50 protein-coding genes, 1 tRNA gene, 5 pseudogenes and 1 riboswitch (2 of these 57 only partly in view) are annotated in these 56,005 nt (G+C 70.1%); of the genes and pseudogenes, 31 read left to right on the top strand and 25 right to left on the bottom strand.

Annotated features, from left to right (window positions below; genetic code table 11):
- On the top strand, positions 1 to 772 hold the 3' portion of the coding sequence (locus ACWCP8_RS05410) for a hypothetical protein (protein WP_451114292.1). Its footprint begins 128 nt before the window's first position; 772 of the gene's 900 nt are visible here — the last part of the coding sequence; its start codon lies off the left edge, out of view; the stop codon is at positions 770 to 772.
- A 753-nt stretch (positions 773 to 1,525) separates the two neighbouring features.
- Here the strand turns inward: ACWCP8_RS05410 and ACWCP8_RS05405 are convergent.
- Positions 1,526 to 1,960, bottom strand: coding sequence for a VOC family protein (locus ACWCP8_RS05405; protein WP_451114290.1), 435 nt, complete (start codon positions 1,958 to 1,960; stop codon positions 1,526 to 1,528).
- A 243-nt stretch (positions 1,961 to 2,203) separates the two neighbouring features.
- Positions 2,204 to 2,512 (bottom strand): hypothetical protein, encoded by a 309-nt coding sequence (locus tag ACWCP8_RS05400; RefSeq protein ID WP_451114288.1) that lies wholly within the window; start codon positions 2,510 to 2,512, stop codon positions 2,204 to 2,206.
- A gap of 11 nt (positions 2,513 to 2,523) precedes the next feature.
- Here ACWCP8_RS05400 and ACWCP8_RS05395 point away from each other — a divergent pair, with 11 nt between their 5' ends.
- Positions 2,524 to 3,030, top strand: a complete 507-nt coding sequence (locus tag ACWCP8_RS05395; protein WP_451114286.1) for a nucleotide triphosphate diphosphatase NUDT15 — start codon at positions 2,524 to 2,526, stop codon at positions 3,028 to 3,030.
- 670 nt (positions 3,031 to 3,700) lie between these two features.
- Here the strand turns inward: ACWCP8_RS05395 and ACWCP8_RS05390 are convergent.
- From ACWCP8_RS05390 to ACWCP8_RS05380, 3 genes are all read right to left on the bottom strand, one after another.
- A complete protein-coding gene (locus ACWCP8_RS05390; protein WP_352269619.1) occupies positions 3,701 to 5,515 on the bottom strand; it encodes an ABC transporter ATP-binding protein in 1,815 nt (604 codons plus the stop codon).
- A 356-nt stretch (positions 5,516 to 5,871) separates the two neighbouring features.
- Positions 5,872 to 7,668: an acyl-CoA dehydrogenase gene (locus ACWCP8_RS05385; protein ID WP_451114881.1), complete on the bottom strand. Its 1,797-nt coding sequence runs from the start codon at positions 7,666 to 7,668 to the stop codon at positions 5,872 to 5,874.
- A gap of 63 nt (positions 7,669 to 7,731) precedes the next feature.
- Positions 7,732 to 8,502: an SDR family oxidoreductase gene (locus ACWCP8_RS05380; protein WP_352269620.1), complete on the bottom strand. Its 771-nt coding sequence runs from the start codon at positions 8,500 to 8,502 to the stop codon at positions 7,732 to 7,734.
- Between the two features lie 290 nt (positions 8,503 to 8,792).
- On the opposite strand from ACWCP8_RS05380, the gene ACWCP8_RS05375 reads away from it, so the two are divergent.
- Complete coding sequence (locus tag ACWCP8_RS05375) at positions 8,793 to 9,110, top strand: hypothetical protein (RefSeq protein WP_451114284.1); 318 nt, start codon at positions 8,793 to 8,795, stop codon at positions 9,108 to 9,110.
- Positions 9,111 to 9,361: 251 nt separating this feature from the next.
- Here ACWCP8_RS05375 and ACWCP8_RS05370 read toward each other — a convergent pair.
- Together ACWCP8_RS05370 and ACWCP8_RS05365 are read right to left on the bottom strand one after the other, a co-directional pair.
- A tRNA-Pro gene (locus ACWCP8_RS05370) sits at positions 9,362 to 9,435 on the bottom strand.
- Positions 9,436 to 9,485: 50 nt separating this feature from the next.
- Positions 9,486 to 12,119 (bottom strand): ATP-binding protein, encoded by a 2,634-nt coding sequence (locus tag ACWCP8_RS05365; RefSeq protein ID WP_352269622.1) that lies wholly within the window; start codon positions 12,117 to 12,119, stop codon positions 9,486 to 9,488.
- Between the two features lie 108 nt (positions 12,120 to 12,227).
- Between ACWCP8_RS05365 and ACWCP8_RS05360 the strand changes: the two genes are divergently transcribed.
- Both ACWCP8_RS05360 and ACWCP8_RS05355 read left to right on the top strand, forming a co-directional pair.
- On the top strand, positions 12,228 to 12,758 hold the full coding sequence (locus ACWCP8_RS05360) for a DUF309 domain-containing protein (RefSeq protein WP_352269624.1): 531 nt from the start codon (positions 12,228 to 12,230) through the stop codon (positions 12,756 to 12,758).
- 100 nt (positions 12,759 to 12,858) lie between these two features.
- Entirely contained in the window at positions 12,859 to 13,269 is a 411-nt protein-coding gene (locus tag ACWCP8_RS05355; protein ID WP_451114281.1) for a hypothetical protein, read from the top strand.
- A gap of 15 nt (positions 13,270 to 13,284) precedes the next feature.
- Here ACWCP8_RS05355 and ACWCP8_RS05350 read toward each other — a convergent pair whose 3' ends face one another.
- Positions 13,285 to 13,989, bottom strand: a complete 705-nt coding sequence (locus ACWCP8_RS05350) for an FAD-dependent oxidoreductase (RefSeq protein ID WP_451114279.1) — start codon at positions 13,987 to 13,989, stop codon at positions 13,285 to 13,287.
- A 21-nt stretch (positions 13,990 to 14,010) separates the two neighbouring features.
- Between ACWCP8_RS05350 and ACWCP8_RS05345 the strand changes: the two genes are divergently transcribed.
- Positions 14,011 to 14,145, top strand: a complete 135-nt coding sequence (locus tag ACWCP8_RS05345) for a hypothetical protein (protein ID WP_355996785.1) — start codon at positions 14,011 to 14,013, stop codon at positions 14,143 to 14,145.
- Between the two features lie 89 nt (positions 14,146 to 14,234).
- Here the strand turns inward: ACWCP8_RS05345 and ACWCP8_RS05340 are convergent, their stop codons facing one another.
- Positions 14,235 to 15,002, bottom strand: a complete 768-nt coding sequence (locus ACWCP8_RS05340) for a sulfite exporter TauE/SafE family protein (RefSeq protein WP_326606903.1) — start codon at positions 15,000 to 15,002, stop codon at positions 14,235 to 14,237.
- 366 nt (positions 15,003 to 15,368) lie between these two features.
- Between ACWCP8_RS05340 and ACWCP8_RS05335 the strand changes: the two genes are divergently transcribed.
- The 6 genes and pseudogenes from ACWCP8_RS05335 to ACWCP8_RS05310 all read left to right on the top strand — a co-directional run bounded on the left by ACWCP8_RS05335 (position 15,369) and on the right by ACWCP8_RS05310 (position 24,748).
- Complete coding sequence (locus ACWCP8_RS05335) at positions 15,369 to 18,233, top strand: alpha-L-fucosidase (protein ID WP_451114277.1); 2,865 nt, start codon at positions 15,369 to 15,371, stop codon at positions 18,231 to 18,233.
- Positions 18,234 to 18,751: 518 nt separating this feature from the next.
- A complete protein-coding gene (locus tag ACWCP8_RS05330; RefSeq protein WP_451114275.1) occupies positions 18,752 to 19,921 on the top strand; it encodes a substrate-binding domain-containing protein in 1,170 nt (389 codons plus the stop codon).
- 101 nt (positions 19,922 to 20,022) lie between these two features.
- Positions 20,023 to 21,340: pseudogene (locus ACWCP8_RS05325) on the top strand (ABC transporter substrate-binding protein); the annotation flags it as partial.
- A pseudogene (locus ACWCP8_RS05320) lies at positions 21,333 to 21,797 on the top strand (carbohydrate ABC transporter permease); the annotation flags it as partial. The pseudogenes ACWCP8_RS05325 and ACWCP8_RS05320, both read left to right, overlap by 8 nt.
- A gap of 36 nt (positions 21,798 to 21,833) precedes the next feature.
- Complete coding sequence (locus ACWCP8_RS05315) at positions 21,834 to 22,865, top strand: hydroxyacid dehydrogenase (RefSeq protein ID WP_451114273.1); 1,032 nt, start codon at positions 21,834 to 21,836, stop codon at positions 22,863 to 22,865.
- A complete protein-coding gene (locus tag ACWCP8_RS05310; RefSeq protein ID WP_451114271.1) occupies positions 22,862 to 24,748 on the top strand; it encodes a DUF2264 domain-containing protein in 1,887 nt (628 codons plus the stop codon). The genes ACWCP8_RS05315 and ACWCP8_RS05310 overlap by 4 nt, the downstream gene beginning before the upstream one ends.
- A gap of 49 nt (positions 24,749 to 24,797) precedes the next feature.
- Here ACWCP8_RS05310 and ACWCP8_RS05305 read toward each other — a convergent pair whose 3' ends face one another.
- The 4 genes from ACWCP8_RS05305 to ACWCP8_RS05290 all read right to left on the bottom strand — a co-directional run bounded on the left by ACWCP8_RS05305 (position 24,798) and on the right by ACWCP8_RS05290 (position 28,588).
- Positions 24,798 to 25,430 carry a LutC/YkgG family protein gene (locus tag ACWCP8_RS05305; RefSeq protein ID WP_352269633.1) on the bottom strand — a complete coding sequence of 211 codons (633 nt, stop codon included), beginning with the start codon at positions 25,428 to 25,430 and terminating at the stop codon, positions 24,798 to 24,800.
- Positions 25,427 to 26,962 (bottom strand): LutB/LldF family L-lactate oxidation iron-sulfur protein, encoded by a 1,536-nt coding sequence (locus tag ACWCP8_RS05300; RefSeq protein WP_352269634.1) that lies wholly within the window; start codon positions 26,960 to 26,962, stop codon positions 25,427 to 25,429. The genes ACWCP8_RS05305 and ACWCP8_RS05300 overlap by 4 nt, the downstream gene beginning before the upstream one ends.
- Positions 26,959 to 27,726 (bottom strand): (Fe-S)-binding protein, encoded by a 768-nt coding sequence (locus tag ACWCP8_RS05295; RefSeq protein ID WP_451114268.1) that lies wholly within the window; start codon positions 27,724 to 27,726, stop codon positions 26,959 to 26,961. Before ACWCP8_RS05295 ends, ACWCP8_RS05300 begins: the two co-directional genes overlap by 4 nt.
- Before the next feature lie 136 nt (positions 27,727 to 27,862).
- Complete coding sequence (locus tag ACWCP8_RS05290) at positions 27,863 to 28,588, bottom strand: FadR/GntR family transcriptional regulator (RefSeq protein ID WP_451114266.1); 726 nt, start codon at positions 28,586 to 28,588, stop codon at positions 27,863 to 27,865.
- Between ACWCP8_RS05290 and ACWCP8_RS05285 the strand changes: the two genes are divergently transcribed.
- Positions 28,547 to 29,032: a helix-turn-helix transcriptional regulator gene (locus ACWCP8_RS05285; protein WP_451114264.1), complete on the top strand. Its 486-nt coding sequence runs from the start codon at positions 28,547 to 28,549 to the stop codon at positions 29,030 to 29,032. The two genes, ACWCP8_RS05290 and ACWCP8_RS05285, sit on opposite strands and share 42 nt — an antisense overlap.
- Here ACWCP8_RS05285 and ACWCP8_RS05280 read toward each other — a convergent pair.
- The 3 genes and pseudogenes from ACWCP8_RS05280 to ACWCP8_RS05270 form a co-directional block, all read right to left on the bottom strand.
- A pseudogene (locus ACWCP8_RS05280) lies at positions 29,026 to 29,151 on the bottom strand (LD-carboxypeptidase); the annotation flags it as partial. The gene ACWCP8_RS05285 and the pseudogene ACWCP8_RS05280 sit on opposite strands and share 7 nt — an antisense overlap.
- Before the next feature lie 80 nt (positions 29,152 to 29,231).
- Positions 29,232 to 30,014 carry a crotonase/enoyl-CoA hydratase family protein gene (locus ACWCP8_RS05275; RefSeq protein ID WP_451114262.1) on the bottom strand — a complete coding sequence of 261 codons (783 nt, stop codon included), beginning with the start codon at positions 30,012 to 30,014 and terminating at the stop codon, positions 29,232 to 29,234.
- A complete protein-coding gene (locus ACWCP8_RS05270) occupies positions 30,011 to 31,540 on the bottom strand; it encodes an AMP-binding protein (protein WP_451114260.1) in 1,530 nt (509 codons plus the stop codon). The genes ACWCP8_RS05275 and ACWCP8_RS05270 overlap by 4 nt, the downstream gene beginning before the upstream one ends.
- Before the next feature lie 78 nt (positions 31,541 to 31,618).
- On the opposite strand from ACWCP8_RS05270, the gene ACWCP8_RS05265 reads away from it, so the two are divergent.
- Positions 31,619 to 32,209 (top strand): TetR/AcrR family transcriptional regulator, encoded by a 591-nt coding sequence (locus ACWCP8_RS05265; RefSeq protein ID WP_451114258.1) that lies wholly within the window; start codon positions 31,619 to 31,621, stop codon positions 32,207 to 32,209.
- 77 nt (positions 32,210 to 32,286) lie between these two features.
- A pseudogene (locus ACWCP8_RS05260) lies at positions 32,287 to 32,556 on the top strand (EamA family transporter); the annotation flags it as partial.
- 141 nt (positions 32,557 to 32,697) lie between these two features.
- On the opposite strand, the gene ACWCP8_RS05255 reads toward ACWCP8_RS05260, so the two are convergent.
- Genes ACWCP8_RS05255 through ACWCP8_RS05245 form a run of 3 tightly spaced genes read right to left on the bottom strand, consistent with a single transcriptional unit; the run spans position 32,698 to position 35,433 of the window.
- Positions 32,698 to 33,498: an FAD:protein FMN transferase gene (locus tag ACWCP8_RS05255; RefSeq protein ID WP_451114879.1), complete on the bottom strand. Its 801-nt coding sequence runs from the start codon at positions 33,496 to 33,498 to the stop codon at positions 32,698 to 32,700.
- A 32-nt stretch (positions 33,499 to 33,530) separates the two neighbouring features.
- Complete coding sequence (locus ACWCP8_RS05250) at positions 33,531 to 34,007, bottom strand: FMN-binding protein (protein ID WP_451114256.1); 477 nt, start codon at positions 34,005 to 34,007, stop codon at positions 33,531 to 33,533.
- 28 nt (positions 34,008 to 34,035) lie between these two features.
- A complete protein-coding gene (locus tag ACWCP8_RS05245) occupies positions 34,036 to 35,433 on the bottom strand; it encodes a ferredoxin reductase family protein (RefSeq protein WP_451114254.1) in 1,398 nt (465 codons plus the stop codon).
- 459 nt (positions 35,434 to 35,892) lie between these two features.
- Between ACWCP8_RS05245 and ACWCP8_RS05240 the strand changes: the two genes are divergently transcribed.
- The 7 genes from ACWCP8_RS05240 (at position 35,893) to thiE (ending at position 42,911) form a co-directional block, all read left to right on the top strand.
- The gene (locus tag ACWCP8_RS05240) at positions 35,893 to 36,492 is read left to right on the top strand and encodes a hypothetical protein (protein ID WP_451114252.1); all 600 of its coding nucleotides are present in this window, start codon (positions 35,893 to 35,895) and stop codon (positions 36,490 to 36,492) included.
- Positions 36,493 to 36,704: 212 nt separating this feature from the next.
- Positions 36,705 to 37,208 carry a DUF5987 family protein gene (locus ACWCP8_RS05235; protein ID WP_451114877.1) on the top strand — a complete coding sequence of 168 codons (504 nt, stop codon included), beginning with the start codon at positions 36,705 to 36,707 and terminating at the stop codon, positions 37,206 to 37,208.
- Complete coding sequence (locus ACWCP8_RS05230) at positions 37,205 to 38,800, top strand: GMC family oxidoreductase N-terminal domain-containing protein (RefSeq protein ID WP_451114250.1); 1,596 nt, start codon at positions 37,205 to 37,207, stop codon at positions 38,798 to 38,800. The genes ACWCP8_RS05235 and ACWCP8_RS05230 overlap by 4 nt, the downstream gene beginning before the upstream one ends.
- 12 nt (positions 38,801 to 38,812) lie before the next feature.
- Positions 38,813 to 39,751 carry a hypothetical protein gene (locus tag ACWCP8_RS05225; protein ID WP_451114248.1) on the top strand — a complete coding sequence of 313 codons (939 nt, stop codon included), beginning with the start codon at positions 38,813 to 38,815 and terminating at the stop codon, positions 39,749 to 39,751.
- A gap of 118 nt (positions 39,752 to 39,869) precedes the next feature.
- A riboswitch (TPP riboswitch) is annotated at positions 39,870 to 39,964 on the top strand.
- Entirely contained in the window at positions 39,956 to 41,362 is a 1,407-nt protein-coding gene (locus ACWCP8_RS05220; RefSeq protein ID WP_352269652.1) for a purine-cytosine permease family protein, read from the top strand. It overlaps the preceding riboswitch by 9 nt.
- 65 nt (positions 41,363 to 41,427) lie before the next feature.
- Positions 41,428 to 42,237, top strand: a complete 810-nt coding sequence (gene thiM / locus ACWCP8_RS05215; RefSeq protein WP_451114246.1) for a hydroxyethylthiazole kinase — start codon at positions 41,428 to 41,430, stop codon at positions 42,235 to 42,237.
- Complete coding sequence (gene thiE, locus ACWCP8_RS05210; protein WP_451114245.1) at positions 42,234 to 42,911, top strand: thiamine phosphate synthase; 678 nt, start codon at positions 42,234 to 42,236, stop codon at positions 42,909 to 42,911. Before thiM ends, thiE begins: the two co-directional genes overlap by 4 nt.
- Positions 42,912 to 43,029: 118 nt before the next feature.
- On the opposite strand, the pseudogene ACWCP8_RS05205 reads toward thiE, so the two are convergent.
- Together ACWCP8_RS05205 and ACWCP8_RS05200 are read right to left on the bottom strand one after the other, a co-directional pair.
- Positions 43,030 to 43,604, bottom strand: a pseudogene (locus ACWCP8_RS05205) (CGNR zinc finger domain-containing protein).
- Between the two features lie 135 nt (positions 43,605 to 43,739).
- Entirely contained in the window at positions 43,740 to 44,222 is a 483-nt protein-coding gene (locus ACWCP8_RS05200; protein ID WP_352269659.1) for a MarR family winged helix-turn-helix transcriptional regulator, read from the bottom strand.
- A gap of 263 nt (positions 44,223 to 44,485) precedes the next feature.
- On the opposite strand from ACWCP8_RS05200, the gene ACWCP8_RS05195 reads away from it, so the two are divergent.
- Entirely contained in the window at positions 44,486 to 45,136 is a 651-nt protein-coding gene (locus tag ACWCP8_RS05195) for a DsbA family oxidoreductase (protein ID WP_451114243.1), read from the top strand.
- 342 nt (positions 45,137 to 45,478) lie between these two features.
- Here the strand turns inward: ACWCP8_RS05195 and ACWCP8_RS05190 are convergent, their stop codons facing one another.
- Both ACWCP8_RS05190 and ACWCP8_RS05185 read right to left on the bottom strand, forming a co-directional pair.
- Positions 45,479 to 46,123: a mycothiol-dependent nitroreductase Rv2466c family protein gene (locus tag ACWCP8_RS05190; RefSeq protein ID WP_451114240.1), complete on the bottom strand. Its 645-nt coding sequence runs from the start codon at positions 46,121 to 46,123 to the stop codon at positions 45,479 to 45,481.
- 201 nt (positions 46,124 to 46,324) lie between these two features.
- Complete coding sequence (locus tag ACWCP8_RS05185) at positions 46,325 to 46,627, bottom strand: muconolactone Delta-isomerase family protein (protein ID WP_352269664.1); 303 nt, start codon at positions 46,625 to 46,627, stop codon at positions 46,325 to 46,327.
- 312 nt (positions 46,628 to 46,939) lie between these two features.
- Between ACWCP8_RS05185 and ACWCP8_RS05180 the strand changes: the two genes are divergently transcribed.
- Positions 46,940 to 47,557, top strand: a complete 618-nt coding sequence (locus tag ACWCP8_RS05180; RefSeq protein ID WP_356002241.1) for a TetR/AcrR family transcriptional regulator — start codon at positions 46,940 to 46,942, stop codon at positions 47,555 to 47,557.
- A gap of 102 nt (positions 47,558 to 47,659) precedes the next feature.
- Complete coding sequence (locus ACWCP8_RS05175; RefSeq protein ID WP_451114238.1) at positions 47,660 to 48,691, top strand: nitronate monooxygenase; 1,032 nt, start codon at positions 47,660 to 47,662, stop codon at positions 48,689 to 48,691.
- Positions 48,692 to 48,756: 65 nt separating this feature from the next.
- Here ACWCP8_RS05175 and ACWCP8_RS05170 read toward each other — a convergent pair whose 3' ends face one another.
- On the bottom strand, positions 48,757 to 48,921 hold the full coding sequence (locus ACWCP8_RS05170; protein ID WP_451114237.1) for a hypothetical protein: 165 nt from the start codon (positions 48,919 to 48,921) through the stop codon (positions 48,757 to 48,759).
- A gap of 528 nt (positions 48,922 to 49,449) precedes the next feature.
- The gene (locus ACWCP8_RS05165) at positions 49,450 to 49,878 is read right to left on the bottom strand and encodes an Ohr family peroxiredoxin (RefSeq protein WP_451114235.1); all 429 of its coding nucleotides are present in this window, start codon (positions 49,876 to 49,878) and stop codon (positions 49,450 to 49,452) included.
- Between the two features lie 316 nt (positions 49,879 to 50,194).
- Here ACWCP8_RS05165 and ACWCP8_RS05160 point away from each other — a divergent pair, with 316 nt between their 5' ends.
- The 6 genes from ACWCP8_RS05160 to ACWCP8_RS05135 form a co-directional block, all read left to right on the top strand.
- Complete coding sequence (locus tag ACWCP8_RS05160) at positions 50,195 to 51,217, top strand: alcohol dehydrogenase catalytic domain-containing protein (RefSeq protein ID WP_352269670.1); 1,023 nt, start codon at positions 50,195 to 50,197, stop codon at positions 51,215 to 51,217.
- A 91-nt stretch (positions 51,218 to 51,308) separates the two neighbouring features.
- Complete coding sequence (locus tag ACWCP8_RS05155; protein ID WP_451114233.1) at positions 51,309 to 51,902, top strand: TetR family transcriptional regulator C-terminal domain-containing protein; 594 nt, start codon at positions 51,309 to 51,311, stop codon at positions 51,900 to 51,902.
- A 579-nt stretch (positions 51,903 to 52,481) separates the two neighbouring features.
- Positions 52,482 to 53,546, top strand: coding sequence for an LLM class flavin-dependent oxidoreductase (locus tag ACWCP8_RS05150; protein ID WP_352269673.1), 1,065 nt, complete (start codon positions 52,482 to 52,484; stop codon positions 53,544 to 53,546).
- Positions 53,547 to 54,257: 711 nt separating this feature from the next.
- On the top strand, positions 54,258 to 54,500 hold the full coding sequence (locus ACWCP8_RS05145) for a hypothetical protein (protein ID WP_352269674.1): 243 nt from the start codon (positions 54,258 to 54,260) through the stop codon (positions 54,498 to 54,500).
- Between the two features lie 54 nt (positions 54,501 to 54,554).
- On the top strand, positions 54,555 to 55,757 hold the full coding sequence (locus ACWCP8_RS05140) for a hypothetical protein (protein ID WP_451114231.1): 1,203 nt from the start codon (positions 54,555 to 54,557) through the stop codon (positions 55,755 to 55,757).
- 204 nt (positions 55,758 to 55,961) lie between these two features.
- Positions 55,962 to 56,005: the beginning of a phospholipase D-like domain-containing protein gene (locus tag ACWCP8_RS05135; protein ID WP_451114229.1), read on the top strand. 1,261 nt of this gene lie beyond the right edge of the window; only the first 44 of its 1,305 coding nucleotides appear in the window; it begins with the start codon at positions 55,962 to 55,964; the stop codon falls past the right edge of the window.

Genomic DNA, 56,005 nt, shown 5'->3' with positions numbered 1-56,005 from the left:
GGCGCTGCGGCACGGGCGGACCCGGCAGGCGCTCGCCGATGTGGCGGCGGCCGTACCGCTGCAGTGGCGCCAGTCCCGGGTGGAGCGCGCGGATCTCGACCGCTTCCTCTTCGGGCTCGAGGATGTGGTGGTCGTCGTCGGGCAGGACGGGCTGGTCGCCAATGTCGCCAAATACCTGTCCGGCCAGCCCGTTGTGGGCATCGACACCGACCCCGGCCGCAACCCGGGCGTGCTGGTGCGCCACCGTCCCTGCGATGCGGCTGCCCTGTTCCGGGCGGCCGCGTCCCCCGGCCGCACGACGGACGATCTCACCATGGTCGAGGCCGTCGCCGACGACACCCAGCGCCTCCTCGCACTCAATGAGATCTATCTGGGCCCGCCAGGTCACCAGACGGCCCGGTACCGGCTCGGCCCCGACGCCGAGGGCTCCCCCGCCGAACCGCAGGCGTCCTCCGGCGTCCTGGTCGGCACCGGCACCGGCTCCACCGGCTGGTTGCGTTCGCTGTGGCAGGAGCGCGGGAGCGCTCCGACGCTGCCCGGCCCGACCGATCCCCGGCTGGTCTGGTTCGTGCGCGAGGCCTGGCCGTCGCCCACGACCGGCACCTCACTGGTGGCGGGTGAACTCAGGCGTGACCAGCGGCTGCGTCTCACGGTCGAGTCCGACCGGGTGGTGGTCTTCGGTGACGGAATGGAGGGCGACGCACTGGAACTGACTTGGGGTCAGACCGTGCGCATCGGCATCTCGGCGACATCGCTGCGGCTGACCGCATGAGCAGCCATCGTGGGGCGGGCGAAGAAGGGATGCCGCGTCCTGGCCGCATCCCGGTCAGTGCCTCGATCGAGTGACTTCCCACCGCATGGGTGAATCGAACGCCCGATTACGGCCGCTCGCCCAGCCGTACTCCGGAACGCGCCTCCAACTCGAACATCAGGCCGACGATTCGCTCTCGCCCCTCCGTGACGACCTCGTGATCAGCTGCGTCCTCCGGTCGCTTGTCCCGATCGAAGCGACTTCAGGAGGAACGATGAATCCCGTACGCGCCCTTCAGCGTGTTCATCTCATGTTCGATGCGCTTCCGGTGCCTCCTCGGCATCGGATTGACGCTGCATCGGTTTCCCTCCTGACCCTGGGCAGCGCGGTCTCGGGGTGGTGGGCATGAGATGAGCCTGGAGAAGCCGCTGCCGACCGGCCCCGCCGCCGAAAGCGAGAACTCACAGCAGTAGCCGAGCATGGGCGGGCACGTAACTGGTTCCAAGGAACCGAGTTGACCCCACCGGAGGGTGTGCAGTGGGACGCCATCTGCGCTCCGAAGTCAAGGAGCACAGATGGCGCGGATGACCAAGGTAGAGATATTCGCCGCGATCCGGCGGGACGTGCGGCTTGAGGGCGCGGGTGTCAGGGCGCTCGCCCGAAGGTACGTGATCCATCGCCGGACGGTCCGGGAGGCGCTGCAGCGCCCTGACAGGTCGGGGGCGGTTCTTCGTCTTGGCCCACGGGGACAGAACGAGGACGCGTTCGCGGCTCTCAGTCGATACAGAACTCGTTGCCCTCGATGTCCTGCATCGGGATGCACGACTCGTTGGTGCCATCGGCAAGCAGTGTTCGCACGTGTACCGCGCCGAGCGCGACCAGTCGTGCGCACTCGGCCTCAAGTGCGGCCAGGCGCTCTTTACCCACGAGTCCGGTGCCGACCCGCACATCAAGATGCAGCCGATTCTTGACGACCTTCCCTTCGGGGACGCGCTGGAAGTACAGTCGCGGGCCCACACCTGAGGGATCACTGCAGGCGAACCATGAATCCCGCTGCTCAGGTGACTGCGAGCGCTTGAAATCGTCCCAAGTGGCAAACCCCTCCGGTGGCGGCGGTACGACGTACCCCAACACCTCGCACCAGAACCGAGCGACCCGCTCAGGTTCTGCGCAGTCAAAGGTGACTTGGAACTGCTTGATCGATGCCATCAGTCCTCCATAACGCGTGCTGTTCACCGAAGCCCGGGATGTCATCGCCGCGTGGAGAGCAGATGCGCCACCAGGGATGCCTCGATGTCCACCGTCGTCGTGCAACTTGGTGATCTCGGCCAAGGCTGGCGAGCCTGCCACATGATCATCCGAGGCTCAACCAATTTTCCACCTGCTGACCGGGATCGTGACTGACGTGCCTGGGGGCAGCCGCGCCATCCGACGCGGACAGATACTTGACAGCTATGGATAACCCTCGACGCCCGGGGCGAGCACCAGATCTTCACGGCGCTGCGGGAGATGGCCCCGGGCCGGATCACCCTGGTCGTCACGCACCGCCTCGACAATGTGAGGATGGCCGACCGGATTCTCGTCCTCGACCGGGGTCGGATCCGGGAAGAAGGGACTTTCGACCAACTGGCGTACGGTGACGGCCTCTTCGCCGAGTTGTACGCCCTGTCGCAGGATCGCTGAACCAACGACCGCACCGACCGACGACCACACAGGGGGATCATCGCGCCCGCTCGCACCGGCGGCGACGATCCCGGCCATCGAGGAGCACCATGGATTCCCGACCCACCGAGAACCCCACGCGCAACACCCGTCCGCCCGTGGCCCAAGCGGCGCTCGGCGTGGGGGTCATCGTGCAGGACGAGCGGGGACGCATCCTGCTCGGCAGACACCACGGCGGCACCTGGGAGCTGCCGGGCGGCAAGGTCGACCCGACGAACGAGTCGATCGCCGCGGCTGCCGTGCGTGAGCTCCGCGAGGAGACCGGTCTGCACGTCGCCGAGGACCGGGTGTCGGTCTTCGCGATGCTTCACGACGTGGTCGGCGGTATCAACCGCGTGACCATGGCGGCCGTCGTGACCGTACAGGCGGAGCACCCGCAGGTCACCGAACCTCATCTGATCAGTACCTGGCAGTGGACCGGACTCGACGACCTGCCGGAGCCGCTCTTCGATCCCTCGGCCCAGATCCTCGCCGCCTGGCGCCCGGAACTGCCCGTCGAGCATCCCCCCGCCCACTGTCTGAAGATCATGGCCGCCCCCGTCGGAGCCGACTCGTAACCTAGGAGACTTAACCATTTGCCTAGGACTCATAGGTATCGTTAGCGTCCTCGGCATGAAGGCCGTGAGTGCCGAAGCGTTGTGCGCGGACCCGGACGGGGAACGACGCAGGGTGTGCTCTCATACGGATCTCCTGAAGCGTCGTGAGTGAACGTCAGCCGCGGCGGGCAGGCTTGTCGAAGTACCGGCCCTCGGCTCCGAGCAGCGGAATGAGCCGGTCGACGGCGTCGACGGTCTGACTGCTGTCGCCTCCCCCGTCGTGCATCAGGATCACGGCCCGGGCGTGATGCCCTCCTCGACGTGGCGGACGAGCTCGTCGGTGCCGGGCGGTTCCCAGTCGCCGGCCGCCGTCCCAGCGGCTGCATCCCCATGTCGGCCGCCACCTGCAAGGTCTTGCCCCAACTTCCTTACGATGTACGGAAGTAGGGGATGCGCACGCCCGGCGCGGCCCGGCGGATCTCGGCATTCGTCCGCTCCAGGTCCGCGCGGATGTCCTTGGACCACCACCGACAGATCCATGCACACCACGGGCACCACGAGGTGGTGGGGACGAGCACCTCTGAACCGCCTGCTCCAGCGCCTGACTCCACCTCGCTCCAGCCCACCTCCCGTGTGATGTGGCGCAGCGGGTACGCATGCAGGCACAGGGCCACACCCACCGGGCTCGGTCTCAGTGCAGATCGGCCCGCGCGGGGCTGCCGTCGAGGAAGCCGCCCGACTGGTGCTGCCACAACTTCGCGTAGGAGCCGTCCGACGCGAGCAACTCCTGGTGGGTGCCCTGCTCGACGATCCGTCCGCGGTCCAGGACGACGAGCCGGTCCATGGTGGCGACCGTGCTCAGCCGGTGCGCCACCACGAGCGCCGTCCGCCCGTCCATGAGCCGCCACAGCGCCTCCTGGACGAGGATCTCGCTCTCGGAGTCCAGGGCGCTGGTCGCCTCGTCGAGCAGCAGGATCGGCGCGTCGCGCAGGATCGCCCTGGCGAGGGCGACCCGCTGGCGCTGTCCGCCGGACAGCTTGACACCGCGCTCGCCCACCATGGTGTCGAAGCCGTCCGGCAGCGCGTCGGCGAACTCCGTGACGTGCGCCGCCTCGGCCGCGCGGCGGATCTCGGCATCGGTGGCGTCCGGCCGGGCGAACACGAGGTTGTCCCGCAGCGTGCGGTGGAACATCGCCGGGTCCTGCGGCACGTAGGCGATCAGGCTGCGCAGGTCGGTCTGACGCAGCCTGCTGATGTCCTGACCCCCGATCAGGATCCGGCCGGCGTCGATGTCCGTCAGCCGGAGCAGCAGCCGGGTGAGCGTGGTCTTGCCCCCACCGGACCGGCCGACGAGACCGATCTTCGCCCCGCTGGGCACGGCCAGGTCGAGGCCCTCGAAGAGCGGCTTCCCGCCCCCGTGGGCGAAGGTCACCTGCTCGAAGCGGACGTCAGCGGCCTGGGACAGCAACGGCTCCGGCGACGCCGGGTCGAGCACGGTCGGCGGCGTCAGCAGCAGTTCGGTGAACTGCGCGGCCTCCGTCATCGAGCTCTCCAGACGGCGGTAGATCTGGTTGAACTCGAACATGATCCGCGTCGCGTTGCTGTAGTACGTGAAGGCGACCACGACCGCCTCCACGCCGTGCCCGCCCCCGCCGAGCGTGACCGCGAGCAGCAGGCCCAGCGCGTTGGTCAGCACGGACATCGGCGCGACCAGCGTGTCGATGCGCAGGTTGCCGTAGTCCCACGACCTCAGCGTGAGCCGCCGCGACTGCGCGACGCGGGACCGATGCTCGGCGGCCTCACGTTCCTGGGCGGCGAACGCCTGGACCGTGTCGATGTTCGTCAGGCTGTCGGCGACGTGGCCCGACACCCGGGCGATCGCCTCCTCGCGCTGTTTGACGAGCGCCTGGCGGCGACGGATGAGGGGCACCACGCACAGCGCCGTCATTGCGATCATCGCCAGGAGCCCGACTACGAGCAGCGGGTCGTAGCGCCACAGCACCACCGACCCGAACAGCAGCGGCACGAAGCTTCCCACGACCGAGAACGTAAGCGTGTCGATGAACTCCTCGAAGCGAGAGGCGAAGCTGAGGACCCGTTTGGTCAGCGACCCGGCGAAGTTGTCATGGAAGAACGCGGCGTCCTTGGCGAACAGCTCGTCCATGCCGATCACGTACAGGTGCTCGATGGCGAGGGCGGCTACGCGGTTCAGGCAGTGGAAGCCGATGCGCCACAGTGTCTCCGCGAACAGAAGGACGCCGGCGAAGCCGAGAACGTAGGGCAGCGTCGAACCGATGGAGATACCGTTGTCGCCGGCGATTCGGCCGACGAGCTTCGCGACGACCAGCGGCGCGATGTAGTTGATACCGATGTTGCCCAGCGCCGGCAGCAGCATCGCGGGCACCGTCAGCCGCGGGCACCGGGCCAACTCCCGTCCGTAGTAACGAAGTGCGAGGAGTACCGAGCCCCTGCTCCGAGGAGCCTCGCGCGATTCAGGTAAGCCCATCCCAACCCCGTGTTGTCGTGCAGCAGCCCCCCGTGCGCCTCTCGGGGGCATGCCGCTGTCTCCATGGCCGTGCGGAGCTTCGGTTCGAGTGAGTGCCCGCGCTCGGGTCGTCCTCCGACAGGCGGGGCACGACGACAAAGCCCCCCGCGCAGATCGCGGCGACGCCACCGTGCGAGTACGGGCGGGCCAGGCATCACAGTGTCCCGCGATGACGCCCGCGGAGTCCAAGCGTTTTTTCAGCCGGCGGCGCACCGCACACACGTGCGCCCCCAGCCGGACAGGTGCGGGTCTCCAGGAGTCGCGTGCGACCTGTCAACAGCGCGTCGGCAGAGGGCAGGTACCGCGAAATCGTTGGATCAGAACCACTCGGGTCGGCTGTCCGCCGCGGTGCGGTCCAGGCTGTCGAGCAGGTCGAACTGCGGTCCCGTACGCGGTAGTTCCACGCGGAAGAAGTACCGGGCCGCCTGTCGCTTGCCCTCGTGGAAGTCGTCCGTGTCGTCCTTGAGCGCGAGGAACTGCTCCAACCAGATCCAGGCCAGCACCACGTGGCCGACGGCTTCCAGGTAGACGGAGGCGTTGGCCAGGGCGGTCGCGGGGTCTCCGGTCGACCAGAGCCTGGCCGTGGTGTGCTCGACTCGGGCCGTGGCCTGCTCCAACTGGGTGGCCAGCTCGGCCGCCTCGCCGCCGCCCGCCGTGGCGCGGGCGGCGGTTGCCGAGATGGTCTGCAGCAGCAGACTCAGCCCTGCTCCGCCCTTCGTGACGACCTTGCGGCCGAGCAGGTCCAGTCCCTGGATGCCGTGCGTGCCCTCGTGGATGGCGTTGAGGCGGTTGTCCCGGTAGAACTGCTCGACGTTGTACTCGCGGGTGTAGCCGTAGCCGCCGTGTACCTGGATGGCGAGGTCGTTGGCGGCCAGGCACCACTGCGACGGCCAGCTCTTGGCGATGGGCGTCAGGACGTCCAGCAGCAGCCGGGCACGGGCGCGCCCGGGCTCCTGCTCGGCGGTGCGTTCCTCGTCGAGCAGGCGGCTGCAGTAGAGGCTGAGGGCGAGGGCGCCCTCCACATAGCTCTTCTGTGCCAGCAGCATCCTGCGTACGTCGGCGTGCTCGATGATGGGCACCTGCGGGGCGTTCGCGTCCTTGCCCGTCAGCGGGCGGCCCTGGGGGCGGGTGCGGGCGTAGTCGAGAGCGTGCAGATAGCCGGTGTAGCCGAGCGCCGTGGCTCCGAGCCCGACCCCGATGCGGGCCTCGTTCATCATGTGGAACATGTACGCGAGCCCGTGGTGGGCCTCGCCCACGAGAAAGCCCACCGCGCCCGGGGCGCCGCCCGGGGTGTACCGGCCCTCGCCGAAGTTGAGCAGGGTGTTGGTGGTGCCGCGGTAGCCCATCTTGTGGTTGAGGCCGGCCGGCACCACGTCGTTGCGCTCGCCCGCGCTGCCGTCCGGCTCGACCAGGAGCTTGGGCACGATGAACAGCGAGATGCCCTTCACACCCGCCGGCCCACCGGGGATCCTGGCCAGCACCAGGTGGACGATGTTCTCGCTGAGCTCGTGGTCACCGCCGGAGATCCACATCTTGGTACCGGTGATCCGGTACGTACCGTCGTCCTGCGGCATCGCCCGGGTGGTGATGTCGGCCAGCGAGGAGCCGGCCTGCGGCTCCGAGAGGCACATGGTGCCGAAGAACCGGCCCTCGACCATGGGCCGCACATAGGTGTCGACCTGCTCCTTGCTGCCGTGCGCCAGGAGCAGGTTGGCATTGCCGATCGTGAGGAACGGATACGCGGCGGTGCCCACGTTGGCGGCCTGGAACCAGGACATGCAGGCATTGGCGACCACGGTGGGCAGTTGCTGCCCCCCGACCTCGTAGTCCATCGCGGCGCCGGTCAGGCCGGCCTCGGCGAAGACCCGCAGCGCCTGCTCGACCTCCGGGATGACATGCACCCGCTCGCCGTCGAAGCGCGGCTCCTCGGCGTCGTTCTTCTTGTTGTGCGGGGCGAAGTGCCGGGTCGCGATGGCCTCACTGAGGTCCAGCACCGCGTCGAAGGTGTCCCGGTCGTGGTCGGCGTAGCGGGGGTGGCTGGTCAGGGTCGTGACGTCCAGCCAGTCGTGGAGCAGGAAGTCCAGGTCGCGGCGGGAGAGCAGCAGGGAGTCCATGGGCATGGGTCCGATCGGGGAGGGCGGCGGAAACGGGTACGCGTACGCGTCTGAGCGGCAGTATCAGACCGTGGTGCCGATGCCGCCGTCGACGGGGATCACTGCGCCGGTGACGTATGCCCCGGCCCGGCTGGAGAGGTAGATCGCCACGCCGGCCATGTCATCAGGGCGTCCGATCCGGCGCAGCGGAGCGGACTCGACCACGGCGTCGCCCTGTGCCTTCAGCGTGGCGGCCATCATCCTGGACTCGAACGGGCCGGGGGCGATCGCGTTGACGGTGATGCCCTGCGGGCCGAGTTCCTTGGCCAGCACCCGGGTCAGGTGGTGCAGTCCGGCCTTGCTCGCCGCGTAGGAGTAGGTGGGCAGCGGGTTGACGTGCAGGCCGTCGATGGAGCCGACGTTGATCACGCGTGCAGGGTCGTCATGGGAGCCGGCCTTGCGCAGCAGCGGCAGCAGTGCCTGGGTCAGCAGGAAGGGGCTGCGCAGGTTGAGGTCCATCACCTTGTCCCAGCCGCTGACCGGGAACTCGTCCAGTGGGGCACCCCAGGTCGCGCCCGCATTGTTGACCAGGATGTGCAGCCGCTCCTCGCGTTCGGCGATCTCCGCGGCGAGCCGGTGGCACTCCTCCTCCCGCGACAGGTCCGCGGGCAGTGCGATCGCCTCGCCGAGCTCGGAGAGCTCACGCGCGGCCTCCTCGCAGGCCGCGGCGTTGCGGGAACTGACGTAGACCCGGGCCCCGGCCGCGGCCAGGCCGCGGGCGATCATCAGGCCGATACCGCGGGACCCCCCGGTGACCAGGGCGGTTTTGCCGGAGACGGAGAACAGTGAGGTCACGGCGGACTCCAAAGGCGGTGATCGGGCGGGTACAGGCTTCCAGGATACTAAGCGGTCGCTTAGAACGCGTCAACCAGCCCGGTCCCGCCGGGTCGCCGGTCGAGCGGGCCTTGCCCATGGACCTGTGCGGCGGGTATGGAGGCCACGCGCGACCCGGCAGCGGCCGGACACATCGTGCCGACCGGCTCCGCACCCCGGACTGCAGCCCGTGGTGGCAAACGGGCTGTTCGGGGGAACGGCCGGTGTCGTGCATCGAGGTGCGGGGGTCGGGGCACCTACGGTCGGCCGGCATGACGCACGTATCGAAGGACACAGCCGACCTGAGTCGGCGGACCGCGCTCACCGGGCTCGTCGGTGGGGCCGGGGTACTGCCGGCAGGCGGCTGTACGCCCTCGGGCGCAATTCCCGCGCAAGGGCCCACACCCAGTCGTACGGGATCGGCCACCGGCTCCGCGGACGGTGCCACGCCCGGGGTGATGACCCTGTTCAAGGATCCGGGGTTCGACTTCAACGGGCTTCTCGCACTCGGCGCCGCCGACTACGAGCAGTTCTATCCGGGGCAGCCGCGCCAGATGTTCGACAAACTGACGCCCCCAAGGACTACGTGAAGCTCACCGCAGCGACCGGCGCGCAGCTGCACTGCTCCCCGATGGCCCCGCAGCAGCGCTGCGAGGTCGTCTTCGACTGGCTGCAGGAGACGTTGCCCGGGCGCTGACCGCGCGTGACGCGGCGTCGTGGACAGCGCTCGGCATGACACCGCTGCTTCGGCATCCGAAGAGGGCCCCCGCATGGCCCCCGCTCACGCGTGAGGGGCGCTCCGAAGAGCGCCCCTCACCTGCGGAAAATTCCGACATCTCTGTCGGGACGACAGGATTTGAACCTGCGACCCCTTGACCCCCAGTCAAGTGCGCTACCAAGCTGCGCCACGTCCCGCTGCGACTCCCCCTGGTGTTCCCAGGCGGGCGCGCAGGACAAACATTACCTCACTCCGTTGACCGGATCGACGCGCGTGCCTGGTGAGCGCGGGTGGCGAGCGATTCGGCGCCGCACGCAGTGGCCAGTTTCTCCGCCCGGGCGAGCTCCCTCGGGGAGCGGATCGCGATGCCGTAGTCGAAGCGGGCCAGGGCATGTTCGTACGCGGACGGGGAGGCCTCCAGGTGCCGGACCGCGTCGGCCAGCAGGTGCTGGGCGTCCTCGGGGCGGGCGAACAGCGAGACGCAGCGCAGCGCCTCACCGATCGCGGTCTCCGTGCCGAACCTCTCCGCGTGCACCCGGGCCGAGGTCGCGAGTTGGGCGGCGCGGGCCGGGTCGTCTTCGGCCAGGGCACGGGCGAGATCGCCGGCCCAGGGGGCCCAGATGCCGTTGAACCTGCCGCGCGGCTCGAGTGCCTGGCCGGCCGCTTCCAGTTCGGCGACGGCCTCCTTCGTACGGCCTTCGGCGAGCAGGAGACGGCCTCGGACGCACGGCGCGTCGGGCAGCACCATGGCGCTGGGGTAGGGCAGCCCGAAGTGGTACCTGTCAGCTATCGTGCGGGCCTCGGAGATGCGGCCGCGGGCCAGCAGTGTGTCGATGAGCAGGCAGGCGGCATCCCAGTGGACGGGCAGACCACTGCCGACACGGTCGGCGAGCCGCAGCCCTTCGCGCAGGAAGCCCTCGGCCTCGGCCAGTCGGCCGCGACGACGGTGGACCAGGCCGAGGAGGGTGTGCGCGAATGCGAGGTGGGCGCCGCTCCAGCCGGAGATCTCGAAGGCGCGCACTGCCTCGCTGAAGAGTTCCTCGGCCCGGTCGAGCTGGTCGGTGAAGGCATAGGTGATGCCGACCAGGGTGGGGAACTCGAAGCCCCATTCGGTGTCGGTCCAGCCCAGACCGCGGGCGGGGCGCCCGTCGACCAGGGCGCGTTCGCAGAGGTCGACGACGAGTTGCGAGTTCTCGCCGCGCAGCATGGCGTCGAACGCGCGGATGGTGAGCAGGGCGCGCTCGGCGTTGTCCTTGCCGGTGAGGTGGTCGGCGTTGCGGGCGAGCCGACTGGAGCGGCCGGAACCGTCGTCCTCGGCGGCCTGCATGCCCTCCCACATGAAGTGCGCGGCCTGGAGCCGCATCTGACCCGGGCCGGGGGCGGTGCGTCCGGCCTCGGCGGCGAGGGCGAGTGCGGCTTCCTTCAGCTGGTTGTTGTGGGAGAGGGCCGCGGCGAGCCGGAAGGTGGCGTCGACCCGTACGTCGTCGTCGAGTCCGGGCAGATCGAGGGCGGCGCGCAGATGCTGGACAGTGGTGGGTGGGGAGCTGAGCAGCGTGGCGCAGCCCAGTTCGTACAGCAGCGTGGCGCGCATCTGGTGGCGCGGCGGTTCCCGCAGGGCCCGCTCCAGGCAGCGGCGCGCGGCCTCGGGTGCGCCGACGGCGAGGTGCTGGCCGGCTGCTTCACGGAGTTGCTCGACCAGTTCCTGGTCATCGTCCGGGTGCACTTCGAGGAGGTGGCGGGAGGCCGCGGCGGCACCCAGTCCGGCCCTGGCGATCGCCCAGGCGGCCCTGCCGTGCATGGCGGTGCGGGTGGCCGGCGGGATGGAGCGGTAGACGGCGGTGGCGATCAGCGGGTGGACGAATTCGAGCGGGTCGAAGCCGCTGACGATACGGGCGTCGCGCAGCCGTGCGGTGCAGTCGGCGGCCTCGGCGGGGCTCATCCCGGCGAGGGTGGCGGCGAGGTCCTGGGAGATGTCGGTGCCGAGGACGGCGGCGGCCCAGGCGAACCGGTTGGCGTTGGTGCCGAGCCGTTCGAGCCGGGCGACGAGTCCGCTGCCGCGGGCCGAGGCGCCGAGTTCGCGCAGCAGTCCGGCCGACTCCTCCAGTGGCGGCAGTTCGCGGTCCTGCACCTTGGCGACGAGTTCGACCGCCTCGTACGGGTTGCCGCCGGTGACGGCCCACACCTCGCGGCAGAACGGATCGTCGGCGTGGTCGCCCAGCGCCGCCCTGACCAGTTCGGCGGTGGCGTCGGGGGTGAGGGCGCGCAGCGCGACCCGCACCTGCGCCGGGTGTCCGCTGCCGTTGCCGCCCTCCGCCTTCCGCGCCGCCAGCTCGTCCGGACGGTGCGCCTGGACGACCAGGACGGGCAGTTCGCCGAGGCACGCGGTGAACGAGGCCAGCCAGGCGAGGGATTCGCCGTCCGCCCAGTGTGCGTCGTCGATGATCAGCACCAGTGGACGGTGGCTCAGCCGTGAGGCGAGCCGCGCGACGACCCACTCGATCCCGTCCCGTACACCCTGCGGATCGGGCTGCGGGCCGGTGGGGTCGGCGAGCCCGAGGGCGGGTGCGGCGATCTCGTACCAGGCCCCGAACAGACTCTTCACTTCGTCGGGCGGGAACTGGTCGAGGGCGGGCTGCAGCAGTTGGCGTACGACATGGAACGGTACGGACGTGACCGTCTCGCCGCCGCGCGCGGACCAGACGGTGCACCGGTCCGCCGCCAGGATCTCGATCTCCGCGAGCAGTGCGGTCTTGCCGATGCCTGCCTCGCCACTGAAGATCAACAGTCCGCCGACGGCCTGGGCGCCGCACAGGGCATCCACGGCTTGTGCGGCGGCAGCGAGTTCCGGATCACGCTCGTACAGCGGCCGGGACGGCTTCATGCCTACCCTCCCCATAGTGGTACGGATGGCTCCCGACACTAGTCGTGCGCGGGTGCCCACCGACAGTGGTTCGGACAGTTCGTCGCAGGTGCGGGGCACAATCGAAGGGTGGACGAGACTCACAGGGACCGCGACGCCGAGGGCCGGGCGCGCAACGCGCGCCCCCGGGACGGGCTGGGACGCCCGCTGCCGTACGGGACGCCGGGGGTGGAGCGGCAGCCGGAGGGGGTGATCCGCTCCCCCGACGAGACGCTGCGGGAGGCGCAGCGGCTGCTGGACGCGGGGATGCCGTTCCATGCGCACGAGGTGTTCGAGGATGCGTGGAAGTCGGGTCCCGAGGAGGAACGGGAGTTGTGGCGCGGGCTGGCACAACTGGCGGTGGGGCTGACGCATACGGCCCGCGGCAATACGACGGGCGGGGCGCGGCTGTTGCGACGGGGTGCGGCGGCGCTCGCGGAGTGCGCGCGGTCCGACGGGTTCGCGGAACCCGGGGAGTTCGGGGACGCGGTGCCCTACGGGATCGGGGTCCATGGACTGATCGACTGGGCGCAGGAGCTGGCCGGACGGGTGGAGGCGGCGGACGCACAGTCGGTGGATGCGGCCGAGGAGGCGCCGTGTCTGCGGCCGGAGCGCCGCTAGACCGGTGTGGGGCGGCGAGCCGGCCGGCTGCGATCGTTTTCGGGCTCCCCTCGCCCGGACGGGCGAACACGGCGCCGCGAAGCTATTACCATCCCGCGTCATGAGCACTTCTGACCAGGACCAGTCCGTGGACACCCCGATACCCGCCCCCGACGTCGATACAGCGGCCGAGGTTGAGGCCGAGACGGAGGTTGAGGCTGAGGCGGAGGGCGAGGCCGAGGCGGAGGTTGAGGCGGAGGGCGAGGCCGAGGGTCACAGACTGACACCACGTCAGGCGAGACGGTTGCGGATCGCCCTCTCGTCGGTCGGCATGGTGGCGATGGCGGTCGTGCTCGGGCTGCGGATCGCGAGCCGGTCGTCCGTTCTGGTGGTCGGGGTGTACGGGCTGGCGCTGATCCTGTGCGGGGTCGTGATCGAGCTCAGCCGCAACGGCCGGACCCGGCTGGGCAGTTGGCTGCTGGCTGTCGGCCTGGTGGCAGCGATCGGTTCGGACTGGCTGCTGATCCCCTGACGCCGCGCCGAGGGCTCAGTGCACCGTGATCCACACGGTTCCGCCGTGCGGGTCCACCCGGTCGAGCCAGTCACCCCGCAGCCGGAACGACCGGTTCGGCACGGCGGGCAGCAGCAGCCGCTCCCGGTGGAGCAGGTGTCCGTCCTGGCCGACGACGAGGAACGGGCGGAGCAGCCGCCGGCCGGTGCGCAGGGTGAAGCGGTCGTGCAGCGGGCGGCTGCCGTCCAGGGCGACGAGGTTCGGCGCGATCCACTCCAGCGGGGCGCCGACGGCGAGCGCCGGGCGGCCGGTCGGCCAGGGATCCGCTGCCAGGTGACGCAGTACGGGAGCGGCCACGGCCCGGCCCTCGGCGGCCGCGGTCCCCGCGCTCTCCACCGCGTGCAGCAGGTTGCCGACGGCGAAGACACCGGTCGCCCGGGTGCGGTACGAGTCGTCGTACGCGAGACCACGGGTACCGGCGTCCAGGGTCGCCCCGCCACGCCGGGCCAGCTCGTGGTCGGGGATCCAGTCGCCGGTGAAGACGACGGTGTCGCAGGGCAGGGTCGTGGTCCGGCCGTCGCGGTGGCGCAGCGAGACCCCGGTGAGCCGCTCCCGGCCGGTGAGTCCGGTCACGGTGGCGTGGGTGAGGAGCGGTGTGCGGTGCCGTGCGCGTCCCGGGGCGGCGGGCAGCGGGGACGGCGGCTGGTCGGTGACCAGGGCGACCACGTCGAGGCCGGCCACCCTCAGCGTGTCCGCCGCGGCGTGGCTGACGGGTTCGTTGCCGATGACGACCGCTCGCGTACCGAGTGGTGGTTCGTCGCGCGCCGTTCGTACGGCACGCCGTCCGCGTACGGGAACGCCCGTGAGCAGGCGGAGATCGCGGCGGACATCGTCTGACGCGACGGCTGTCGCGGCCTCTTCGGGCCCTCTTCAGGCCCTCCTGAACCCTCGGGTCCGGGAGGGCCTTGCCGTGCCGCCGGGTGTGCTCAGCCCACGAGCAGCTGGAGGCCGCCGAGCACGGTCGCGCCGATCACCAGTCGTTCGAAGAGCTTCTGGTTGATCCGGTCCACGCACTTGCGGCCGATATAGGCGCCGGGAACGACGAACAGCAACATCGCGGCGTCCAGCAGCAGCGACTGGGCATCGATGAGGCCGAGACCCACGCTGAACGGCACCTTGGAGGTGTTGACGATCAGGAAGAACCACGCCGACGTACCAAGGAAGCCGAGCTTCCGGAAACCGGCCGAGAGCAGATAGAGCGACATCACGGGGCCGCCCGCGTTGGCGACCATGGTGGTGAAACCGCCGAGCACTCCGTACGAACGGGCCTTGAGCCGGCCCGTCCGGGACGGGCGGCCGGACTCCTCCGGAGGTTCCTTGCCCTCGGCGCCGGAACGGCGCCGCCAGACGGTGACGCCTGCCATGAAGAGCAGAATCGCGCCGATCGACGTCCTCACCGCGTCGTCGTCGGCCCACATCATGAAGAGCGTGCCGGCCACCACGCCCACGGCGACAGCGGGGAACAGCCGCAGCAGCGTCGGCCAGTGCGCGTGTCTGCGGTAGGTGAGGACGGCGAGCACATCGCCTGCGATGAGGATCGGGAGCAGTACCCCGGTCGACTCGCGGGCCGGGAGTACGGCCGCGAAGACCGCGAGACTGATCGTATTGGCACCGCTGACGGCCGTCTTGGAGAAGCCTACGAGTGCGGATGCCGCGGCCAGCGCCGCCAGTTGCCAGAGTGTGAGGGTGTCCATGCCAGGAACAGATGGTAGTCGCACCCATTTTCGGGCCGCGATCGAGTCCCTCGCTCAACGCCCAGCCTTGCACCGACTGATCCGATGTGTTGTCACACGACTCCCTCCATCACCGGTCCAATCGGCCATATCTACTGGGTAGTTGCACGTCAGGAGTCTTGACCCCGGATAGTGGCGTTGCAAGCATCGGATGTCTCAGTGGGCAGCCACGGTGGCTCCACCCACATCGGCCCCGGCGAGAGGGCGACGGCCATGGCATTCGTACCGCACAGCCGCACATCTCCAGCACTTCGATCAGCGGGCAGACCGCGCACTTCACCGGCGGGGCGCAGATGGACCCTGTTCTGCCTGTCCCTGGCCCTCGCCATGGCAGCGGCGCTCCTCGGCGCACCCGCCGCCACCGCCGAGGTCCAGCATCCGCGCCAGCAGTGGATGCGCGAGTCCACGGCGGGGCTGTTCCTCCACTGGGGCATGTTCACCGCGCCCCGTCATGTCGACTGCAAGGCGTGGGAGCACGACGTCGACGCGGGCGGCTGGACCGCCGACTACTGGGTCGACGAGGCCCGCAAGCTCGGCGCCTCGTACATCGTCCTCGCCACCTTCCACAGCAGGCTGGGCTATGCACGGCCGTGGCCCTCGAAGATCCCCGGCAGTTGTTCCACGGAGCGCGACTTCCTCGGCGAGCTCGTGAACGCGGGCAAGGCCAAGGGCATCAAGGTCATGCTGTACATGACCGACGATCCGCAGTGGCACAACGAGGTGCCGGGGGTGCAGACGCTCGACTCGGACGCGTACTCCGCGCACAAGGGCGAAAAGGTCGACCTGACGACGCGCGAGGGATTCGGCCGGTTCAGCTACGACCAGTTCTTCGAAGTGATGGAGAACTACCCGGATCTGGCGGGGTTTTGGATCGACAACGACAACGAGTACTGGGAGAACCATCACCTCTACGAGCAGATCCGGGCGAAGCGGCCGTCCTGGTTGTTGACCAACAACAATGAGGACACGCCGATCATGGACACGGTCAGCAATGAGCAGAAGACCGGCATGACCCCGGCGTACGACTATCCATCGGCCGCGTTCACACCGATGCCCCGCATCTCCGAGGGTGACTACAAGCTGCCGACCAGCGGCGACTGGTGGTACGACGGCAAGGACCACCCGGTGGACTTCCGGCTGAGCACGGGCCGGTACATCACCAACGCGGGCTCGTCCATGAAGTCGCTGATGGCGGAGACGGCCATGGTGAACGGCAGGTTCCCGCCGAGCCAGCAGGAGTACAACGACTTCATGGCCGAGTGGACCGCGCCGATCCGGTCCTCGCTGCAGGGCACCGAGGGCGGCGGCTACATGTACGGCGGGATGCAGCCCGGATTCTGGAACGACGGCGCACACGGTGTCATCACCGTCGGGCCCGGGGCGCGGACGCAGTACGTGCATGTGGTGACCCGGCCCCGAACGGATCTGGTGCGCCTGCGGGACAACGGGTACCGGGCGACGGGGGTGACCGATGCGCGCACCGGGAAGGCGATGGCGTTCAGCCAGTCCGGGGGCTATCTGACGATCCTCGGGATCGTCGGCTGGGATCCTTACGACACGGTGTTCAAGGTCGAGACGGACGGCCGGCAGCACTCCTACTACCCGCAGAACTCCCTGCGGGCCACGGCCTCGTCCGCGGCAACCGGGCACCCCGCCGCCGATGTCGTCGACGGAAGTCACGAGAACTACTGGGACAGCGACGGGAAGCTCCCCGCGTCCGTGACGATCGACCTCGGCAGCCGCCGCAAGGCGACCTCGCTCGCGGTCAACCAGCGCGAATGGTCACCGACGCACGCCCGGTCGACGTTCGGCAGGCCGGAGGACTCCGCGCGGATCAAGGACTACTCGGTCTCGACGAGCGACGACGGCAGGCACTGGAGGGCGGTTCGTACCGGGGCCCTGCCGAGCGCCCGTGGGGTGCAGTTCATCGACATCGGTGAACGGACGGCCCGCTATCTGAAGCTCGACGTACGGAACACCTGGGCCGGTCCGCAGGCACCGGACTTCTTCGGCCGGCTCAGGATCGACGAGATCAAGGTGGCCCACGGGGCGCCGGTGTCGGGCTCGGCGCAGATGCCGCTGGAGGCGGAGTCGCGGAGCAACGACCGGGACGGCGGTGTACGGGCGTCCGCGTGCGGGGCCTGCTCGGGTTCGTCCCGGCTCGTCGGGTTCGGCGGCGGAGCACGTAACTCCGTGACGTTCCGCGGCGTGACGGCCACCGAAGCCGGGAACTATCGGCTCCAGTTCGACCACACCGCGGGATCCGCGACCTCGCTGTCGGTGCGGGTCAATGGCGCCGCGGCCATCGATGTGGCGGTGCCCGCGGGCAACCCGGACGTGCCGGGGTCCACAGCTGTCTCCGTGCCGCTGGTAGCGGGAACCAATACCGTCGAGGTGTTCAGCAGGGCGGCCCGGGGGCCGGGCCTCGACCGGATCGCCGTCGGACCGCTGCCGCCGACGTCGTACGTGCCCAAGACGACGCTGACGGTCGATCCGCACGGGCTGCAGTGGGTCGGCGCCGGGCAGCAGTCGATCAAGGTGACGGCGAAGCTGCGGCTCGACGCCGACGACATGCTCGACGGTGTCCGGCTCGCCCCGAAGGTTCCCGCGGGCTGGTCGGTCGAGGGCGGTCCGGCAACGGCGTCGTCGATGCGGCTGGGCGAGACCCTGGAGGCGAGCTGGACGCTGACCTCGCCGCCCGGCGCGGATGTCGCTTCGACGACGGTGCCCGTCACCGCGGCCTTCCTGACGCTCGGCACACCGCACGAGGTGACGCAGAGCGTCGGCGTCCGGCCGCGCCCGGCGGAACGGGTGTTCATGCGCGAGGCCGAGGACTCGCGGAACACGCTCGGCACCGCGGGTCTGACCGGCTGCTCGCCCTGCTCCGGCGGCGAGAAGGTGCGCAACATCGGGGGCAGCGCGGCTGCCGATGTCCGGTTCCCGGATGTCACCGTGGACCGGGCCGGCACGTACACGCTGTTCATCGACTACACGGTGAACGGGGACCGTTCGTTCCTGGTGAGCGTCAACGGCGGAGCGCCGGTCGAAGCGGCGGTGAGCGGCGTCGGGAACAGCACCCCGACGACGACCACCGTTCCGGTGACGCTCGCCGCGGGCGCCAACACGATCAGGATCTACAACGACGAGGAGTCCGCGCCCGACCTCGACCGGCTGTCGCTGGGACAGCCGTAGGATCTTCGGCGGATCCACCTCAGGGGCCGTTCCTCAGCGGCCCCTGAGGTGTTCCGGGCGTCCGCCGGGTCGGTAACCACAGGCAGGCGGCGGCGAGCAGCGCCACGTCGCCGCCAGGCGCCCCGATCGGCACCGTCCCGATACGCGGCCTGCAGGACCCCGGCCGCGATCGCGATGCCCGCGGCATCGTGACGTGCAGCGGACGGCACCGCCCCCACACGACCGGAGCGATCGTGCGGGGCATCGGACCGCCCAGGCCGGACCAGGCACCCGGGAGCGTGAGGGAACCCGTCCACCCACAACGGACCGGCCGCCGGAAGGCCGCCGCCGAGCGGGAAGCGAAAGCGGGGGACCAGCGCATCCAAAACCGTTCGGGATGCGCCCAGCACGCACCAGTGAGTCCACGACTCACTCATGCACTCTGGTTAGGAACGGTGATCGCTATGCTGCCACCCAAGCGCGCACGCGAAGCGTTCAAACGAACAGTGCGCCACCGGTACGGCGAGGGAGCCAACAGCATGCGGGAGCCGGTTGAACTCAGGCGTCAGCGAATCCTGTCGGTGGTGCAGTCGCGGGGCGCCGTCAAGGTCAGCGTGCTCGCCGCCGAGCTGGATGTCTCGGTGGTCACGATCCGGCGGGACGTGGAGGAGCTGACCCGGGTGGGGAGGCTGCGGCGCGGGCACGGGGTGGCCCGTCCGATGGTCGACGTGCCGGAACCCGCCACGGCCCCGGCGGCGCGGACCGAGGAGCCGGCCGGGGACAGCGCTGCGGTGGCCCTCGTGGTACCGGAGCGGCATTCGTATCTGTACGAGACGCTGCACGGCGCCCGGACCGTGCTGGAGGAGTCCGGGATGCGGATCGCCCTGCACATCGCGCCGCAGTCGGCGGGCGCCGAACGGCCGCTGGTGGAGCGGGCGCTGGCGGACGGGGCCCGCGGGCTGCTGATCGCCCCCCGGTGGCGCAACGCGCGCTCGGAGGAGCTGGACTACGGCTGGCTGGCGGAGGTGGGGGTGCCGACCGTGCTGATGGAGCGGCGGCCCCGGCCGGGCAGTGCGCTGCACGCTCTGGACTCCGTCTGTTCCGACCACTGGTACGGGACGCATCTGGCCGTGGACCATCTGGTGTCGCTGGGCCACCGTCGTATCGTCCTGGCCGCCCGCGACGACAGTCCGACGGCGCGCACCATCCGGACGGCGTTCGCCGAGATCGCGGCGGCCCGTCCGGAGGTTGAGGACTGGTCGATAGTGCTCAGTTCGCCTGCGGCGGTGTCCGGCCCCGGTCCGCAGACGCCCGGCGCACCGGCCGAAGCCGCGCCCGCTCCGGATCCCGGCGGCGACGGCACGACGGTCGACCTTGCTGCGCTGCTGCGCGAACAGGGCGCCACGGCGGCCGTGCTGCACGGCGATGTGGACGCGCTGATGCTGGTGCAGCGGCTGGCGGAGGGCGGTGTCCAGGTGCCGCGGGACTGCTCGGTGGTGGCGTACGACGATGTGGTCGCCGCCCTGGGCAGTACGCCGCTGACCGCGGTGGCGCCACCGAAGGCGGAGATCGGGCGGGCGGCGGCCGAGTTGCTGCTGTACCGGCTGGCCGGGACCGTCGGTGCCACCGGTCCGGTGCGCAGGACGGAGTTGCTGCCCACTTTGAAGATCCGCGGTTCGGCGCGGCCGCTTCCCACCCCTGAAGGCTGATCGTTTGACCGCTTTCATTTTCTTCTGAGCGATCTATTGACCCGTACCGATCAGCCGATCAGGATTCCCGTGTCTCGAATCAGGAGCCGCGGGAGGCACCCATGCCTGGTCGGCAGAGCCGTCGATCCGTGCTCGCCTCGATCGCCGCCCTGCCGCTGACGGGCGCGCTCAGCGCCTGCAGCAGCAGTGACGGTGCATCAAAGTCGGGCAGCACGAGCAAGACCAGCACCATCAGCAGCAAGGGCGCGAAGCACGCCACGCACATCACCTTCTGGTCGGCCCTGCGCGGCAGCCAGGAGGTCGTGGACGCGTTCAACCGCACCCACGACCGCGTCCAGGTCGACTTCCAGCAGATCCCCACGGGAGGTCAGGGCGGTTACGCCAAGCTGAGCAACGCGTCCCGGGCCGGCAACGCCCCGGATGTCGCGACCATCGAATACCCCCAGGTCCCCGGCTTCGCCATCGACGGCGTGGCACGCGAGCTCACCGATCTGATCGGCGACGGACTGCGCGCCAAGCTGCTGCCGCAGGCGCTGGGACTGACCACTTTCGAGAAGCGCGTCTTCAGTGTGCCGCTGGACGTCGAGCCGATGCTGATGCACTACCGCACCGACCTGTTCCAGCAGTTCGGTCTCGAAGTACCACGCACCTGGGACGAGTTCGAGGAAGTGGCCCGGACCGTCCGCCGCCGGGCCCCGGACCGGCGCCTGGCGACCTTCGCCACCGACGGTGCCATGCAGTTCGCGGCGCTCGCCTGGCAGGCCGGCGCCCAGTGGTTCGACACCTCGGACGGCGCCTGGAACGTGTCGCTCGCCGACGAGCCGACCCGCCGCGTCGTACTGGCAACGGCTGATCGACCAGGACCTGGTCTTCTTGAACGCCGTGGACAGCCGGCAGAGCGACGCCCAGATCAGCAACGGCCAGATCCTCGTCCGGCTCAGCGGCGCCTGGGACGCCGGGGCGCAGATGAACGCCCGGCCCGCCCAGAAGGGCCAGTGGGCCGTGGCCCCGCTCCCCCAGTGGGATCCGGCGAATCCGGCCGTGGGCACCCACGGCGGCTCCACCTTCGCGGTCACCAAGGACAGCCGGCACCCGGAGGCCGCCCTGGAGTTCATCGAGTGGCAGGTGTCGCACCCGGACGCTCTGCGCGCCCGGCTCTCCAGTGGCAGCAGCAGCCAGTATCCGGCCGCCCCCGGTCTCGTCGCCGTCGGCCGCAAGGCCTTCGACCGCAGCTACTACAGCGGCCAGGACATCTACACGGTCTTCGAGGAGGAGGCGCACAAGATCCGGCACGGCTGGCTCTGGGGACCGCGGATGACCGCCACCGGAAAGGTGATGCAGGACGGCTTCGCACGGGCGAGCGGCGGCCAGGGTTCGTTGATCGACGCGGTGGGCGCCGCCCAGCAGGGCACCATGCCCCCTGATGGCGTCCGGCACCGGGCTGGTCAACACCTTCTGGTCGGTCTTCATCCCGGTGCTCTTCAATCCGTTCGGTGTGTATCTCGGCCGGATATTCAGTCAGGGATACGTGCCGAACGAGGTGCTCGAAGCGGCGCGTGTGGACGGCGCCGCCGAGCTGACCACCTACTTCCGGGTCGCGCTGCGGATGCTGGGGCCCGGTCTGGTCACTGTCTTCCTCTTCCAGCTCACCGCCATCTGGAACAACTTCTTCCTGCCGATGGTGATGCTCTCCGACCAGGACCTGTATCCGGTCAGTCTGGGGCTCTACACCTGGAACAGTTCCGCCACCGTGTCCCCCGAGTACTACCCCGTCGTGATCATGGGCTCGCTGCTCGCCGTCCTCCCGCTGATCCTCGCCTTCGCACTGCTCCAGCGGTTCTGGAAGTCGGGGCTCACCGCGGGCGCCGTCAAGTAACCGGGCCACCCGGACCACTCCCGTACCAGGAGCAAGATGCCCAGCACCACCCTCACCGCAGCCCGTCGGCCGCGCGCCGCCGTCGCCATGAAGCCGGATGCCGCGGCCGCCGTCCTCACCCCCCGATCCCTGGCCGCACTCTCCGAGGTGTGCGCTCTCGCCCCGCTGCCCGTCCTCGACGACTTCACCACCGACCGTGCCCGCGCCACGCTCGCGGACGCCGAACTCCTGGTCACCGGCTGGGGCTGCCCGCCGCTCGACGAGACCGTGCTGGCGGCGGCTCCCCGGCTGCGCGCCGTCGTGCACACGGCGGGCTCCGTCCGCGGGCACATCACCGAGGCCTGCTGGGACCGGGGCATCGAAGTCTCCTCCGCCGCCGCCGCCAACGCGCTGCCGGTCGCGGAGTACACCGTCGCGATGATCCTGCTCTCCGGCAAGCGGGCCCTGGAGCGGGCCCGCGACTACCGGGACGGGCGCCGCCGTGACGACTGGCTGCGCACCTCGCCCGAGGTCGGCAACTACGGCCGCACCGTGGGCATCCTGTCCGCCTCGTTGATCGGCCGGCGCGTCATCGAGCTGCTGCGTCCGTACGACCTGCGAGTGCTGCTGCACGATCCCTATGTCTCCGCGGCGGACGCCGCCGAGCTGGGTGTCCGGCCGGTCGAACTAGCCGAGCTGTTCGCGCAGAGCGACGTGGTGAGCGTCCACACCCCGCTGCTGCCCGCCACCAGCGGGCTCGTCAGTCGTGAACTCCTCACCTCGATGCGCCCGGACGGTGTGCTCATCAACACCTCGCGGGGCGCCGTCGTCGACCAGGACGCGCTCACCGACGTACTCCGCCAGGACCGGATCCGCGCAATCCTCGACGTCACCGACCCCGACACGCTGCCGTCCGCACACCCCCTGTGGGAGTGCGACAACGCCCTGATCACTCCGCATCTCGCGGGCTCGCAGGGAAACGAGTGGCAGCGGCTGGTCGACCTGGCGGTCCGCGAGATCGGCCGCTGGGCCGCGGGCGACGGTTTCGCCCACCCCGTACGACGCGAAAGGCTGGCATTCCTCGCATGACCTCTCCGCTTGAACTTCCCTCCGACGACCGCGACCTGAGCCCGTACACCGGCTACACCCGGGCGCACTGGGAGGCGGCGGCGGACGGCCTGCTGCGGGCCGCGTGGCAGTGGTCGACACCCGGCCGCGCGCTGCTGGACCTGCCGGGCCGGCCGTCCGGATCCGGGGTGCGCTCGGACGGTCTGGAGGGCTATGCCCGTACGTTCCTCGCGGCGGCGTTCCGGGTCGCCGGCGCGGACGGGAAGGATCCGCACGGCTGGCTCGACCGGTACGCGGACGGACTCGCCGCCGGTACCCGGACGCCCGGCCGGGACGATCCGGAGTCCTGGCCACTGATCCTCGACCACCATGTGCAGGGCCAGCCCATGGTCGAGTCCGCCTCGGTCGCCATCGGGCTGCGGCTGACCCGCCCCTGGCTGTGGGACCGGCTCGATCCCGACGTCCAGGACCGGGCCGCGGAGTGGCTGCGCGGTGCGCTGCGGCACACCCCCGCACCCAACAACTGGTATCTGTTCCCCTACTCCGTGGCCGCGTTCCTGGAGTCGGTCGGCCGCGGCGACGCGGAGACGACCCGGGCGAAGGAGCGGGCGCTCGACCTGCTGGAGGGCTGGTACCGGGGACAGGGCTGGTACGCGGACGGCGACGGCGCCGCCTTCGACCACTACAACGGCTGGGCGCTGCACCTGTACCCGGTACTGGACGCGCATCTGTCGGGCGACCCCGAGCTGTCCGCGCACTACGGCTCCCGGCTGCGCGAACACCTGGACAGCTTCTCGCTGCTGTTCGGCGGCGACGGCGCGCCGATCCACTTCGGCCGCTCGCTGACCTACCGCTTCGCGGCCGGTTCGGCGGTCGCGCTGGGCGCCGTCACCGGCCACACCCCGCTCTCCCCCGGTGCCTCGCGGCGGGTGATCAGCGGTTCGCTGCGCTACTTCCTGGACCGCGGTGCGACGGGCACGGACGGGCTGCTGAGCCTGGGCTGGCACGGCCCGCACGAGGCGACGCTGCAGCACTACTCGGGCCCCGCGTCCCCGTACTGGGCGTCCAAGGCGTTCGTCTCGCTGCTGGCCCCGGAGGGCCATTCGCTGTGGACCGCGACCGAGGAACCCGCGCCCAGCGAGGGCCCCGACCGGGTACTGGCGCTGCCCGCACCCGGTCTGCTGATCCAGTCCACCCGGGCGGACGGCATCGTACGGCTGCACAACCACGGCAGTGACCATGTCCGGCCGCACGAGGGCGAGTCGGGTGTGCAGGACGATCCGCTGTACAGCCGCCAGTCGTACTCCACGGTGACCGGCCCCACGTCGAAGGCGAACGCGGCGGACAACCATCTGGCCGTCGTCGTCGCGGGGGTGCGAAGCGGCCGCCGCAGCATCCGCCCGCTGGGCGCCGGACAGGGGGACGGCTGGGGCTGGGCCGCGTCCTGGCACCGCCCCGTCTTCACGTCGGGTGCGCCGATGGTGCCGGGGCTGCGGGTCGAGAGCGTCACGGTGGTCCGCGGGAGGTACGAGCTGCGGGTGCACCGGGTGCTGGGCGCGCCGGCCGGGGCGCGGGTGGAGCAGACGGGCTGGGCGACCGGCCCGGACGACGGCGTACGGTCCGCGCTGCACGGACTGCACGGCTGGGAGACTTCGGACGAGGTACGGGCCCCGCAAGGCACGGCGTACACCCGCTGGGCGGTGGTGCCGCGGCTCGGCGCGGACGCGGAGGGGACGGTCCTGCTGGTGTCCCTCGCGTCCCTGACCGCGGAGCCGGACGCGACGGCGCTCGCGGCGGCGGTCAGCGGGGTGAATGTGGACGGCGACACGGTCGAGATCGGCTGGGCGGAGGACGGGGCGACGACCCGTATCGCCTTCGAACCGCTGAAGGTCGAGCACCGCTGACCAGCTGTCCGCCGGACGGCCTCATGGCCGTCCGGCGGACGACCCCGCCCTACGCGTCGAGGCGGATCACCACCACCAGCGACCGGGGACCGTGCACCCCCTCGACCCGCTCCAACTCGATGTCCGAGGTGGCCGAAGGCCCGCTGATCAGGGTCGTCGGCCGCTCCGGCACCAGCCGGGCCACCGCCTCCGGCACCCCCACCTCGACCGCCGACAGATCCACCACGCACACGTGCAGGTCGGGGACGAGCGACAGCGCCCGTCGCCCCTGGTCGGGCGAGCCGTCGAGGAAGATCGTGCCGGTCTCGGCGCAGCCGACGGCCGACCCGGTGACGACACCGTCCAGCGCGTCGAGCCGGGGCGCCGGAATATCGGCACAGTCCTGCTGAACCTCCCCGTCGTACGCGTCGAGCCACCGCTCGTCGAGCCCGGCGGGCACCCCGATCTTCCGGGCACCACGCTCCCGCAGGACCTGCGCGATCACTTCGGCGGTGCGGTCGCCGGTACAGGCGTGCACCTGTGCCTTGTAGTCGACGAGCCGGTCGGTGAAGAGCGCGAGGCGCTCGTCGTCGGGGAGTGTGCGGCCGGTCCGGTAGTCGCGCGGGACAGCCGTGTCGGGGGTGGGTGCGAGAGCCAGGGCATCCCGGATCCGGCCGAGCACCGTCTCGCGAGCGGTCGTCACTTTTCCTCCTGCTGCTGGTTCCTGCCGTCCTCGGCGGCGGCCCGCATGGTCGCGGCGCCCTCGTCCGACGCCAGCCAGGCGCGGAAGGACTGCTTCGGCGGCGCCACGGTGTCACGGCTGTCGCTCCACCCGTTGAACGGAGGCGGCAGATGCGAGATCTTCCCGTCCCGCCCGGCGAGGACCCGGCCCAGCCCCGCAGCCTTCTGCGCGGCCGTGAACAGTGTCGGTCTCCTCATCACGCCGGCCGCCGCCTTCATGGCCAGCTTCTCCGCCGTCGTACCGGACTGTTCGGTGTGCTGGTGGCGCAGCTCGACCAGCAGCGATGGGATGTCGATCTTGACCGGGCAGGCGTCGAAGCAGGCGCCGCAGAGGCTGGAGGCGTACGGCAGAGAGCTGTTGGGGTCATCCTTGGCCGCGTGCATCCCGGCGAGCTGCGGGGTGAGGACCGCCCCGATCGGGCCGGGGTAGGTCGATCCGTACGCATGCCCGCCGGCCCGTTCGTACACCGGGCAGACGTTCAGACAGGCGGAGCAACGGATGCAGTTGAGCGCCTCGCGCCCGATCCGGTCGGCGAGCGCGGCGGTGCGTCCGTTGTCGAGGAGCACCAGATGGAAGTCCTGCGGTCCGTCTCCCGGCGTCACACCCGTCCACATCGAGGTGTACGGGTTCATCCGCTCCCCGGTCGACGAGCGCGGCAGCAACTGCAGGAAGACTTCGAGGTCCTGATAGCGCGGCAGCACCTTCTCGATGCCCATGACGGTGATCAGGGTGTCGGGCAGGGTCAGGCACATCCGGCCGTTGCCCTCGGACTCGACGACGGACAGGGTGCCGGTCTCGGCGATCCCGAAGTTGGCGCCCGAGACCGCCACCTTCGTCGTCATGAACTTCTCACGCAGATAGGCGCGGGCCGCGGCGGCGAGATGGGCGGGGACGTTGTCGAGCCGCGGGTCCACACCGGGGATCTCCTTGAGGAAGATCTGCCGGATCTCGTCGCGGTTGCGGTGGATCGCGGGCACCAGGATGTGCGACGGCTTGTCGTGGGCGAGCTGCACGATGAGCTCGGCGAGGTCCGTCTCGTACGGGGTGATGCCGATCGATTCGAGGTGCTCGTTGAGGCCGATCTCCTGGGTGGCCATCGACTTGACCTTGATGACCTCCTTCGATCCGGTCGCGCGGACGAGCCGGGCGACGATCTCGTTGGCCTCGACGCCGTCGCGCGCCCAGTGGACGGTGCCGCCTCGCTCGGTGACCTTCCGCTCCAGCTGCTCCAGGAGTTCGGGGAGCCGGTTCATGGTGTCGGTCTTGATGGCCGAGCCGGCGTCGCGCAGCTGCTCCCAATCGGGCAGTTCACCGGTCACGTTGAGGCGTTTGGCGCGGATCGTACGGGTGGCCTTGCCGAGGTTGCGGCGCAGCTGTTCGTTGCGCAGCTCGTCGTGGGCGGCGGCGGAGAACTTCCGGTCGCCGCGCAGATTGCCCGTCCCGTACGGGGAGCGGGGCGGGGTGGCGGGCATGCCGAGGAAGGTGCTGCTCATCGGACGGCCTCCGTCAGGACGTACGGCGAGGTGCGGGTGGAGGAGAGGATCTGCGCGAGGTGCAGGGTCCGGGTGCCCGATGCGACGCGGGAGAGTCCGCCGCCGATGTGCATCAGACAGGACGAGTCGCCCGCGGTGCACACGGCCGCCCCGGTGGTGGCGATGTTGCGCATCTTGTCCTGGAGCATCGCGGTCGACGTCTCGGCGTTCTTCACGGCGAAGGTGCCGCCGAAACCGCAGCAGGAGTCGGCCTCGGGAAGCTCGACGAGGTCGATGGAGTCGACGGCCCGCAGCAGCTTCAGGGGCTTCTCGCCTACACGCAACATACGCAAGGAGTGACAGGTGGGGTGGTACGTGACGCGGTGCGGGAAGTAGGCGCCGACACCGGTGACGCCCAGGACGTCGACGAGGAACTCCGACAGCTCGTACGTCTTGGACTTGACCGTGGCGACGCCCGCGCGCAGCGCCGCGTCCCCGTACCGCTCGGCGATGATCTCGTGCTGGTGTCGGACCGATCCGGCGCAGGATCCCGAGGGCATGACGACGGCGTCGATCGACGCGTCGCCGAACTGCTCGGCGAAGTTCCGCACGAGCGGGACGGGCTCGCGCTGGTAGCCGGTGTTGACGTGCATCTGGCCGCAGCAGGTCTGCTCCGGCGGGAACACCACCTCATGCCCCAGGCGGGCGAGCAGGACCGCGGTGGATTTCACCGCCTCGGGAAAGAGCGTGTCTCCCAGACAGGTGGCGAAGAGTCCGATACGCATGGGGCCTCTCCGATCGTTTCTCTGGCCTTTATATGGTCGGACCATACTAGCCTCGGTCCGGAACGTGAAGAGGGGCAGGACATGCCGAGGGGACGATGCGCGTTCGCACCGTCCCCTGGTTGCTGTCGTGTTGCGGCTACGACTTCTCGTCCACCAGCGTGCCGTGCAGGCTGCGAATGTGCCGCTCGACCAGACCGGCCGCCTTTGCTCCCTTGCCCGCGCGCACCAACCGCAGGAGTTCGGTGTGCTCGGCGTTGAGGCCGGCAGCCGTGGCCGGCCAGTCCTCGGCCTCCTCCAGTGCGCGCAGGATCAGCGGGCGCACGGACTCGCGCACGGCGGAGGTGAGCGTGGAGGTCAGTTCATTGCCGGAGCTGCGGGCGATCTGGACGTGGAACCGGGTGTCCAGATCGTTGAACTCGGCTACGCCGACGTCCGGTTCCGCCATCCGTACGAGCAGTCGCTCCGCTTCGTCGAGGTCCTCCGCGGAGGCATGTGTGGCCGCCGCCTCGAAACTGGACCGCTCCAGCACGACGCGCGCCTCCAGGACGTCCTCCAGGCTGTAGCTGCCGAGGGCGAAGTGCAGTCGCAGCAGCCGGCCGAGGGCGCCGTCGGGGTTGCGTACGATCCGCGCCCCGGCGTCCGGGCCACGGCCGGGCTGGGCGACGAGGACTCCGATCGTCTCCAGCACCCGCAGCGCCTCACGCAGCGCGGATCTGCTGACCCCGAGGACCGGCGCGAGCTCCCGCTCGGGCGGCAGCCGGTCCCCGGCCTTGAGTTCTCCGGCGAATACCCGCTCCTCGATGCTCTGGAGCACGAGTTCATGCGTACGGGACTGCCGTACGGGTTGCCACTCGACAGGCATCGTTCACCCCCTGCCTCAGCCTCTTCATCTCACTATGTCACACACGACATGTGGTCGGACCAAATATGCGGCGCGTCGGCAGGACAGCGACGATCAGCCCGGCCGCTGTGGCGGCGACGCCCGTGCGAGGCGATCCGGCAGGCGCCGGGCCGGCCGTGGACGACGTCTCTGGCCGCGGTGTACACGCACATGAACCCGCGGAGTCTGCATCGGAGGTTCACCGCGGCGACCGGTCTGAGCCTGGCCCGCTGGGTCCAGCAGGCCAGGCTCGTCCAAGCGGTGACACTGCTCGCCAGGAACACCCCGGTCACCGCCGTCGCCATCGGTCTCGGCTACGCGACACCCAGTGCGTTCACAGCGATGTTCCGCCGCGCGCTGGGCACGACCCCTTCGGCATACTTCGCCGACGTGGAAGAAGCCCACCGGCAGACGGGGCCTCAGTAGGTCACGACGATACGGCGAGCGGGCCCGTCAACCCGGATGCTCCCGCCGTACGGGATCACCACCTGCGGGTCCGTGTGGCCGAGGTCGACATCGAGGACGGCCATCATGTCGGGGGCGTACGGGGCTTGTCCGGGTAGCTGGGTGTCGCTATCCGGCGAGCGTAGGACGAGCCCGTTTCCGGTGTCAGCCGGGTTTCTGCTCACTCGTCGAACGACCCGTGGCGGCCCGCACCGCCGCCGAACCGGTCGGCACCGGCCTGGGTCTCCCCCGCGGTCAGCGGAACCAGGCCGTGCCGGTACTCGGCCGCCAGGGCGTCCGGTTCGGAGAGGCCGTGCTGTTCGCGGACGGAGAGCCTGTCGTGACGCAGACAGAGTTGGGGGAACGCGGCGATCTCACGGCCGAGTTGTTCCGCCGCGCTACGTGCTTCACCGGTCGGCACGAGCCGGTTGGCGAGCCCTATGTCGTACGCCTCCGTTGCCGGGACCGGGCGGCCGGTGAGGATCAGGTCCATCGCGCGGCTCTCACCGATCAGGCGCGGCAGCCGCACCGTGCCGCCGTCCACCAGGGGCACGCCCCAGCGGCGGCAGAAGACACCGAAGACCGCGTCCTCCTCGACGACCCGCAGATCGCACCAGACGGCGAGTTCCAGGCCGCCGGCCACCGCGTGGCCGGAGACTGCGGCGATCACCGGTTTGCTCAGCCGCATCCGGGTGGGCCCCATCGGCCCGTCGCCCTCGGCGTGGACCTTGTTGCCGCGTTCCGTGCCGATGCCCTTCAGGTCGGCTCCGGCGCAGAAGGTGCCGCCCTCGCCCCACAGCACAGCGACAGATGCGTCCGGGTCGGACTCGAACTCGCGAAAGGCGTCCGCCAGTTGATCGGCGGTCGGCCCGTCGACGGCATTGCGGACCTCGGGGCGGCTGAGAATCACCGTAAGGACGGGGCCGTCGCGCTCGATCCGTACGGCGGGGTGTCCGGTCGTCACTTTCCCTCCCACAGGGGGTCGCGCAGGGCCCGGCGGAGGATCTTTCCGACCGGCGAGTACGGGATGGTCTCGACGAAGTGCACGGTCTTGGGCACCTTGTAGCCGGCCAGCCGAGCCCGCACATGATCGCGCAGGGCCGCTTCGGAGACCACGGCCCCGGGCCGCAGCGTGACGAAGGCGGTGACGGCTTCGACCCAGGTGGCGTCGGGGGCACCGACAACGGCGCACTGCGCGACCGCTGGGTGGCTCGCGAGGGCGTCCTCGACCTCGCGCGGGTAGACGTTGTAGCCGCCCGTGATGATCATGTCGCTGCTGCGGTCGACGAGGTGAAGGTAGCCGCGGTCGTCGAAGCGTGCGAGATCCCTGGTGCGGATCCAGCCGTCGTCGGTGAGGCTCGCGGCGGTCAGCTCGGGCGCGTTGTAGTACCCGGCCATGGCGAACGGTGCCTTGACCCGGACCTCGCCGATCCCGCCCGGTGCGACCGGGGCGCCGTCCTCGTCGGTGAGGACGAGCCGCGCGTCGACCGCCGGGTGTCCGGCGGCCCCGAGCAGTTCACCGCCCTCGGCATGGTCGTCCTTGTCGAGCACGGTCAGACACAGCGGCGCCTCGGTCTGTCCGAAGTACTGGACGAACTTGGGGCCCCAGGCGTCCAGTGCGTGGTCGATGAGCGGGCGCGGCATCGGGCTGGCCCCGTAGACGACGGTGTGCAGCCGGGCGAGGTCGGCGCGCTCGGCGTTCCCGTCGGCGAAGAGCATGCCGAGCATGGTGGGGACGAGGTTGACTGCGGTCACCCCGTAGCGGGCGATGGCCGCCAGGTACTCGTCCGGGGCGAAGCCGCCGAGGACGGCGGAGGCGCCACCCCGTACCCAGTAGGGCAGCACGAAGGTGCCGCTGGCGTGGATGAGCGATGCGGCGTGCAGCATCACATCGTCCCGGCCCGGTGAGACGAGGTTGGACAGGATGTTCGCGCTGATCGCGGCATAGCTGGCCTGCGTGTGCTGCACGGCCTTGAGGGTTCCGGTGGTGCCGGATGTGTAGAGGATCAGGATCACGTCGTCCGCCGCCGCAGGCAGCATCGGGTCTGCGGGGCTCGCATCGCGCATGGCCGCCGGCAGGTCGAGGTGGCCGGCCGCGTCGGGGCTGCCGAGGCAGGCGAACGCCAGCCCCGGTACGGCGGCGCCGAGTTCGAGCGCACGCTCGGCGAGTTCCGGCCCGTACACCAGGAGGGTCACGCCGGTGTCCTGGAGCATGCGGGCGTGTTCGGCGGCGGAGAGGCGGCCGTTGAGGGGGACGCGGGCGGCCCCGGCCTTCAGGCAGGCGAAGTCGACGGAGATGGACCACAGCCCGTTGCCGAGGAGCAGCCCGACCCGGTCGCCACGGCCGACGCCCAGTCCTGCGAGGACGTGGGCCAGGCGGTTGGCGGCCTCGTCGACCTCCGCGTAGGTGAGGGAACGGTTTTCGAAATGCACGGCGGTACGTCCTGCGAAACGCGCGGCACCGCGGCGAACCAGGTCTACGGCAAGCATGCGCCGGACGATAGACCCGTCATATACAGTCCGTCCAGACTGTTTGTTGGTTCCGTGTCCTGTCGTACGCTCGCTGCCATGCCCGCTCCACGCCGCACCCAGCAGCAACGCCGGGAGGAGACCCGGCAACGCCTCCTCGATGCCACGATCGGCTGTCTGGTCGAGCACGGCTTCGCGGGCACCACGACCCAGCGGGTACAGGAGCGGGCGGGCGTCTCCCGAGGCGCGCTGCTGCACCACTTCGCCTCGAAGGCCGATCTGCTGGCGGCCGCCACCCACCATGTCGCCGAGCTGCGACTCGCACACATCCGAAGCGAGACGGACGGCGGCGCACAGAGCCGCGAGAAGGGACTCGCCCTGCTGCGCACGGCGATGTCGGGCCCGTACTTCCTCGCGGGCCTGGAACTGTGGCTGGCGGCCCGCACCGACGCCGACCTCAGGGCGGCGCTGCTTCCGGCCGAGCGGGAAGTGGGCGCGGCCCAGCGTGCGGTGATGGCCGATATCTTCGGCCCGGAGACAGCGGCGCGCGAGGACTTCGCCCTGCTCTGCGAGTCACTGCTGGTCCTGCACCGCGGCCTGGCGCTCACCGGCGTGCTGCGCGAGGACCCGACATTCGACGACGAACTGCTGCGGCTGTGGGCGGACCGGTTTCTGACAGCCCGGGCTTAAGAGGCGGTTGTCCCGGGGCCGGGCCATACGGCCGTCGGGAGGTACGACCGCATCGGGCCCGGAACAGCTCGGCGGTCGTCGTCGTGCACCATCCACCGACCGCAGGGGCCGCCGCCTGCGCTGTCGCCGCCGGCATCCTGTCCTCGGCCGTGCCGTATCTCGCTGACCTGTTCACCCTGCGCCACGTGCCTGCGCAGACCTTCGGTCTCTTCATGAGCGTCAACCCCGTCCTCGCGGCCGTGGTCGGATGGATCGTTCTGGGGCAGAACCTGGGCTGGACCGAGTGGGCCGGCATGGCAACCGTCGTCTGGGCCAACGCGATCAGCATCCTCATGCGTCGCGCCTGACGGAACGCCCCGCACGTCCAGGTCGCGGCATGCAGCCGCACGCACGGTCCCTGGCCGACTCGCCCTGCTCATCGTCCCGCCGGGCATCGGACGACGCCTGGAGTTCTCAGAGGCAAGTCGCTTGACGGCCCTACGCCTTGGTCACCGGAAGCCGGACGGCAAGGGCAGGGCGCCGCGCCAGTCGGCGGGGTCGGTGGTGGTGAGGGGCGCAGCTGCGTAGGCAGGGAATCCGGAGGTCCACCGGCGGCTGCCGTCGGGCAGTATCGCGAGCGCCTCCAGTCCGTCGACCGTCTCCATGGTGTCCAAACAGTCCGGTCCCATGGCGAAGCCGGCGGTGGCCCAGACGTCGGTGCGGGTGAGACCGGTGCCGAGTACGGTCAGCGAGGCGAGTGCGGTCGCCGGCCGGCCGGTGTGCGGGTCGAGGATGTGGGCGCCCCGTTCCGCGGTGCCGGATGTGGCCACTGCCAGGTCCTGGCCGGCGACCACCGTCGCGAGCAGGCCGGGTCGCTGCGGGTGGGCGACGCCGATCCGCCAGGGCCGCCCGGGCGCGGGCCCGCCCACTGTCTGAACGTCCCCACCGCCGGTGACGCTGTGGCGCACCGAGCCCGCTTCGCGCAGCAGGTGCGAGGCTTGTTCGACGGACCAGCCCTTGACGTATCCGGAGGGGTCGAGGCGGTCTGCGGGCCGGGGGCTGAACCAGCCGTCGGTTTCCCTGGCGGCCGCCGCGCAGGCCTGCAGCACCTCGGCCACCTCCGGCTCGCAGGCGTCGAGGGTCAGCTCGCCGCGGTCGAGCAGGCTGATCTGGCTGTCGGCGCGGTAGGTGGAGAACAACTCGTCGATGCGGTGCAGGCGTTCCACGGCGCATCGCAGCGCGTCCTGGACGGCGGCCCTGCGCGCTCCCGAACCGGCGTCGCGGATGTCGAAGGAGAAGACGGTGCCCATGACGTGTTCCACGTGCCGCAGCGGTGTACCGGTCACAGCCCCGCCTTGTCGATCGCGCTCTGCAGCGAGCCGATGTAGCCGCCGCTCGTGAAAGTGGCGCCGGAGACGGCGTCGATCTCAGCGCTTTGTGCGCTGATCGCCTCCTGGTTGAGGGTCGGCAGTGCGTAGCTGTTGATCTGCTGGTCCTTCCGGTTGTCGCTGGGGTACCGGAGCACCGTGACGTTGGTGATCTTGCCGCCCTCGACGGTGATCTTTACCTGGACGGGGCCGAAGCGGGTCTGCTTCGACTCTCCGGTGACGGACCGGGCGGCTGTGGAGGGGCCGGAGCCGCTGGCGGCGCTGGGCGTGGCACCCGAACTCCCGCCGCCGGCCCCCGTGGTGCTGCCGCCCGGGGAGGTGCCGGTGGAGATCGGTGCTTGGGAGGCGGTGGCGCCGGAGTGTGGTTTGAGCGAGAGCAGCAGCACCACACCGGAGACGGTGGCGGCACTGGTGATGACGATTCGGCGCACAGGGAACTCCTGGAACGTGCCGGAGGGATCAGAAGGTGAACGACTCATGGTGGATGCGGCGGCGGGACACACCGGCCGCACGCAGTGCGCTCACCGCGGTGGCGATCATCGCCTCGGGGCCACACAGGAAGACGTCGTGCCGGGCGAGGTCCGGCACCAGATGGTTCAGGGCGGAGGAGTTGAGGGGCTCACCCACCTCCCGGCGCGGGCCGACCAGGAAGTGGAGCCGGGCGCCTCGGGCTGCGGCGATGGCCTCGAGTTCGGCACGGAAGATCAGATCCTCCGGCCGGCTTGCCCGGTACACCAGCGTCAGGTCTCCCGGGGCGGCCGGCAGCGTCTCGAACAGCGCCCGCAGCGGGGTGATGCCGACGCCTGCCGCCAGCAGCAGCACCTTGCGCGACCGGCGGCGTGCCGCGGTGAAGGCCCCGTACGGTCCCTCCGCGCGCACCCGGGTGCCCGGCCGCAGCCGCGCCACCGCCGCGCTGTGCCCGCCCAGGTCCTTGACGGTGAAACGCAGGTACTGCGGGTGCACTGGGGTGGACAGTGAATACGGGTTGGCGGCCCAACGCAGGCCGGGGGCCAGGAACTGCAGCCGGAAGAACTGCCCCGGCTCCGCCTTGATCTTCTCCAGGTGCCGTCCGGTGAGGTAGACCGAGACCGTCCCGGGCCCCTCTGGCCGTATCTCGGCCACCTGCAGGCGGTGCCGCCGGTCGGCGAGGAACGGCACCGCGAGCCGGTACCAGCCGAGCAGCGCGGCCGTCCCCAGGTACAGGCCGTACCAGGCGGCGCGGGCCGGCGGCTGGGAGACGAAATCGGCACCGTTGGCCAATTGATGGCTGAAGCCGAGGGCGACCGCCAGATAGGTGGCCAGGTGCAGGTAGTACCAGGTCTCGTAGCGCATCCGGCGGCGGGCGGCGCGCGCGGAGACCCCGGCCACGCCCAGCAGCAGCACGGTCGCGAACGTGGCCTTGAGCATCTCCGGGTAGTGGAAGACGATGTCCACCGTCTCCCCCGCCACGCCGCTGGCGTCCGTGAGCGCGTAACCCCAGATGATGAGCACGACGTGAGCCAGGACCAAGCTGACCATGTACCGCCCGCCCATGGCGTGCCAACGCGCCAGCCGGTCCGCGCCGACTCCCCGTTCCAGGAAGGGCAGCCGGGCCATGAGCAGAACCAGCACCGGCGCGGCATAGCCGGCCAGCAGCCCTGTGATCCGCCCGGCGCCGGTGAGCCAGGCCGCGGCACCGGCGACGGACGGGGTGCCCGCCCACCACAGGGCGAGCACTGCGGCGGCACCACCCCAGATGAGCACGAGTACCGCCGCGGGCAGCGCCCCGGGCGGCAGGGCGGCGGTCGGTGGCCCGGAGTCACGATGCCGGGCGCGAGGCCGACCGGGAGCCGGGCGGCCGTCCACGACAGTGGTCACGACAGCTGGTCTCCATTCTGCGCCGCTGGTCGCGGCCGGACGTTCCGGATACTGCGGCACCGCACCATCCTGGCGGCGCAACTTCTGCGTTCCCTCTGAGCCACGGGCGCCGTGAGACCAGCCTGGAGGCAAACACGCAGGTGAACGGCGCCATACGGGATGGCAGTCCCCTTGGTCCGGGCCGGCGTTTCTCAGATGGTTCTTAGAAGAAGTCCTCTGTGGTGATCGCTCCACGGCGGCTTGACGCGGCGAGTCGTACGCTCTCCCCCGGCGCCGTTGTCCGGCGGGCATGCACGCTTCGCGTACCCGGAGGGTGTGCCGGCGCCTTGCCTCTCCACCGGCCGGGATCACCTCCGTCCCATGTCTTGCGCCGACAGCGAGCAGCGATCAGGATGCTGACTGCATGTGACCGCCGGTAACCGCCGCCCATCAGGGCTGGGACGTGAAGAAGGTCCTGCTGTGTCCGTACTCCGCCACACGACGAACGCCCTCGGCGCCCCGTCGACAAGCGTCCGCCTCACCGCCTTCGGCGCAGTGGTGGCGGCAGCCGCCGCGCTGCTCCCCGCCGCTTCCGCCTCGGCCGCGGAACCAGGCGTCGGCGGTTACACCGACCCGTCGTACGCCGCCGCGTGTACCTTCCACCGCTACGGCGAGGGCGAGACGCCGCCGCTCTCCCTGTTCGGCGCCGACCCGCTGTGCGTGGAGTACGCCAAGCGGGACATCACCGTGACCAACGGCGGCGCGGCGCGCTTTCTGCTGGCCGAGCCGGCTCGCTTCGCGATCGCCGTACCGGCTTGCCGTTACTGGCAGTTGGACCATTGGAGCGTGCAGACCACGGCCGGCGGAACCGAACTGGTCGGCTGGGACGGCAGTTACTGGTTCGACAAGACGGAGGGCAGCGCCGCGGCGAGGGTACGCAACATCACCGTCGCCGGTCAGCCCGCGCAGGCCGAGGACGCCGCGAAGGTGATCCGGCCGTATGACGCCCGGCTCGCCGACGCGCTCGTGCGCGACGCCGCGGGTGTGAAGGTACGGCTGCCGGTGAGCGGGCTGTGTTGAGCGAACCACCCGCACGTCCCACTCGGCGTCGACTGCTCGTCGGGCTGACCGCCGCCGTCGCCGCTCTGCGGGCAGGGGAGCTGACCGCCGATGCCGCGCCTTCGGCGCGTCCTGTCCCCGAGCAGGTCCCGGTGGCCCGGGCCGGGCTGCTGCCCGCTTCCCTCGCGCTGCCCGACCCGACGACCGCCACGCTGGAGGCGTTTGCGGACACCATGGTCCCGGGCGAGAAGCGGTACGGCGGAGACGTGGCGATCGCCGGGGCGGCCCCCGGTCCCGGCGCCGTACAGGCGGGGGCCGTCGAGCTGCTCAACCTTCCCGACCTCGGCATCGGCGTACTGCTGCCCGAGCTGGCGCTGCTCGTCAATGCCCGCGCCCTCGCCTATGCGGCCACCCACGGCCGGGTTCTGCTGCCCACTCAACCGCCCTTCGTCGCCCTCCGGTTCACCGACCGCACCGCGCTCGCCGGGGAGCTGCTCACGCCCGGCGCCCCGGACCGGCAGCTGTATGTGCTGCTCGCACTCTTCGCCGCCGCGGCCTTCGACACCGCGGCCCATCTGCACACCGCCGCCGCCATCCGGCAACGCCACCCGGGCCTGGCCTGGATCGGCTTCCCGGCGCCCGACGCCGACGGACTGTGGCGCTTCCCCGACTACTCGTACGGCCGAAGGCTCGCCTCCGAGCACCCGCTCACCACCCCCGGAGGGCACCCCGCATGAGCGCCACCGAACGCACCGACGTGCTGGTCATCGGCAGCGGCTTCGGGGGTGCCATCCCCGCCTACCATCTGGCCGCGGGTGGCGCCGAGGTGGTGATCCTGGAACGCGGACCGCACCTCACCGCCCCCGACTTCACCCATGACCTGCGCCTGGGCAGCTACACCCGGATCGTCGACCTCGTGCAGGGCGACGGCATCACCGTCGTCGCCGGGAACTGCGTCGGCGGGTCCAGCGTGGTCTACTTCGCCGCTTCGCTGCGGGCTCCGGGCTTCGTCTTCGATCGCCGTGGCAGTCTTGGCCATCGCCTGTGGCCTTCGGCCCTGACGCGCGCGGCACTCGACCCGTGGTACGACCGGGTCGAGGAGGCTCTGCCCGTCGCCGAGCAGAGCTGGGACCAAGTGCCTTACCCCGGAGGGCTGTTCGCAGCTGCGTGCGCCCGTGCGGGCCGCACCTGCAATCCCGTGCCCGTCGCCGTCGACCTGGCCCGCTGCACCAACTGCAACTGGATGCTCAACGGCTGCCACTTCGACGCCAAGCGCTCCATGCTGCTGAACTACCTCCCCGCCGCGACCGCGCACGGCGCCGAGATCCGCCCACTCCACGAGGCACAGACGATCGCGCCTGCCACCACACCCGGTTACCGCTACCGCGTCTCGTACACGCAGCTCGACGCCGGCGACTACCGGCTGCCGGTCGGCGTGGGCGCAATCGAGGCCAGGACCGTGGTGCTGGCCGCAGGCGCTCTGGCCACCCCGGTGCTGCTGCAGCGCTCGGCTCCCCTGCTCGGCGGCGTCCCGCAAGCCGTCGGGCGCTACTTCTCGGGCAACGGCGACCGCGTGTCCATCGCCGACGTCGACGAAGGCAAGGTGCGCGACCTGCTCGGTCTCGAGCGCGCCCCGGGCATCCCTTACCAGGGCTTCCCCATCGGAAAGCCCATCGGCTCCATGTCGTACGACCGGCTCGACCCGGCAACGGCGGAGTTCACCCGCTTCTCCCTTCAGCAGATCTATTTCCCCGGCATCACCGACCTGCTGGCCCAGGCCACCGACACCCCGGCGACGAGCTGGTTCGGCGTCCGCAAGAAGGAGATGCGGGCACGCTGGCCGTCGTGGCTCTCCGTGCTCGCCATGACCGAGGACGACAACGAGGGCGTCTTCGGCCCGCCGCCGCCCACCGGAAGCTCGACGCGCGTGGCCACATCGCTGTGCCTGTCGACGCTCTCGTACCGGCCGACAGCGAACACCCTGCGCGGCTGGGCCGCCGCGGATGCCGAGGCCCGCGCGGTGCTGGAGTGCGACGGTCTTGCGCGGGTGCGGCCCTGGAGCGAGAACCCCGCCGGATCCGTGAGCGCGCACCCCCTCGCCTCCTGCCGGATGGGTGACGACCCCGCCACCTCGGCACTCGACGAACGCGGCGAACTGCGAGGCCATCCAGGCCTGTTCGTCACCGACGGCTCGGCAGTGCCGACCTCGCTCTGCGTCAACCCCTCACTGACGATCGCGGCGCTGGCCGAACGGGCCTGCCCCGGCATCGTGGAGAGCACCGCCGAGGCAGGCGTGCGCGCACGGTACGGGGCCCCCGCGCCCCGGTGAAAGGAAACCCTCGTGAACTCGCTCTACCCGCCGCGGATGACCGGCCGTCCAGGGCGGCTCGAAGTCTGGTACGCGACGTTGACCGATCCCCGTACCGGTACCGGCGTGTGGATCCACCACGAAGTGGTGGCACCCAAGCACGACGGCCCGGCCCGGGCGCATGGCTGGATATCCGTATTCCCACCGGACGGACCGCCGGTCACCGAGCGGTTCGGGGCCCCGGACTCCCCACCGCCCCGGGGCGAGGCGTACTTCGAGGTGCCGGGGGTGCGGGCAACGCCCCGGCTGCTGGAAGGCACCGCGGGCGCGATCACCTGGCGCCTGGCGGTCACCGGCGGCGGAGCACCCCTTTACACCTTTCCGCGCTGGTCCTGGCAGCGTGAACTGCTGCCCGCCGCCCAGGTCGTGCCTGCCCCCGACGCCCTTTTCGAGGGGGAACTCATCGTCGGAGAACGGCAGTTCACCCTCTCCGACGCCGTGGGAGGCGTCGCCCGGATCGCCGGGCACGGCAATGCCCAGCGATGGGCATGGCTCCATGCGGGCCTCGGCGGCGGGGACGTACTGGAAGTGGTGGCGGCCGTCGCCCGCCGTCCCACGATGCGGTGGCTGCCCCCGCTGCCCATGCTTCAGCTGCGGATCGGTGGCGCCGACTGGCCGCGCGACCCGTTGTTGACCGCGCCACTGCTGCGCGCACGGATCGGGCTGCCCGACTGGTCGGTCGCAGGCGGCACCGCGCGGCGCAGGGTACGGATCGATGTGACCCAGGACCCGGCCGACTGTGTGTCGCTCTCCTACACCGACCCCGACGGAGCGACCGCCACGTGCACCAACACGGAACGCGCCACCGTCGACGTGATCGTCGAACGCCGCACCGGGCTGCACCGCTTCGAGGTGGAACACCGCTGGCATCTGGATCGCACGGGTCACGCGGAGGTGGGAACGCGACCGTGAGCACGGCGTGCCGCCCCCTAACGCGGACGGCGCATCCACGCCACGGACGAACCCACCGAGTCGTGGCCACCCAGACCTCCGTGCAGGTGTTCAAAGGGACCGGGTTAGTCTGACGGTCGTACCGGACACGGGGTGCCCTACCCGAGGGCTGAGATCACACCCGTCGAACCTGAACCAGTTCGCACTGGCGGAGGGATGTCTTTCATGCCTTTGACGCATGTTTCCGGCGGGCTGCCCGCCGACGGCCGGCAGACCGTCTTCGACGGACGGATGCCGGCGGCCCCCGGCGACCTCCGCGTCGAGACGCACGGCATCGAGCCGGTCCCCGAGAGCAACCGCTACGGCGGTCCCGGGCGCCTGTTCACCGTGTGGTTCGCTCCCAATCTGACCATGACCGGCGTATTCACCGGCACCGTCGGCATCGCCCTCGGCCTGGACTTCGCCACCGCGCTCGCCGCCGTCGTGCTGGGCACGGTGCTCGGCGCGGTGCCCACCGCCTACCTGGGGACCTGGGGGAGCCAGACCGGTGCCGGGCAGCTGCCGCTGGCCCGGCTCGCCTTCGGCCGGGCCGTGACGGTGCCCGGCATCCTGCAGTGGCTGTCCTCGGTCGCCTGGGACGCGCTGATCGGGCTGTTCGGCGGGGACGCGCTCGCGCGGCTGTGCGGCTGGCCGTTCTGGCTCGGCGTCCTGGCCATGATGCTGGCCCAAGGCGCCCTCGGCGTCCTGGGCTACGAGGCCATCCACCGGCTCCAGATCGTCATGACCTTCGTGCTCGCCGCCGCGTTCGCGCTGATCGCCTGGCGGCTGCTCGACGGTGTCCCTGCGGTCGGCACCGGCACCGCGCACGGCGCCGACCAGGCCGGCGCGTTCGTCCTGACCAGCACCATCGCACTGAGTCTGGCCCTGTCCTGGGCTCCGTACGCCAGCGACTTCAGCCGCTATCTGCCACGCACAACCTCGCGCCCGCGCATGTTCTGGTTCACGCTGCTCGGCCTGGTGGTGTCCTTCGTGGCCGTCCAGGCCCTCGGCTTGCTGGGCGCGTCCGTGCTGACCGACCAGACCGCCGCGGGTGTGGACGAGCTGCTGGGCGGTGGGGCGTTGGGCGCGTTCGGGCTGCTCGCCGTGGCGCTGGCGGCCCTCTGCAGCAACGCCATGAACGACTACAGCGGTTCCTTGGCTCTGCAGACCGTCGGCGTGCGCCTCCCGCGCCCGGCGGCCGCCGCCCTCGCCGCCGTGCTCGGCTTCCCGCTGGTGCTGTGGATGCACGCTGCCGACACCACTGCCCGCTTCCAGAACGTGCTGCTGTTCGTCGGCTACTGGATTCCCGGTTTCGTGGCGATCGTCATCGTCGACTGGATCGCACGGGCCCGGGCGCGGGGCGGCGCGGCGATCGACCTCGCCGCCGAGACCGCCCGGCCGCAGTCCGGATGGCCCCCGTTGCTGGCATTCGCCATCGCCTTCGCCGCGGCCGTGCCGTTCATGGACACCAGTCTGTACGTGGGCCCGGTGGCGGCCGCCCTGCACGGCGCCGACCTCTCGTACTACGTGGCGTTCCTCGTGGCGCTCGCAATCTACGCGCCGCTGCGGCTACGCCACTGCCCGCAGGACTGACCTGCCGTCGGCCGACGGACCCCCGACGTCCGAACGACATCCACTCCCCCACGGAGCGATATCCCATGCCCGCTACATCCGCCGATCACACCGCCTTCGCTCCGCAGGCCCTCGCACGCGTGCGGGCGCACTCCCCTCTCGTTCAGTGCCTGACCAACTCTGTGGTCACGGGCTTCACCGCCAACGTCCTGCTGGCGCTTGGCGCCTCACCGGCCATGGTCGACATTCCGGAGGAGGCCGGCCCGTTCGCCCGGATCGCCTCCGGTGTGCTGATCAATCTCGGCACCCCGCACGCGGAGCAGCGCTCCGCCATGGTCGAGGCCGCACGGGCGGCGGGTCCGGCCGGCACGCCGTGGGTCCTCGACCCGGTGGCGGTCGGCGCGCTGCCGGTGCGCACCGCGCTGGCGCGAGAGCTCCTGCGACTGCGACCGAGTGTGATCCGGGGCAACGCGTCCGAGATCATCGCGCTCGCGGGCGCGGGCGACGGCGGCCGCGGCGTGGACTCCTCCGACGGCGTCGGGGCCGCCGAGGAATCAGCTCGCGAGCTGGCGCGTACGGCCGGCTGTGTGGTCGCCGTCTCCGGGCCTGTCGACTTCGTCACCGACGGTGCGCGCAGCGCCCGGATCGCCAACGGCGATGCCCTGTTGACCCGGGTGACAGGGGGCGGCTGCGCGCTGGGGGCGGTGATGGCGGCCTTCGCGGCGGTCGACGAGGACCGGTTCGCCGCGGTGGTGGCCGCCGTCACCGCATACACGGTCGCCGCCGAGCTGGCCGCGAAGGAGGCCTCCGGGCCCGGCAGCTTCGCCGTCGCCTTCCTGAACGCGCTCGCCGCGCTGGAGGAAGCGGACCTCACCGAGCGGGCGGCTCTCTCGTGACCGCGGCACCGGTGGATCTGTCGGTCTACCTGGTGACGGACACCGCCCAGTGCGCGGCCCGCGGCCGGAGCGTGGCCGAGACCGTCGCCCTGGCAGTGGCCGGGGGCGTCACCGCCGTGCAGATCCGGGAGAAGCACGCCGCCGGGAGGGAGTTCCTGCGTACGGTTCTGGACGTGGCCGCCGTCCTCCCCGAACGAGTGACGCTGATCGTCAACGACCGGGTGGACGTGTTCCTGGCAGCCCGGGCCGCAGGCGCACGCGTGACGGGTGTTCACGTCGGCCAGTCGGATCTGCCGCCGGCCGCCGTACGCGAACTGATCGGAGAGCACGCAGTTCTGGGGCTGAGTGCAGCCACCCCCGATCAACTGCGCGCCGCCGCCGAGGACCCGGCGCGTGTCCACCACGTGGGCATCGGCGCGCTGCATGCGACCCGGACCAAGGCGGACGCCCCGGCCCCGCTCGGCCATGCCGGCTTCGCCCGCCTCGCCCGGCTCAGCGACCTGCCCGCCGTGGCCATCGGCGGCATCACCCCGGCCGACCTGCCGCGCCTGCGCGACGCCGGGGCGGTGGGAGCCGCCGCGGTCTCCGGCATCTGCGCCGCCGAGGATCCCCGTGCTTCGGCCCGCGCATACGCCCGGGCGTGGGCCCGTGCCCGGCAGGAGAGCCTCGCTTGACCGCGCCGGGCCGCTTACGGACGACGGTCGGATCCGACTCCGGCCAAGGAGCCGGACTTCACGTCCTCGACACCGGGCTGCCCCACGAACGGTAGGCGTGGCACCAACCGCTCAGTCCCTACCGGCCCACTGCCGCTGTCGACGGGCGCGACTTGCTCGCCTTCTTGCGCGCGCGGTAGGCGGCCGCCTTCACCCTGTTTCCGCAGGGGTCCATGGCGCACCACTCCCGGCGATTTCCATGTGACCGGTCGATGTAGATCTGTGTGCACTCGGGCCTGGTGCACTCCTCGATCAGCACACCTCCGGTCCGCTGAGCACACGGATGGCCTGTCGGGCTATCGAGGACAGAGCCTGCTGCGGGGTCGCCTCGACGCGGCGCCCCTCCCAGGTGAGCTGCGGGACTGCGGACGGCTTACGCGCCTTACGGTTGACCAGGGCGAGGGCGTCAGGGTCGTAGCTCTCATCCACCAGCCTGGCGGCCACGAGCGTGTAGATGGCCTCGCGAAGAGCCACCGCCTCCGCCACGTCGGACGGCTCGCAACGCGTATCGCCGTCAACGATTCCGGACTCGCTGAACCAGGCGTCGAGACTCTCCGGCGACGCGAGCATCTCGCGAGGCTCGGCGTTGCGCCGTGCGCGCAGGGTCCCTACGAAGTCCAGCACGGGGGTGCCGCACGGAAAGCCATGAATCATGTCACCATTTCGACAGGTGACGAACAAGAGAACAAGGAGCGCATACCTCTCCTCGCAGACCGGCTGCGATCCGGGACTCCGTCGCGGCAATCCCGCTCGCAGCCTTTGCGGCAGCAGCCTGCCGTAGGCCGGATGTCAGGAATCAGCCGTCGTCTGCCCGCTCGGGGTCGCGACATGCTGAAGCGCGGCCGTGAGCTGGGTGAGGTCCTGGCCGCTGAAGTGGTCGACGAGATTGCGTCGCACGCTGACCAGAAATGTCGGCCAGGCCTGTTCCAGCCGGGAGAGCCCGGCATCGGTCAGTACGGCGTTCCAACCGCGCCCGTCCTGGGTGCACTTGGCACGTTGAACCCACCCCTGATTCTCGAGCCGGATGACGACGCGGGTGATCCCGCTGAGGGAGAGGTTGCAGGCGGCAGCGAGTTCACTCATCCTCATCAGCTTCCCCGGAGCCTCGGACAGGTGCATCAGAGGCGTGTACTCGGAAAGCGGCAGCCCCGCTCCCCGCACCAGGTCGGCGTCGACCACACGTGGCAGTACCAGCAGCACCCGGCTCAGCGCACGCACGAACGCTTCCTCGATCGGATCGAGGGGCCGCAACGTCTGCTCTCCGAATGACATCCCCTCACTTTAGCTCCTTGACGGGTCAACGAGTCGGCATCCGAGTCCCAATAGTCGACCGGTCCGCTATTTCAGCGGCGGCCGGGTAGGATGATTAATAGACGGTCGGTCGCCTATTACACCGATCCGCGACGCTTCGCCAGGACCTGGCCGAGCGTCATCGGGATACGACTCACCTGAGCCCGGATGGACCGGGCGTCGCCACCGGCCCGGGACGGCCCCCGTACCCGTGCGGTCTATCGCGAACATGGAGATGCGAACACATGAACGTCGAAATCTGGACCGATATCGCCTGTCCCTGGTGCTATATCGGCAAAGCGCGTTTCGAGCGGGCACTCACGGCCTTCGAGCACCGCGACCACGTCGAGGTGGTGTATCGGTCATTCGAACTCAACCCGAAGGCCGGCAATGGCACGACACCGATCATCGACGCCGTCGCCGCCCAGTACGGTCGCACCCGTGAGCAGCAGGTCGCCAGGGAGGAGTACGCCGCATCCGAGGCGCGCGCCGAAGGGCTCGGTTTCCGGATCGGCGGACGCGTCCACGGCAACACCTTCGAGCTCCACCGCCTCCTGCACTTCGCCAAGGCCCACGACCTCCGGACCGAGTTGATGAATCTCGCCTTCCAGGTGAACTTCACAGATGAGCGCTCGATCTACGACGAGGAGACCCTGGTGAGTATGGCGGTCGAAGTGGGGCTGCACGAGGCAGCGGTCCGCGAGGTGCTCAACGACGCCGACGCGTACGCCGAGGACGTACGGGCCGACGAGCGGCAGGCCGCTGAACTAGGTGCAGGCGGCGTGCCGTTCTTCGTACTGGACCGGCAGTACGGCGTGGCCGGCCTGCAGTCCGTCGAGCTGTTCACCCAGGCGCTGGAACAGGCATGGCAGAACCGGTCGGCAGCTCAGCACTGACACCCGGCCACTGCAGCGCTTCTCCCTTTCCTTCACGTTCCTTCACGGCAGGGCCCCTCCGCCGGGGAAGCTTCCCCGGCGGAGGGGCCCTGCCGCACCCTGAATCGGGCAGTACCCGTCCTCCGTGGCCCCGGCCTCGATCGCCCATCTGCCCGGATCCGGCGCCCGCAGAACCGCATTCAGGGAGCTCCTGCGCACCTGCCGCGCAAGGATTTCCCCTGTTCAGGACTGCCTGACGCATACTTTGACCACCTGTCGGGTGCCGGGGCTCCGCCATGAGGAGATCGCCCAGCTCGCCGGCGTCAGGTCAGCAGGGTCACAACGATCGCTGGGCCGGCCGGGTCAGTCGAAGACAGGACCGACGGTGCGGCTGCGCTTCATCTCGTAGAAGCCCGGTGTGGAGGCGACGATCAGGGTTCCGTCCCACAGCCGTCCGGCCTCTTCGCCCTTGGGGGCGGGTGTGACGACCGGGCCGAAGAACGCCACTTGGCCGGTATCGGTGGCCGAGGCCGGTACTGCGATGACAGGACTGCCGACCTCCTCGCCGACCAGAGCGATGCCCTTCTGATGCGAGGCTCGCAGCACTTCGTCGTAGGCATCCGTGTACCCGGCGTCGGCCAGGTCCGCGCGCAGTCCGACGTCTCGCAGTGCGGCTTCGACGGTCGGGCGGGTCCTGGGCTGCTGCCGCTGGTGGAATCGGGTGCCGAGCGCGGTGTACAGGGGCTCCAGCACGTCGGGGCCGTGGGCCTGCGAGGCCGCGGTCAGGACGCGAACCGGTGCCCACGCCTGCCCCATCAGGACACGGATGCGTTCGGGCAGTTCGTCGAGGCGGCCTTCATTGAGGATGGCCAGGCTCATCACGTGCCAGGTGATGGCGACAGGCCGAGCTTTTTCGACCTCCAGCATCCAGCGGGAGGTCAGCCAGGTCCACGGGCACACGGGGTCGAACCAGAAGTCGACCGGCGTGCGGGTGCGGGGGTCGTTCACGAGGGAATCCAAGCGCAGTCACGGTGCCCGTGGGACGGGCCGGAGAAGGTTCAGCGGTCGATGGTTCCGATACCAGCCGACCGGTCACCTATCAACCTAGACGACCGGTCGGGAATTGCAAACGACGGGCGGACGGTCCCAGCTCGCGGCCGCGGCCATGACTGGGCGGTGGGGAGTCGAGCGGAGGTAAGGGGTGTGTGGTCAGACGGCGCCACCAGTCCTGGCCGGGTCGTTGGGGTGCGACTGGACGGCGGTGACCACCGCCGCCATCCACGGCCACAGGGGCAGAGTGCCGAGCACCTTCTCGTACAGCTCGGCCTCGTCGGCGGCTCGCCACAGACCGATGCTGCGCAGTTCACCCACCGGGCGCCACAGCCTGACCAGATGGCCTGCGGCGGCCAGCTCGCCGGCCCGGACGGCTTCGGCCGCGCGGCGGCGGTCGACCTCGGCCGGGTCGGTGCCCTCGGGAACGGTGGTGGTGAGCCCGACCAAGAACTCCTGCATGGTCTTACCTCTCTGTCGATGCTGATAGGACATGGCTGCGCCGGGACGTGCGGAACGGGACGGTGGCGGACTTCCCCGGCACCCGGTGCCCGCCGAAGCGAGCACCATCGGGCGGACTGCCGGACCGACCGGAGCGCCCGCGACAGGACCGGCGATGCGGACCGCCCCGGATGCCGGACGGGCACCTGCGCGGTGACGTACTGCCGCTTGCCCACGGCCCCGCAGTCCACCGGTAATCAGGGACAACACTGCAACTGGGGGAATAGTCGACCGGTCTAGTAGACTATAGTCGAGCGGTCATATACTGGCGACATGGGACGGACCAGTGATGCCAAAGAGAAGATCCTCAGCGCCGCGCACACGCTCATCGAGCTGCGCGGCTACTCGGCTCTGGGCGTGGCCGAGATCTGCAAGACAGCCGGAGTACCCAAGGGCAGCTTCTACTACTTCTTCGAGTCCAAGGAGGCTCTCGCGCTCGCCGTGATCAACGAGCAGTGGGCCGAACAGCGGCGCGACTGGATCCGCATCCTGAAGAGCGAGGCGCAGCCACTGCAGCGGTTGCGGCAGCTCTTCGAGGAGACAGAAGCCGACCAGCGGGCCGGCCAGCAGAGCTGCGGGACCGTTTCGGGCTGCATGTTCGGGAATCTCACCCTGGAGATGAGCAACCAGACCGAAGCTGTCCGCGAGCACCTGCAGGCGATCTTCGAGGCCCAGGTCGAGATGGTCGACTCGGTCATCACCGAGGCCCTGGAGCGTGGCGAGGTCGCCGTCACCGACACGCGTGAAGCTGCCCGGTCCGTGGTCGCGCAGCTCGAGGGCCAGGTCTTGTTCGCCAAGCTCTACAACAACACTTCCCAGCTCAGCGCCCTCTGGACGAACTGTTTGGCACTGCTGGGCGCCCGCACGGCGCAGGCGCCGGCCAACGCCTGACACAGCAGCTGCAGACCTCGATCCCGCGTGCCGACCGGAGCGCAGATCGCGGGAGGCCCGACAAGGCGGGCGTCACCGCCTCGCAGGAGGAACCCACGCATCATGATCTCGCCACTGGCCGCTCTCGGAGTGAGCACCCCGATTCTCGCCGCACCGATGGCCGGCGGCCCCACCACGCCCGCGCTGGTCGCCGCGGCGGCCCGGGCGAACAGCCTCGGGTTTCTTGCGGGCGGCTACCGAACCGCCGACGCGCTGGCCGAGCAGATCGCCAAGGTCCGCTCCGACGGCGTGGACTTCGGGGTCAATCTGTTCGCCCCCAACCCCGTTCCGATTGAGCCGGAAACCTTCCGCCGCTACGCCCGCGCTGTCGCACCCGAGGCCCGGGCCTACGGCCTCGACGTCCCTACAGCCGGAATCGTCGAGGACGACGACCACTGGCAGGACAAGGTCCACCTGCTACTGACCGACCCGGTACCGGTCGTCAGCTTCACCTTCGCCATCCCGGAGGCAGCGGTGATCGCCGCGCTGCACGGCGCGGGGACCCTGGTCGTCCAGACGGTCACCTCCGCTGCGGAGGCCCGCCTGGCCGCGGAGGCCGGCGTGGACCTGCTGGCCGTGCAGGCCTCGGCAGCAGGAGGACACTCCGGCACGCTCACCCCGCAGCACATTCCGGCGCCCGTCCCCCTGACCGACCTCCTGGGCGAGGTGCGCCAGGCGGTGCCCCTGCCGCTCGTCGCCGCAGGCGGAGTGGCGACCCCGGCGGACGTGGCCGGGGCACTGCGTGCCGGAGCCACAGCTGTCATGGTCGGCAGCGTCCTGCTGCGTGCCGACGAGGCCGGCACCTCACGACCCCACAGGGCTGCGCTCGCCGACCCGGCACGGCGCCGGACCGTGGTGACCCGGGCATTCACGGGGCGTCCCGCTCGGGCACTGCGCAACGACTTCACCGACCGCTACACCGACCTCGCCCCCGCCGGCTATCCCGCACTGCACCACCTGACCAGCCCGATGCGCAGAGCTGCCGCTGCCGCGGACGATCCCGAACGGATCAATCTGTGGGCCGGCACCGGATACCGTCATGCCGCAGCCGAACCCGCCGGGCTGATCCTGCAGGGGCTGGCGTCCGGACTCTGACCGGCACACCGTGCACGGCGTCCGGCACGCTCCGGGCGACGCCGGCGCAGGGCAGGTCGGGCCCCTCAGACCAGGGAGACTCCGAGCAGGGCCTCCAGCTGCGCGATCGTCTCTTTCGGGTCCTTGGCGTGGACGCCCGCCAGCCCCAACTCCGCTGCCGACGCGAGGTACTGCTCGGTATCGTCCACGAAGACACAGGCCTCGGCGGGCTTGCCGAGCATCTCCAGCATGAGCTGAAAGACGGCCGGCTCGGGCTTGGCGCATCCCGTGTTGCTCGGAGATCACCACGGCGTCGTACAGCTGGTCCAAGTCGTACCCGTCGTACAGATTCCACGGGTCGAGACCGACGGAGTTGGACAGGATCCCCACCGCCACCCCTGCCCGCCGGTCGGCGGCCGCAGCCTTGATCATGGTGGTCTCCGGACGCAGATCCGCGAAGATGCGGCCCATGAGATTGTCGGCGGCCACACCGAGCCTCCTGGCTGCCGCGATGTTCCACTCCGCCTGAGTGACCGCGCCGCGCTCGAGGTCGTGGGTGCACCGGACTCCGTCTCATCGAGGTACAGCGCGGCGATGCAGGCGCCTTCAGCCAGACCCTCGCGCTGCTCGAAGGCGAGCACGGCAGGCAGGAGAGGCGTAGTCAGAACGCCGCCGAAGTCGAGGATGAGGCCGGTGCGGTGGGTCATAACGGAACTCCAGATGCAGCAGCAGGGGCACGGGCGCCACCTGACCCGAACGGACAGTGATGTGGCGGGACGTCAGCAGGCGACGGTGGCCTCGATGGCGACCGGGATGTCGAGCGCCTTGGAGTACGGGCAGATCTGGTGGGCACCCGCGCCGAGTTCCTCCGCGGTCTTCTGGTCCACCCCGCTGAGCTCCAGGTGAAGGACGGTGCCGAGGCTGTAGTCGCCCGTCTCGTGCTGGTGGTGCAGGGTGACCTCGGCGACGACAGCCAGGTCCTTCAGCGAAACCTTTCTCTTCGCAGCAGTGATCTTGACCGCGCCCAGGAAGCAGGACGCCCACCCCGCGGCGAGAAGCTGCTCAGGATTGGTGGCTCCGCCGGCGCCGCCCATCTCCTGCGGGATGGCAAGGGTGAGGTCGAGCAGACCGTCGGTGGACTGGGCGCGGCCGCCGTTGCGGCCCTCGCCGGTCGCGGTGACAACGGCCGTGTAGTTCGTCTCAGCCATGCCGATACCTTTCTCGCTCGCCCCAGGTGGACCACTCAGGAGCGTCACCCGTCAAACAGGTGACGGAGTCGCTTGCCGCGAGGGCACGCGTCACGTCGGGACCGGTGGACCCCAGACACCGGGGCCCGCAAGACGGCGGCCCGGGCCCCGCCCCGGCGGCGCTTGACACATTTAAGACGACCGACCATATTGAAATTCCGGAGCGGGTACATGCACCGCTCCGAAGCACCGCGGGCAAGGCGTGCCGCCGCTTGCGCCGCCACTGCCGCGGTACCGGCGCCCAGCCGCCCGCACCCGCCATCAGCCAAGGAGAACCATGTCCACGTCCACCTATCGCGCAATCGAAGTCACAGGGGCGCGGAACTTCGAGCTGGTCACCCGAGAGGTCCCCACGCCGCCCGCCGGGCACGTGAGGCTGCGGGTGGAGAGCTGCGGGGTCTGCCACTCCGACGTGCTTGCCGTGGAGGGCCTGCGGGCCGATCCGGCGCAGCCGATCGTTCCCGGCCACGAGGTCGTCGGTGTCATCGACGCCGTCGGCGAGGGTGTGCACACCTGGCACATCGGGGACCGGGTGGGCGTCGGTTTCCTGAACGGCCACTGCGGCGAGTGCACGCCCTGCCGCCGCGGAGACTTCGTCAACTGCACGAACCAGCCCCAGACCGGGACGACCACGGATGGCGGATACGCGGAGGTGCTCATCGCCCGCAGCAGCGGCCTGGTCCGGGTGCCGGACGGCATGTCCCCCGTCGATGTCGCCCCGCTGCTCTGCGCCGGCCTGACCACCTTCAGCGCCCTGCGCCGGCTCGACGCCCGCCCCGGCGCCCTCGTCGCGATCCAGGGCATCGGAGGTCTCGGGCATCTCGGACTCCAGTACGCCACCCGGCTCGGCTACCGCGTCGCGGCCATCGCCCGGGGTCAGGAGAAGGAGCAGCTCGCTGTCGAGCTGGGCGCGAGCCACTACATCGACAGCTCGGCGGAGGACCCCGGTGCCGCGCTCCAGAAGCTGGGCGGGGCCGACGCCATCATCGCCACCGCGGCAAGCGGCGGCTCGATGACGCCGCTGATCCCGGGCCTGGCTCCGCGCGGGCACATGGTGGTGGTCGGCATCGCCCCGGACCCACTCTCGATCTCCACGCCGGATCTAGTCGTGGGCACGCGCACCATCAGCGGGAGCCTCACGGGCTCCTCCATAGAGAACGAGGACAACCTCGACTTCAGCAGCCGCTTCGGCATCCGTCCGATGGTGGAGACGTTGCCTCTGGCGCAGGCGCCCGAGGCGTACGAGCGGATGATGTCCGGCCGGGCCCGCTTCCGGGTCGTACTGGACATGACCGCCTGAGTACGGCCCGGGGGTGCCCATGAGCCGCCCCGCCAGGCGCCGTTTGACTATGCCGAGGCGACCGACCATATTGCGATGCGGAGGTGGGATCATGGCCCGACGAAGCATGCGTGAAGAGATCGTCGACGCGGCGGTCGCGCAGTTCCACTCGAAGGGGTACAACGCCGCCGGCGTCAAGGACATCACCGATGCCGCCGGCACCCCCAAGGGGTCGTTCTACAACCACTTCGAGAGCAAGGAGTCACTGGCCGTCGTCGCCCTGAACCGCTACGGCGCGAGCCGGCGACTGGAGGACCTGGCGGCGTCCGGCATCGCACCGCTGGTGCGTCTGCGCAAGCACTTCGAGTTCCTGCGCGACGAGACCGTGGATGCGGGATTCGCCCGGGGCTGCCTGATCGGGAACTTCGGGGCCGAGGTCGCCGACCACAGCGAGACGATCCGTGCCGGTGTCCGCGAGTCGCTCGGCCAGTGGGCCTCGATGATCTCCGGCGTGCTCATCGAGGCACAGCAGGCCGGCGCGGTGCGAGCGGACCTCGACACGGAGAAGGCGGCGCGGTTCCTCCTCAACGCATGGGAGGGCACGCTCATCGCCGCGCGCTCCAGCCGGTCGCGCGATGACTTCGACGACTTCTTCGACACGGCCTTCGGGACGCTGCTCGCGCCGCCGACAGAGGCTCAGCCGTAGACCCACGGGTGGGCGAGATGCCACCGGCCATGCCGGAGGGAAGGGCGCAGCCCCCTCCCTCCGGAACAAAATCCGGGCACTCCCCCGTCCACCCGCAGCGTCCGGCACCGCCCACGCCGCTCCCCCGCACGCCCAGGCCGCCCCGCGGCGCACCGGTATGCGTGGCCCCGGCCGGACAGGACCCGTTTTCCGCAAGCTTCGGCTTTCACGAGCCCTCCCCTTGATCGAAACAGCACGACGCGAGCCGACGGTGCGAGTACCGCCCGGCGGGGCCGCGCGTTCCCGGCGGCGCCTGAGTTCGCGTCCTGTCGGCGAGCGGCATCCCCCACCCAATTTGTTGACAGATCAAGGACGCAGTATTTTTACTTGACCGCGCAAGCATATGATTGACGAGACAAGTACATGTGTCGCGTTCGGGTAGGCGAAGGGCCAACTGGCCAGGATCGGCATCGTCCTCGGCGGCACCCGCGCGGCGAGCACCTATGCCTGACGGGTGCGAAGGCCCGCCGTTGTCGGTCATCCGAGGGCGGGAACGACCGACGGCGCAGACCGAGCAGCACACCGGACAAGGAGCCTGTCATGACCAACCGTTCCGCGCCCCGTGGGGACGGGCATCCGATCACCCTTGGATTGGACACCTTCGGCGACGTGACCAACGACGCCCAAGGCCGACCGCTCACGCATGCCGAGACGATCCGGAACCTGGTGGAGGAGGGGGTACAGGCCGACCATGTCGGCCTCGACCACTTTGCCATCGGGGAGCATCACACCGACTGGATGCCGCTCTCGGCGGCCGACGTGGTCCTCGCCGCGATCGCCTCACGCACCTCGCGCATCCGCCTCGGATCGGGCGTCACCGTCATCAGCTCCGACGACCCCGTCCGCGTCTACCAGCGATACGCCACGCTGGACGCGGTTTCCAACGGCCGTGCAGAGGTGATTCTCGGCCGCGGCTCGAGCACCGAATCCTTCCCGCTCTTCGGCTACGAACTCAGCGATTACGACCGTCTTTTCGAGGAGAAGGTCAGCCTGTTCGCCGAGCTTCTGAAAGAGAAGCCGGTCTCCTGGTCCGGTACCACCCGGCCGAGCCTGGACGGCCTGTCCGTCTTTCCACACAGCGAGTCGGGCGCGATCCCGACCTGGCTCGGTGTCGGCGGCAGCCCCGAGTCGGTGGTCCGCACGGCTCGGCACGGCTTCTCGCTGATGCTCGCGATCATCGGCGGCCCGACGGCCCGGTTCGCTCCGTTCGCCGATCTCTTCCGTGAGGCCCTCGACAAGCTCGGTCAGCCGACCCGCCCCGTCGGTGTCCACTCTCCCGGCCACGTGGCTGCGACGGACGAGCAGGCGGTGGAGGAGTTCTGGCCGTACTACGAGAGCACGATGCGGATGGTGGCACGGCAGCGCGGTTTCCGCGCGCCGACGTTCGAGCACTTCAGGCACGACGTCGGCCCCGATGGAGCCTTGTACGTCGGGTCGCCCGAAACCGTGGCACGGAAGATCGCCACCACGCTCCGGACACTGGGCGCGAGCCGTTTCGACCTGAAGTACGGGATGAACGGTCTGCCGCACGAGGAACTGATGACCACCATCGAACTCTTCGGCACGAAGGTGGCGCCGCTGGTGCGCGACATGATGACCTCCTGAGACATCACGTTCAGCGAGACCCACCGGAATCTGCCCTGCCCCGCCCCAACGGGCGGCACCACAGGGCAGTTTCCACGGTAGGAAGCCGATGTGCGCGAGGGCCTGATGGACGAGGACTCCTGCCCCCGTTCCGGCGACACCGAACGCGTGCGCGACCCCCGGCTGCTCCTCAGGACAAACGGAAAGGCGGTACCGGATGTCTCCGATACCGCCTTCGACACGCTCAAAAGTAAGTCGGGACGACAGGATTTGAACCTGCGACGCCTTGCCCCCCAGTCAAGTGCGTTTTGTTCTCGGCAAGTTGTACAGACCGTTGAGCGTGTTGCGCACAGCTGGCAACGCAGTAACTGCCGTTCGACGGCATTCTGCAGCCCTTCCCGTCCGTAAGACGCACATGACGACTCTTCGATTTCCTCTCCGCCCGTCAGGTCAGGGGCGCTACAAGTCCGTAGAGCAGCCCCTGCCAAGAACGCCCCTCCCGGCGCCCAACGACAGCAACCGCTCCGTGAAGCCGAATGATGCCGGTCACCGCTCTACGCACGCTCTTCACCGCCCCCACGCGCAGCTGCCGGACCGTACACGCTCCAGCATGCAGTTACACCACCCCCAGCAGTGCCAGCTCGGGGCGCGCCGATCGAAGCCCCCACGGTTCCGGACAATCGCCCCCTCGGCAGGCTCTTGTCCTGCAAAGCTGGCGAGGTGATGTATGTCGTGACAGTGGATGCCCAGACCGCCGCCGGCGCCCCGGAAATGGACGAGTTGCAGCGGGTCGGGGCCGTCGCGCTGCTGGAGCAAGGTTTCGACACGGTTGAGGGGGTCGAGTCCGAGGACGGGATGGAGGTGGAGGTCATCGACACCATCGTCGCCGTCTATCCCGGTGGGGCGCTGTTGAAGGTCTTCGCGCACGCCCCGACGCTGGAGACCGCCGAGGAGGCAATCCGCGCCCTCGTTTAAGAGATCCTGGAACGTACGGAATTGCTTTCCGAGTGGATTGTCGGGAGGTGCGAGGTGCAGCTCCACCCGGAGCTCACCCAGGAAAGCTTGGACGCCGCCACAGGCGCGGACACCCCACCCGCTGATCCCACCGCGCGACGCGCCTACCTGGCCCGGACTCCCCACCCGTCCGCGCCGAGCGAGGCGGAGCCGGCGGCGGATGCCGCGAAGATCCGCCGCCAGATGCTGTCCCTTGCCGCCGGTCTCAAGGCCTTCGGGCCGGGCATGTTCGGTGTGGTCACCGAAGAGGACGAGGAGAGTTTCGGCGACTACGAGGGCACCGCACAGGAGGACGCACAGCTCGCCGCCGGCGCCCTGATGTGGGCGACGGACGTGATGGTCGATCAGCTGTTCATGGACGTCCAGACCCTCACCGACGAGGAGACAAACGTCGCCGAATGCGAGGGCGTGCTGTGGCACCTAGAGGATCTGCCCCGCCGCTACGCCCTGTGCTACGACGCACAGTTCGCCCGCCGTTTCCTGGTCACCGTGATCGCCATGACCACCCGGTTCACGCAGGGGACATTCACCCACCTGAGCTGCGTCACTGAGGAGTTGGCGCTGCGGCTCCTACTCACCGAGGCCAAAGTCTGCCTGGAGACCTTCGACTTGCTCGACGACGGCGTCGAGCAATCTCTCGACTGCTTCGCCGACCTGGTGTACGAGGACATGGACCATGAATGGCTCTATGACGACGCCAAGGACGGCATCGAGGACAGCCCTGTTGGCGAGATGCTGGGGATCGCTCCGATGGACTTGCCGACTGGTTCAAGCCCTTCAACGACGGCCGCTACCTACACCCCTACGCGACAGACGCTCCGCATTCCTCCACAGGCGACGATCAGACCGGCGAAGACTCCGGCATTGACGGTCAGGGCTAACATCCCCACCCGCGCCCGGTGCGACGCCAATCGGACGGTGGCCTCCTTCTCTGCGCCGGAGCATGCCAAGAAGGAACTCGGCTATGAGGAGTTGAATGCAGAATTGTTGGCACGAGCTGATGGAGCGTCCAATGTTCCGGCTTCAGCGGCACTACCTCCACGCCATCCGCAAGTTCGAGCAGTTCTCCGACTCCTCCGAGGGCGGGCGGCGAAGATGTCAGACCCGCCCCCTATCGTCCAGGCCATGACGCACTGCGCTGCCTCGAGCCCCCGACGCACAGCTCACGGCCGGAGAACGGGCGTCGCTACGCCAGGCGATTGTCGCTCCCCGCGGTGACCACTCATTGGTCGACCGGCAGAGCAACACCCCGCGGTTGCTCCCCTGCTCAGGGAATCTCGCGATGCGCAATGCGGGGAATTCAAGTGATTATCGGAACAATCGGTGGAACAGTAGTAGCTTCCGCTGACGACGGCATCGCTCCTGCGGGCCTCTTGCGGCAGCCCGACTCTTCGTCATCAACAGCCCAGCGAAAGGCCGCCCATGAAGCGAACGTTCACGTTAATCACCGCGCTGGTCGTCACCGT

The sequence above is a fragment of the Streptomyces sp. NPDC002206 genome (assembly GCF_053593595.1).
The sequence above is the reverse complement of the archived record's forward strand: the minus strand, read 5'-3'. Positions and strand labels throughout refer to the sequence as shown.

Bases quoted from the DNA above. Each gene is read 5' to 3' on its own strand.
- ACWCP8_RS05385 (WP_451114881.1), bottom strand. From the start codon at position 7,668: ATGGACTCCCTGCTGCTCTCCCGCCGCGACCTGGACTTCCTGCTCCAC.
- ACWCP8_RS05285 (WP_451114264.1), top strand. From the start codon at position 28,547: ATGCGTACGGGACTGCCGTACGGGTTGCCACTCGACAGGCATCGTTCA.
- ACWCP8_RS05235 (WP_451114877.1), top strand. From the start codon at position 36,705: ATGGTCCCGGGCGAGAAGCGGTACGGCGGAGACGTGGCGATCGCCGGG.
- ACWCP8_RS05165 (WP_451114235.1), bottom strand. From the start codon at position 49,878: ATGGCTGAGACGAACTACACGGCCGTTGTCACCGCGACCGGCGAGGGC.
- ACWCP8_RS05170 (WP_451114237.1), bottom strand. From the start codon at position 48,921: ATGCTGGAGATGCTCGGCAAGCCCGCCGAGGCCTGTGTCTTCGTGGAC.
- ACWCP8_RS05315 (WP_451114273.1), top strand. From the start codon at position 21,834: ATGCCCAGCACCACCCTCACCGCAGCCCGTCGGCCGCGCGCCGCCGTC.
- ACWCP8_RS05395 (WP_451114286.1), top strand. From the start codon at position 2,524: ATGGATTCCCGACCCACCGAGAACCCCACGCGCAACACCCGTCCGCCC.
- ACWCP8_RS05185 (WP_352269664.1), bottom strand. From the start codon at position 46,627: ATGCAGGAGTTCTTGGTCGGGCTCACCACCACCGTTCCCGAGGGCACC.
- ACWCP8_RS05290 (WP_451114266.1), bottom strand. From the start codon at position 28,588: ATGCCTGTCGAGTGGCAACCCGTACGGCAGTCCCGTACGCATGAACTC.
- ACWCP8_RS05400 (WP_451114288.1), bottom strand. From the start codon at position 2,512: ATGGCCGGGATCGTCGCCGCCGGTGCGAGCGGGCGCGATGATCCCCCT.
- ACWCP8_RS05230 (WP_451114250.1), top strand. From the start codon at position 37,205: ATGAGCGCCACCGAACGCACCGACGTGCTGGTCATCGGCAGCGGCTTC.
- ACWCP8_RS05150 (WP_352269673.1), top strand. From the start codon at position 52,482: ATGACCAACCGTTCCGCGCCCCGTGGGGACGGGCATCCGATCACCCTT.
- ACWCP8_RS05355 (WP_451114281.1), top strand. From the start codon at position 12,859: ATGAGCACTTCTGACCAGGACCAGTCCGTGGACACCCCGATACCCGCC.
- ACWCP8_RS05175 (WP_451114238.1), top strand. From the start codon at position 47,660: ATGATCTCGCCACTGGCCGCTCTCGGAGTGAGCACCCCGATTCTCGCC.
- thiM (WP_451114246.1), top strand. From the start codon at position 41,428: ATGCCCGCTACATCCGCCGATCACACCGCCTTCGCTCCGCAGGCCCTC.
- ACWCP8_RS05195 (WP_451114243.1), top strand. From the start codon at position 44,486: ATGAACGTCGAAATCTGGACCGATATCGCCTGTCCCTGGTGCTATATC.
- ACWCP8_RS05155 (WP_451114233.1), top strand. From the start codon at position 51,309: ATGGCCCGACGAAGCATGCGTGAAGAGATCGTCGACGCGGCGGTCGCG.
- ACWCP8_RS05330 (WP_451114275.1), top strand. From the start codon at position 18,752: ATGCGGGAGCCGGTTGAACTCAGGCGTCAGCGAATCCTGTCGGTGGTG.
- ACWCP8_RS05335 (WP_451114277.1), top strand. From the start codon at position 15,369: ATGGCAGCGGCGCTCCTCGGCGCACCCGCCGCCACCGCCGAGGTCCAG.
- ACWCP8_RS05365 (WP_352269622.1), bottom strand. From the start codon at position 12,119: ATGAAGCCGTCCCGGCCGCTGTACGAGCGTGATCCGGAACTCGCTGCC.
- ACWCP8_RS05375 (WP_451114284.1), top strand. From the start codon at position 8,793: ATGACGCACGTATCGAAGGACACAGCCGACCTGAGTCGGCGGACCGCG.
- ACWCP8_RS05300 (WP_352269634.1), bottom strand. From the start codon at position 26,962: ATGAGCAGCACCTTCCTCGGCATGCCCGCCACCCCGCCCCGCTCCCCG.
- ACWCP8_RS05295 (WP_451114268.1), bottom strand. From the start codon at position 27,726: ATGCGTATCGGACTCTTCGCCACCTGTCTGGGAGACACGCTCTTTCCC.
- ACWCP8_RS05390 (WP_352269619.1), bottom strand. From the start codon at position 5,515: ATGGGCTTACCTGAATCGCGCGAGGCTCCTCGGAGCAGGGGCTCGGTA.
- ACWCP8_RS05340 (WP_326606903.1), bottom strand. From the start codon at position 15,002: ATGGACACCCTCACACTCTGGCAACTGGCGGCGCTGGCCGCGGCATCC.
- ACWCP8_RS05200 (WP_352269659.1), bottom strand. From the start codon at position 44,222: ATGTCATTCGGAGAGCAGACGTTGCGGCCCCTCGATCCGATCGAGGAA.
- ACWCP8_RS05255 (WP_451114879.1), bottom strand. From the start codon at position 33,498: ATGGGCACCGTCTTCTCCTTCGACATCCGCGACGCCGGTTCGGGAGCG.
- ACWCP8_RS05220 (WP_352269652.1), top strand. From the start codon at position 39,956: ATGCCTTTGACGCATGTTTCCGGCGGGCTGCCCGCCGACGGCCGGCAG.
- ACWCP8_RS05405 (WP_451114290.1), bottom strand. From the start codon at position 1,960: ATGGCATCGATCAAGCAGTTCCAAGTCACCTTTGACTGCGCAGAACCT.
- ACWCP8_RS05310 (WP_451114271.1), top strand. From the start codon at position 22,862: ATGACCTCTCCGCTTGAACTTCCCTCCGACGACCGCGACCTGAGCCCG.
- ACWCP8_RS05270 (WP_451114260.1), bottom strand. From the start codon at position 31,540: ATGCTTGCCGTAGACCTGGTTCGCCGCGGTGCCGCGCGTTTCGCAGGA.
- ACWCP8_RS05160 (WP_352269670.1), top strand. From the start codon at position 50,195: ATGTCCACGTCCACCTATCGCGCAATCGAAGTCACAGGGGCGCGGAAC.
- ACWCP8_RS05265 (WP_451114258.1), top strand. From the start codon at position 31,619: ATGCCCGCTCCACGCCGCACCCAGCAGCAACGCCGGGAGGAGACCCGG.
- ACWCP8_RS05180 (WP_356002241.1), top strand. From the start codon at position 46,940: ATGGGACGGACCAGTGATGCCAAAGAGAAGATCCTCAGCGCCGCGCAC.